General features: G+C 36.6%; 63 protein-coding genes and 2 tRNA genes (1 of these 65 running past the window's edge). 36 read left to right on the forward strand and 29 right to left on the reverse strand.

The window, feature by feature from the left end:
• Nucleotides 1–68 precede the first annotated feature (68 nt).
• Both PLI06_02905 and PLI06_02910 read left to right on the forward strand, forming a co-directional pair.
• On the forward strand, nt 69–1,247 hold the full coding sequence (locus tag PLI06_02905; protein HOI76546.1) for a ferrochelatase: 1,179 nt from the start codon (nt 69–71) through the stop codon (nt 1,245–1,247).
• A 136-nt stretch (nt 1,248–1,383) separates the two neighbouring features.
• A complete protein-coding gene (locus PLI06_02910; protein ID HOI76547.1) occupies nt 1,384–1,806 on the forward strand; it encodes an OsmC family protein in 423 nt (140 codons plus the stop codon).
• Between the two features lie 90 nt (nt 1,807–1,896).
• On the opposite strand, the gene PLI06_02915 is transcribed toward PLI06_02910, so the two are convergent.
• Nucleotides 1,897–2,763 carry a UbiA family prenyltransferase gene (locus PLI06_02915; GenBank protein ID HOI76548.1) on the reverse strand — a complete coding sequence of 289 codons (867 nt, stop codon included), beginning with the start codon at nt 2,761–2,763 and terminating at the stop codon, nt 1,897–1,899.
• A 93-nt stretch (nt 2,764–2,856) separates the two neighbouring features.
• On the opposite strand from PLI06_02915, the gene PLI06_02920 reads away from it, so the two are divergent.
• The 6 genes from PLI06_02920 (at nt 2,857) to PLI06_02945 (ending at nt 7,244) form a co-directional block, all read left to right on the forward strand.
• Nucleotides 2,857–3,267 carry a methanogenesis marker 6 protein gene (locus PLI06_02920; GenBank protein ID HOI76549.1) on the forward strand — a complete coding sequence of 137 codons (411 nt, stop codon included), beginning with the start codon at nt 2,857–2,859 and terminating at the stop codon, nt 3,265–3,267.
• 2 nt (nt 3,268–3,269) lie between these two features.
• Entirely contained in the window at nt 3,270–3,704 is a 435-nt protein-coding gene (locus PLI06_02925; protein HOI76550.1) for a methanogenesis marker 5 protein, read from the forward strand.
• A complete protein-coding gene (locus PLI06_02930) occupies nt 3,701–4,918 on the forward strand; it encodes a methanogenesis marker 15 protein (GenBank protein ID HOI76551.1) in 1,218 nt (405 codons plus the stop codon). The genes PLI06_02925 and PLI06_02930 overlap by 4 nt, the downstream gene beginning before the upstream one ends.
• A gap of 13 nt (nt 4,919–4,931) precedes the next feature.
• A complete protein-coding gene (locus PLI06_02935; protein HOI76552.1) occupies nt 4,932–5,474 on the forward strand; it encodes a methanogenesis marker 17 protein in 543 nt (180 codons plus the stop codon).
• Nucleotides 5,475–5,484: 10 nt separating this feature from the next.
• On the forward strand, nt 5,485–6,402 hold the full coding sequence (locus PLI06_02940; protein HOI76553.1) for a methanogenesis marker 7 protein: 918 nt from the start codon (nt 5,485–5,487) through the stop codon (nt 6,400–6,402).
• Nucleotides 6,403–6,587: 185 nt separating this feature from the next.
• Nucleotides 6,588–7,244, forward strand: coding sequence for a hypothetical protein (locus PLI06_02945; GenBank protein HOI76554.1), 657 nt, complete (start codon nt 6,588–6,590; stop codon nt 7,242–7,244).
• 79 nt (nt 7,245–7,323) lie between these two features.
• On the opposite strand, the gene PLI06_02950 is transcribed toward PLI06_02945, so the two are convergent.
• Both PLI06_02950 and PLI06_02955 read right to left on the reverse strand, forming a co-directional pair.
• Nucleotides 7,324–8,712, reverse strand: coding sequence for a flippase (locus PLI06_02950; protein HOI76555.1), 1,389 nt, complete (start codon nt 8,710–8,712; stop codon nt 7,324–7,326).
• Nucleotides 8,713–8,752: 40 nt separating this feature from the next.
• A complete protein-coding gene (locus PLI06_02955) occupies nt 8,753–9,718 on the reverse strand; it encodes a hypothetical protein (protein HOI76556.1) in 966 nt (321 codons plus the stop codon).
• A 113-nt stretch (nt 9,719–9,831) separates the two neighbouring features.
• On the opposite strand from PLI06_02955, the gene PLI06_02960 reads away from it, so the two are divergent.
• The gene (locus PLI06_02960; protein HOI76557.1) at nt 9,832–10,116 is read left to right on the forward strand and encodes a hypothetical protein; all 285 of its coding nucleotides are present in this window, start codon (nt 9,832–9,834) and stop codon (nt 10,114–10,116) included.
• On the opposite strand, the gene PLI06_02965 is transcribed toward PLI06_02960, so the two are convergent.
• Complete coding sequence (locus tag PLI06_02965; protein HOI76558.1) at nt 10,109–10,948, reverse strand: TatD family hydrolase; 840 nt, start codon at nt 10,946–10,948, stop codon at nt 10,109–10,111. The genes PLI06_02960 and PLI06_02965 overlap by 8 nt on opposite strands.
• 47 nt (nt 10,949–10,995) lie before the next feature.
• On the reverse strand, nt 10,996–11,349 hold the full coding sequence (locus tag PLI06_02970) for a DUF192 domain-containing protein (GenBank protein HOI76559.1): 354 nt from the start codon (nt 11,347–11,349) through the stop codon (nt 10,996–10,998).
• Between the two features lie 201 nt (nt 11,350–11,550).
• Here PLI06_02970 and PLI06_02975 point away from each other — a divergent pair, with 201 nt between their 5' ends.
• Nucleotides 11,551–12,078 (forward strand): THUMP domain-containing protein, encoded by a 528-nt coding sequence (locus tag PLI06_02975; GenBank protein ID HOI76560.1) that lies wholly within the window; start codon nt 11,551–11,553, stop codon nt 12,076–12,078.
• On the opposite strand, the gene PLI06_02980 is transcribed toward PLI06_02975, so the two are convergent.
• From PLI06_02980 to PLI06_03010, 7 genes are all read right to left on the reverse strand, one after another.
• Nucleotides 12,075–12,347 carry a DNA-directed RNA polymerase subunit L gene (locus PLI06_02980; GenBank protein HOI76561.1) on the reverse strand — a complete coding sequence of 91 codons (273 nt, stop codon included), beginning with the start codon at nt 12,345–12,347 and terminating at the stop codon, nt 12,075–12,077. The two genes, PLI06_02975 and PLI06_02980, sit on opposite strands and share 4 nt — an antisense overlap.
• A gap of 1 nt (nt 12,348) precedes the next feature.
• Nucleotides 12,349–12,939 (reverse strand): DUF2067 family protein, encoded by a 591-nt coding sequence (locus PLI06_02985; GenBank protein ID HOI76562.1) that lies wholly within the window; start codon nt 12,937–12,939, stop codon nt 12,349–12,351.
• Between the two features lie 4 nt (nt 12,940–12,943).
• The gene (locus PLI06_02990; protein ID HOI76563.1) at nt 12,944–13,540 is read right to left on the reverse strand and encodes an exosome complex RNA-binding protein Csl4; all 597 of its coding nucleotides are present in this window, start codon (nt 13,538–13,540) and stop codon (nt 12,944–12,946) included.
• Nucleotides 13,518–14,162, reverse strand: coding sequence for an METTL5 family protein (locus PLI06_02995; protein ID HOI76564.1), 645 nt, complete (start codon nt 14,160–14,162; stop codon nt 13,518–13,520). The genes PLI06_02990 and PLI06_02995 overlap by 23 nt, the downstream gene beginning before the upstream one ends.
• A gap of 14 nt (nt 14,163–14,176) precedes the next feature.
• Nucleotides 14,177–14,662, reverse strand: coding sequence for a hypothetical protein (locus PLI06_03000; GenBank protein ID HOI76565.1), 486 nt, complete (start codon nt 14,660–14,662; stop codon nt 14,177–14,179).
• A gap of 90 nt (nt 14,663–14,752) precedes the next feature.
• The gene (argS, locus tag PLI06_03005; GenBank protein ID HOI76566.1) at nt 14,753–16,432 is read right to left on the reverse strand and encodes an arginine--tRNA ligase; all 1,680 of its coding nucleotides are present in this window, start codon (nt 16,430–16,432) and stop codon (nt 14,753–14,755) included.
• Between the two features lie 54 nt (nt 16,433–16,486).
• The gene (locus PLI06_03010) at nt 16,487–17,068 is read right to left on the reverse strand and encodes a PHD finger domain-containing protein (protein HOI76567.1); all 582 of its coding nucleotides are present in this window, start codon (nt 17,066–17,068) and stop codon (nt 16,487–16,489) included.
• A gap of 112 nt (nt 17,069–17,180) precedes the next feature.
• On the opposite strand from PLI06_03010, the gene PLI06_03015 reads away from it, so the two are divergent.
• From PLI06_03015 to rpe, 4 genes are read left to right on the forward strand one after another with little or no spacing between them, the layout of a single operon-like run.
• Nucleotides 17,181–18,023, forward strand: coding sequence for a transketolase (locus PLI06_03015; protein HOI76568.1), 843 nt, complete (start codon nt 17,181–17,183; stop codon nt 18,021–18,023).
• Nucleotides 18,020–18,961 carry a transketolase family protein gene (locus PLI06_03020; GenBank protein ID HOI76569.1) on the forward strand — a complete coding sequence of 314 codons (942 nt, stop codon included), beginning with the start codon at nt 18,020–18,022 and terminating at the stop codon, nt 18,959–18,961. The genes PLI06_03015 and PLI06_03020 overlap by 4 nt, the downstream gene beginning before the upstream one ends.
• A 25-nt stretch (nt 18,962–18,986) precedes the next feature.
• A complete protein-coding gene (gene fsa, locus PLI06_03025; protein ID HOI76570.1) occupies nt 18,987–19,640 on the forward strand; it encodes a fructose-6-phosphate aldolase in 654 nt (217 codons plus the stop codon).
• 4 nt (nt 19,641–19,644) lie between these two features.
• The gene (gene rpe / locus PLI06_03030) at nt 19,645–20,316 is read left to right on the forward strand and encodes a ribulose-phosphate 3-epimerase (protein HOI76571.1); all 672 of its coding nucleotides are present in this window, start codon (nt 19,645–19,647) and stop codon (nt 20,314–20,316) included.
• Here rpe and PLI06_03035 read toward each other — a convergent pair.
• Nucleotides 20,291–20,749, reverse strand: a complete 459-nt coding sequence (locus tag PLI06_03035; GenBank protein HOI76572.1) for a methanogenesis marker 9 domain-containing protein — start codon at nt 20,747–20,749, stop codon at nt 20,291–20,293. The genes rpe and PLI06_03035 overlap by 26 nt on opposite strands.
• Before the next feature lie 61 nt (nt 20,750–20,810).
• Entirely contained in the window at nt 20,811–21,860 is a 1,050-nt protein-coding gene (locus PLI06_03040) for a hypothetical protein (protein ID HOI76573.1), read from the reverse strand.
• A gap of 231 nt (nt 21,861–22,091) precedes the next feature.
• On the opposite strand from PLI06_03040, the gene PLI06_03045 reads away from it, so the two are divergent.
• The 4 genes from PLI06_03045 (at nt 22,092) to PLI06_03060 (ending at nt 25,785) form a co-directional block, all read left to right on the forward strand.
• On the forward strand, nt 22,092–23,000 hold the full coding sequence (locus PLI06_03045) for a metal ABC transporter substrate-binding protein (GenBank protein ID HOI76574.1): 909 nt from the start codon (nt 22,092–22,094) through the stop codon (nt 22,998–23,000).
• 71 nt (nt 23,001–23,071) lie between these two features.
• Nucleotides 23,072–23,425: a hypothetical protein gene (locus PLI06_03050; GenBank protein HOI76575.1), complete on the forward strand. Its 354-nt coding sequence runs from the start codon at nt 23,072–23,074 to the stop codon at nt 23,423–23,425.
• A gap of 65 nt (nt 23,426–23,490) precedes the next feature.
• The gene (locus PLI06_03055; GenBank protein HOI76576.1) at nt 23,491–24,573 is read left to right on the forward strand and encodes an NAD(P)/FAD-dependent oxidoreductase; all 1,083 of its coding nucleotides are present in this window, start codon (nt 23,491–23,493) and stop codon (nt 24,571–24,573) included.
• A 33-nt stretch (nt 24,574–24,606) separates the two neighbouring features.
• Entirely contained in the window at nt 24,607–25,785 is a 1,179-nt protein-coding gene (locus PLI06_03060; protein HOI76577.1) for a cofactor-independent phosphoglycerate mutase, read from the forward strand.
• Nucleotide 25,786: 1 nt separating this feature from the next.
• On the opposite strand, the gene PLI06_03065 is transcribed toward PLI06_03060, so the two are convergent.
• Nucleotides 25,787–27,115 (reverse strand): ATPase, encoded by a 1,329-nt coding sequence (locus PLI06_03065; GenBank protein HOI76578.1) that lies wholly within the window; start codon nt 27,113–27,115, stop codon nt 25,787–25,789.
• Between the two features lie 184 nt (nt 27,116–27,299).
• On the opposite strand from PLI06_03065, the gene PLI06_03070 reads away from it, so the two are divergent.
• Both PLI06_03070 and PLI06_03075 read left to right on the forward strand, forming a co-directional pair.
• A complete protein-coding gene (locus PLI06_03070) occupies nt 27,300–27,821 on the forward strand; it encodes a hypothetical protein (GenBank protein HOI76579.1) in 522 nt (173 codons plus the stop codon).
• 8 nt (nt 27,822–27,829) lie between these two features.
• Entirely contained in the window at nt 27,830–29,692 is a 1,863-nt protein-coding gene (locus tag PLI06_03075; protein HOI76580.1) for a hypothetical protein, read from the forward strand.
• An 11-nt stretch (nt 29,693–29,703) separates the two neighbouring features.
• Here PLI06_03075 and PLI06_03080 read toward each other — a convergent pair whose 3' ends face one another.
• The 4 genes from PLI06_03080 to PLI06_03095 all read right to left on the reverse strand — a co-directional run bounded on the left by PLI06_03080 (nt 29,704) and on the right by PLI06_03095 (nt 32,655).
• Nucleotides 29,704–30,816, reverse strand: coding sequence for a hypothetical protein (locus tag PLI06_03080; protein HOI76581.1), 1,113 nt, complete (start codon nt 30,814–30,816; stop codon nt 29,704–29,706).
• A gap of 63 nt (nt 30,817–30,879) precedes the next feature.
• Nucleotides 30,880–31,278, reverse strand: a complete 399-nt coding sequence (mce, locus tag PLI06_03085) for a methylmalonyl-CoA epimerase (GenBank protein ID HOI76582.1) — start codon at nt 31,276–31,278, stop codon at nt 30,880–30,882.
• Between the two features lie 9 nt (nt 31,279–31,287).
• Nucleotides 31,288–32,241: a methylmalonyl Co-A mutase-associated GTPase MeaB gene (gene meaB / locus PLI06_03090; GenBank protein ID HOI76583.1), complete on the reverse strand. Its 954-nt coding sequence runs from the start codon at nt 32,239–32,241 to the stop codon at nt 31,288–31,290.
• Between the two features lie 15 nt (nt 32,242–32,256).
• Nucleotides 32,257–32,655, reverse strand: a complete 399-nt coding sequence (locus PLI06_03095; GenBank protein HOI76584.1) for a cobalamin B12-binding domain-containing protein — start codon at nt 32,653–32,655, stop codon at nt 32,257–32,259.
• Between the two features lie 413 nt (nt 32,656–33,068).
• Here PLI06_03095 and PLI06_03100 point away from each other — a divergent pair, with 413 nt between their 5' ends.
• Entirely contained in the window at nt 33,069–33,533 is a 465-nt protein-coding gene (locus PLI06_03100; protein ID HOI76585.1) for a flavodoxin, read from the forward strand.
• 4 nt (nt 33,534–33,537) lie between these two features.
• Here the strand turns inward: PLI06_03100 and PLI06_03105 are convergent, their stop codons facing one another.
• Nucleotides 33,538–34,536, reverse strand: a complete 999-nt coding sequence (locus PLI06_03105; protein HOI76586.1) for a phosphate uptake regulator PhoU — start codon at nt 34,534–34,536, stop codon at nt 33,538–33,540.
• 160 nt (nt 34,537–34,696) lie between these two features.
• Here PLI06_03105 and PLI06_03110 point away from each other — a divergent pair, with 160 nt between their 5' ends.
• From PLI06_03110 to PLI06_03135, 6 genes are all read left to right on the forward strand, one after another.
• The gene (locus tag PLI06_03110) at nt 34,697–35,719 is read left to right on the forward strand and encodes a PstS family phosphate ABC transporter substrate-binding protein (GenBank protein ID HOI76587.1); all 1,023 of its coding nucleotides are present in this window, start codon (nt 34,697–34,699) and stop codon (nt 35,717–35,719) included.
• Between the two features lie 11 nt (nt 35,720–35,730).
• The gene (pstA, locus tag PLI06_03115; protein HOI76588.1) at nt 35,731–37,632 is read left to right on the forward strand and encodes a phosphate ABC transporter permease PstA; all 1,902 of its coding nucleotides are present in this window, start codon (nt 35,731–35,733) and stop codon (nt 37,630–37,632) included.
• A gap of 30 nt (nt 37,633–37,662) precedes the next feature.
• Nucleotides 37,663–38,439 (forward strand): phosphate ABC transporter ATP-binding protein PstB, encoded by a 777-nt coding sequence (pstB, locus tag PLI06_03120; GenBank protein ID HOI76589.1) that lies wholly within the window; start codon nt 37,663–37,665, stop codon nt 38,437–38,439.
• 9 nt (nt 38,440–38,448) lie between these two features.
• Nucleotides 38,449–39,099, forward strand: a complete 651-nt coding sequence (gene phoU, locus PLI06_03125) for a phosphate signaling complex protein PhoU (GenBank protein ID HOI76590.1) — start codon at nt 38,449–38,451, stop codon at nt 39,097–39,099.
• Nucleotides 39,100–39,147: 48 nt separating this feature from the next.
• Nucleotides 39,148–39,225 (forward strand) — tRNA-Pro (locus PLI06_03130).
• Nucleotides 39,226–39,378: 153 nt separating this feature from the next.
• On the forward strand, nt 39,379–40,713 hold the full coding sequence (locus PLI06_03135; protein HOI76591.1) for a citrate/2-methylcitrate synthase: 1,335 nt from the start codon (nt 39,379–39,381) through the stop codon (nt 40,711–40,713).
• Between the two features lie 32 nt (nt 40,714–40,745).
• Here the strand turns inward: PLI06_03135 and PLI06_03140 are convergent, their stop codons facing one another.
• Together PLI06_03140 and PLI06_03145 are read right to left on the reverse strand one after the other, a co-directional pair.
• Entirely contained in the window at nt 40,746–42,161 is a 1,416-nt protein-coding gene (locus tag PLI06_03140) for an aldehyde dehydrogenase family protein (protein ID HOI76592.1), read from the reverse strand.
• A gap of 301 nt (nt 42,162–42,462) precedes the next feature.
• Nucleotides 42,463–43,506: a DUF362 domain-containing protein gene (locus tag PLI06_03145; GenBank protein ID HOI76593.1), complete on the reverse strand. Its 1,044-nt coding sequence runs from the start codon at nt 43,504–43,506 to the stop codon at nt 42,463–42,465.
• 84 nt (nt 43,507–43,590) lie between these two features.
• On the opposite strand from PLI06_03145, the gene PLI06_03150 reads away from it, so the two are divergent.
• Complete coding sequence (locus PLI06_03150; GenBank protein HOI76594.1) at nt 43,591–44,298, forward strand: helix-turn-helix domain-containing protein; 708 nt, start codon at nt 43,591–43,593, stop codon at nt 44,296–44,298.
• Nucleotide 44,299: 1 nt separating this feature from the next.
• Here PLI06_03150 and prf1 read toward each other — a convergent pair whose 3' ends face one another.
• A complete protein-coding gene (prf1, locus tag PLI06_03155; protein ID HOI76595.1) occupies nt 44,300–45,538 on the reverse strand; it encodes a peptide chain release factor aRF-1 in 1,239 nt (412 codons plus the stop codon).
• A 60-nt stretch (nt 45,539–45,598) separates the two neighbouring features.
• Here prf1 and PLI06_03160 point away from each other — a divergent pair, with 60 nt between their 5' ends.
• On the forward strand, nt 45,599–46,369 hold the full coding sequence (locus PLI06_03160) for a C15orf41 family protein (GenBank protein HOI76596.1): 771 nt from the start codon (nt 45,599–45,601) through the stop codon (nt 46,367–46,369).
• On the opposite strand, the gene sppA is transcribed toward PLI06_03160, so the two are convergent.
• Together sppA and PLI06_03170 are read right to left on the reverse strand one after the other, a co-directional pair.
• A complete protein-coding gene (gene sppA, locus PLI06_03165) occupies nt 46,347–47,345 on the reverse strand; it encodes a signal peptide peptidase SppA (GenBank protein HOI76597.1) in 999 nt (332 codons plus the stop codon). The two genes, PLI06_03160 and sppA, sit on opposite strands and share 23 nt — an antisense overlap.
• Nucleotides 47,346–47,369: 24 nt before the next feature.
• Complete coding sequence (locus PLI06_03170) at nt 47,370–48,617, reverse strand: FKBP-type peptidyl-prolyl cis-trans isomerase (GenBank protein ID HOI76598.1); 1,248 nt, start codon at nt 48,615–48,617, stop codon at nt 47,370–47,372.
• A 70-nt stretch (nt 48,618–48,687) separates the two neighbouring features.
• On the opposite strand from PLI06_03170, the gene ahcY reads away from it, so the two are divergent.
• Complete coding sequence (gene ahcY, locus PLI06_03175) at nt 48,688–49,944, forward strand: adenosylhomocysteinase (GenBank protein ID HOI76599.1); 1,257 nt, start codon at nt 48,688–48,690, stop codon at nt 49,942–49,944.
• Between the two features lie 72 nt (nt 49,945–50,016).
• Nucleotides 50,017–51,537 (forward strand): AMP phosphorylase, encoded by a 1,521-nt coding sequence (locus PLI06_03180; protein HOI76600.1) that lies wholly within the window; start codon nt 50,017–50,019, stop codon nt 51,535–51,537.
• A 34-nt stretch (nt 51,538–51,571) separates the two neighbouring features.
• On the opposite strand, the gene PLI06_03185 is transcribed toward PLI06_03180, so the two are convergent.
• Nucleotides 51,572–51,907 carry an RNAase P gene (locus tag PLI06_03185; protein ID HOI76601.1) on the reverse strand — a complete coding sequence of 112 codons (336 nt, stop codon included), beginning with the start codon at nt 51,905–51,907 and terminating at the stop codon, nt 51,572–51,574.
• A 63-nt stretch (nt 51,908–51,970) separates the two neighbouring features.
• The gene (locus PLI06_03190) at nt 51,971–52,159 is read right to left on the reverse strand and encodes a DUF3795 domain-containing protein (protein ID HOI76602.1); all 189 of its coding nucleotides are present in this window, start codon (nt 52,157–52,159) and stop codon (nt 51,971–51,973) included.
• 230 nt (nt 52,160–52,389) lie between these two features.
• Here PLI06_03190 and PLI06_03195 point away from each other — a divergent pair, with 230 nt between their 5' ends.
• The 5 genes from PLI06_03195 to PLI06_03215 all read left to right on the forward strand — a co-directional run bounded on the left by PLI06_03195 (nt 52,390) and on the right by PLI06_03215 (nt 55,189).
• Nucleotides 52,390–53,223, forward strand: coding sequence for a CBS domain-containing protein (locus tag PLI06_03195; GenBank protein ID HOI76603.1), 834 nt, complete (start codon nt 52,390–52,392; stop codon nt 53,221–53,223).
• A gap of 10 nt (nt 53,224–53,233) precedes the next feature.
• Complete coding sequence (ftsY, locus tag PLI06_03200) at nt 53,234–54,133, forward strand: signal recognition particle-docking protein FtsY (GenBank protein HOI76604.1); 900 nt, start codon at nt 53,234–53,236, stop codon at nt 54,131–54,133.
• A gap of 35 nt (nt 54,134–54,168) precedes the next feature.
• Nucleotides 54,169–54,242 (forward strand) — tRNA-His (locus PLI06_03205).
• 82 nt (nt 54,243–54,324) lie between these two features.
• Entirely contained in the window at nt 54,325–54,561 is a 237-nt protein-coding gene (locus PLI06_03210) for a hypothetical protein (GenBank protein ID HOI76605.1), read from the forward strand.
• A gap of 118 nt (nt 54,562–54,679) precedes the next feature.
• Complete coding sequence (locus PLI06_03215; GenBank protein HOI76606.1) at nt 54,680–55,189, forward strand: Lrp/AsnC family transcriptional regulator; 510 nt, start codon at nt 54,680–54,682, stop codon at nt 55,187–55,189.
• A 32-nt stretch (nt 55,190–55,221) separates the two neighbouring features.
• On the opposite strand, the gene PLI06_03220 is transcribed toward PLI06_03215, so the two are convergent.
• Nucleotides 55,222–55,719, reverse strand: a complete 498-nt coding sequence (locus PLI06_03220) for a rubrerythrin family protein (protein HOI76607.1) — start codon at nt 55,717–55,719, stop codon at nt 55,222–55,224.
• A 30-nt stretch (nt 55,720–55,749) separates the two neighbouring features.
• A protein-coding gene (locus tag PLI06_03225) for an FprA family A-type flavoprotein (protein HOI76608.1) crosses the window boundary here: on the reverse strand, nt 55,750–56,825 show its 3' portion. It continues 106 nt past the right edge of the window; only the last 1,076 of its 1,182 coding nucleotides appear in the window; its start codon lies off the right edge, out of view; the stop codon is at nt 55,750–55,752.

Consider the following 56,825-nt stretch of genomic DNA (forward strand, 5'->3'; position numbering starts at 1 on the left):
AAAATAATGATTCAAGAGGGGATTAGATTAATACTGTTTTATCTCTATTAACGCTCATCGTTGGCTTTTTGATTGGGGTTACTATAGTCAAATTCTTGACAGTCCATCAGAGTAAGATTAGGGCATATGCTATATTGTTATTTTCTGAATTTATTATTTTCATCTTTCTTATTTATTTAAATCTAAGTGGATTAGAGCTTGTTTTTCTAGGGATACCTCTCCTATCTATTCTAGCTGGGTATTATGTAATGACTGTTAAAATACTTTCAACGAAGGATCATAGACATGTTCCTGATCTTACTAGAAAAAAAGGGGATAAAGGCAAAGGGCATACCGCCATAATTTATTTTACACATGGGGAGCCTGAAGATTATAATCCAATAGGATGGATAAATCAATTTAGAGAATTTGATGAGCAGAAGATTAAGTTTATCCCATTTTTGATTAGGCCAATTTTTCTTTATATGTTAAGGAAAAAGTATATCCACGTTGGTTTTAGCCAGCATAAGAAAATGCACACAAAGATGATGAAATCTCTTGAAGAGAGATTTAGAAAAGAAGGGGATAATAAGACTAGATTTTACCTATCATTTTTAGAGGATGAGCCAAGGCCAGACGCTGCAATTATCACTGCATTAAATGAAGGGGCAAGCAGAATAATAGTGAGTGAGGTATTCTTGACCATTTCAAATCATACAGCTGAAGGTGAAGAGTTAGTTAGAAAAATTAATTTTGATGATTACGGAGTTTCAATTGCATTTACCGGCCCACTTTGGGATTCAAGGATATTGCAGAGCATGTTTGTTGAAAGAGTAAACAAACACATAGAGGGAACTGATAAGAAAAAAGTTGGAGTCTTACTTGTGGGGCATGGACAGCCGAAGGAGTGGGACATGGAATGGCCGACTGAAACAGAACAAGAGATAAAATTTAGAAAAGATGTTTTAGAATTATTTGTTAAAGATGGATACGATCGAAATAACCTTGATCTTGCTTGGATGGAGTTTAGAGAGCCTTGCACATCAGAGGCAGTTCAAAAATTAGTACAAAATGGAGTAGAGAAGATATTTTACTTCTCAGCTGCAATTAGTGCCGACAGCATTCACAGCATGTGTGATATGCCTGAACTTATTTCTAAGTGTGGTATACCCAATAACATTGAAGTTATTAATCTTGGAGCTTGGAATGATGACCCGATTGTGATTAGGGCGATTAAGGAGAAGATTGATAGGATTAGGTTTGATTAATAATTTTACTAAGTTTATATTGTAAGATACACTCGATTGATTCTTTTATCAGAGATTTTACTCCGGATAACACTTTCTCATTATTCCCCATATCTTTTTATAGATTGAAATGTATCTATTATCTTGAGTGAATAATATGCCTAAAGATATACTAAAAGCTTCAGTGAGTTGGCAAAAGGATATGGAATATTTGGGTAAGGATAGTGTTGGTCATGAAATTCTTTTCGGGGCTTCAAAAGCGTTTGGTGGCACTGGGAATTATCCTATCCCTTTAGAAGGATTACTCGCTACATTAGGGGCTTGTATAGCCGTTAATACCCAAATTTTATTGAGGCAACAGGGAAAGGATTACACATATTTTGATGTACAGGTTGAAGGTACTAGAAAAGATGAGTACCCTAGAATTTTTGAAAAGATCTATGCAAAAATAAAAATAAAAGGGGATCTTGAAAGGGGCATGATCGAAGACTTGATAAGGGAAGTCATGACAAAATTCTGTCCGATAACTGTTATTCTAGGTTTAACTGCAGAATTAGCATGGGATATCACGATGGAGTGAAGATTTAATATTTCTCTTTTTGTTAGTATTTGTTAGCGTTAAGATAAACATAGAAAATTAAAAATGTATCACGGTCGATAAAAAAGAATTTCAAACAATTCCTAAAATGATAAGTCCTAAAACTAAGATAATAATCCCAATCATTATACCGCGATATATTCCTATGATATATTTCCTACCTTCACTTTCTGTCCTACTTTTCAAAAGTTTCGAAACAAAATAAATAATGTTGGCATCTATAATGATCATAGTCAGTAAATATATCCTCCCTAGATTTCCAAAAAGCAAAGGAAAAAAACTGACCAATATTACTAGGCCAAATAATATGCTGGATACTTTAAGTGCAGTTTTTCTACCCCAAACTATTGCAATCGATTTTGAGTTCTGAAGTTTATCGCCTTCTAAATCCATTGCATCGGCAGATATTTCTTCGCCCAAGTCAACTAAGAAAGCCATCAGGCCAAATGACCATACTGTAACATTCCATGGATTTCCAACTGCTATACCCCCAATGATAAATGTAATTGCAACTGAAGATGCAACCATTATGTTGCCCAACAGCCCCGTTCTCTTTAGTTTCCAGTTATATAGAACTCCGATAAACCAGAATAATATACCAATAATCAAAACATATACTCCAAGCAATAGGGCAGAATATAGTCCTATGATTGTAGTGAATACTGTCAAATAGATTATCTCAGGCTTTGAAACGATTCCTGAGGGGAGTGGCCTATTTGGAGCATTTATTCTGTCACTTTCAAGGTCAAAATAATCGTTTAATATTAATGCAGATGCAGAGATAAAAAAACCACAACTAAAGCCTGCTACAGCCTCTCTTAAGGTAGGGATACCTGAAAGGGCCAGTATCTCTCCTGCAACTACGCATATAGCCGCTGCAAAGGAAAGGTCGAGTCTAACTAACTGGGCAATTCCATTAAGTTTTTTTCTAATCTGCATTAAAGTAATTGATAAAATTTTATTTTATATTTCTATCTAATATTCTAGATAATAGTCGAAACTCTTTTATTGTTAATAAATATTAATTCAGATATGAAAACAAGAATGTTTGTTATCGCTGATACCTCATCATTAACTCCTCAAACAGTAATCAACTATATTGTAAGTCTTGGAAAGACTTTGAATATCAAAGATACCTGTTATGGCATCATGGTAGAGGGGGATGACGATGTTGTTGAGAATATCACACTAAAGGTAAGGGAAAAATTTAATGCAGATATATTCTCAAAGCACAGAGCTTACCCAATAGGGGATGAAAGAAGATGTAGGGCCACAAGGGGCGGCGGAGCAAGGCCTGGATACTATTTTCTTCAAGAAGAGTACAAGTTATTGCCTCTTATCTCTAATGTATTAAAAAAAGGAAGATTTAAAACCATAGATAAAAAGAAGAAAAAACCTGTTGATGTAGATATACTAAAAAAAGCCATTAAAGAGAAGGTGTAGATATGAAAGTTTTTATTTATCCCCCAAACAGCATGATATTGCAGGACTTAGTCGAGAGATTTGGGCACACCCCACTTGCTCTTGCAAAAGAGATAGAAAGGAGAGTAAATGATCCAGAACTCGACTCCCCACCAATGAATATAACAGACATAGATGTAAAAATAGGATTAAAGTATGCAGCAATTGAAGTTCCATCAGGTGTCAGGGGCAGGCTTGCGATGTTTGGGCCTTTAATTGACGAGGCAGAGGCTGCTATTATTGTCAATAACTTTCCGTCTACCTTTGGGTGCATGGCATGCGCCAGAACAAACGAGCTTACTATTTATTTGATCAAACAGAGGAGAGTTCCAACACTGGAGCTTGATTATCCAACAAATGAGGAAGAAGTGGAAGACTTTATTGCAAGAATTAAGAACTTCCTGGAGGGCTTAAAATGATTAAGATAGCACAGCTTTCATGCGGTAATGATTACAGCGGCATCCAAAAAGAAATTGAAAAGGCCGCAGAAACAGTCGGCGCCAAGATAGTATTTCCCGACGTTGATATTGATTTTGATGAGGCAATAGAAGATTTTGGATTCAATCCAGTAAGCCCTGGATTAAAACTAATGGTTGCAAGGGCAAAAGCATTGGCGGATAAAACATTTGAGGCGGACGCTGTATTAATAGCTACATGCTTTAGATGTGCGGAAGGTGCATTAATTAGAAATGAACTAAGGAGATACCTCCAGAAGCACACAAAGCTTCCAGTCGTCATGTATTCATTCACTGAAAATACAAAGGCAAGCGTTCTTCTAATAAGAATGGAAGCATTAGTTACAATAGTAAAAAGAAAGGATCTATTGGCCAGAGAAAGGCAAGTTGGAATCACAATGGGTCTTGACTCTGGATCAGCCACAACTAAGGCAGTCATAATGCAGGATAATCAAATTGTATCTAAGTACTGGCATCCAACTTTGGGGGTTCTCGAGTCAGCTGAGAAGGCAGTAGCTGAAGCGCTCAAGATAGCCAAGATGGAGTTTAAGGATATAGAATCAATAGGAACAACAGGATACGGCAGATATATTCTTGGAGAGCACTACAAAGCCAAACTTGTCCAGGAAGAAGTAACTGTAAACTCCAAAGGTGCAGTTTTTCTTGCCAACAAGCAGAAAGGGGAAGCTACAATCCTTGATATAGGTGGAATGGACAACAAAGCAGTAACAGTTATGGACGGCATACCGGATAGCTTTACAATGGGTGGGATATGTGCCGGTGCATCAGGTAGATTTTTAGAAACTGCAGCAAAGAGGCTTGGTCTTGAAATAGCTGATTTTGGAGACCTTGCGGCGAAAGGGGAACTTCACAAGGTGCCAATGAACAGTTATTGTACAGTCTTTGGTATCCAGGGATTAGTCTCTGCACTAGCTGAAGGTTATACTAAAGAAGATGTGGCAGCCGCAGCATGCAGGAGTGTTGCCGAGCAGATTTATCAGCAGCAGCTTCAGGAAATTGATGTAAGGTTTCCGGTGATTCAAGTCGGCGGTACCTCGCTTCTAAAAGGACTTGTAAGGGCGGTAGGAGATATTCTAAAGACAGAACCTTTAGTTCCAGAAAGTTCCCAATACATCGGCGCAGTTGGCGGAGCCTTACTCTGTTCAGGATTTATCTAAAGGGGATTAGATAATGGAAATAATAGTCGAAGGTCTGCCAGAAAAAGAATCCCAAGGCTATGTCGCTTTGATAAATGACATAATGAGGGAATTTGAGATAAGGCGGAGTATAGAAAAGGTTTACTTCTACGGCGACACTGAAAATTTTGTTTTTATAACATCAATTAGGATAAAAAAAGTTCTTGAACCTTTGAGGATAGAAGACGTTGCCGTCTACAGCACAGAAAAAGAGATCCTGTCTGTTGAGGATGAGTTTTACGTTCCAAAGATATTATCACTATTATGGGCCATTTCAAAGGAAGGGATAGAGCAGGCCGATAGAACTGAGATTAAGATCCCGGCTAGTATCTTCAATAAGATAAAATCTGAAGTCGTCTACTACCCTACAGAGGATTTGAAGAAAAACGTCCAGGAAGCAATCAATAGGGTTTTGCCTGAGGCTGCTAGGATCAAATACATCCTCTCGGCAGAAAAGACTATCACAGTCGCATCAAGCGAAAATGCACTTTCAGAAGAAAGCAAAAAGCTTGCTCAAAAGTTTCACGAGAGGGATTAGGTGAAAATCAATGTTTAAGATGGCATTATTTGAGGGTGGGCTTCACAGGGCAGACGAGTTAGAAGATCTTGTAGATGACCTTGGGGGATTTTTAATCCAGAAGAATGTTACTCAAATTGATATTACTCTAATCATTTCTGTGCCTGCCGAGGATTATGAGCTTGTCGTGAAAAAAGCAAAGGATCTAAGGGGAAAAATTGTAGAAGTCCCGCTTGCTGGCTCAGAGATCACAATTGTGGCACCTTCACTTGGAAAGCACCATCTGCCCCATCCAGTGTGTGATATATCAGAATACATCAGAAGGAACGGCGCTGTGACAAATGTCATGGGGCTTGCAAGGGGTGTAGGGCAACGAATCAATCAGATAACTGCCACAGAGAAAGGGATGATTGAAGAGGCCGATGTTGCGGTCTACTCACTTGGAAACTTCAGCAGGTGCCTTATGAAAAAGACCCATCTTTTCATGGATATTGATATACCTGTAGTTGTACTAGGGGGGCCAGAGCAGTTCAATATTGAAGGCCTTGATTATTATGTGGGTGGTATTGGAAGAAGGAGCCAGAGATTGAGACAGAAGTTTGACCTTGATATATTTGATGTCATGGTTGGTGAAATCTCAAAGGCAGTAGAAAAAAGAAGAAGGGAGATAGATGAAGACCCTCTTATACTAGAGCCAATATATCTTAAGAAGATTTTAGAAGAAAATGTCGAAGGCATAGATAAGATTATTTCCCCAATCCCCATAGTGCTTAATGTAGATGGTGTCAAGGTAAAGATGCCTTTGAATCAGTTTAAGGAAAAGATAAAGAATGTTGAATTTGACGGCAGGAAGATAGAAGAGTATGCCAACATCTATCAGTCGCCATACACCGGATTCACAATTCTAAAGATATATACAAAATCCTATTTCGACTCCATAAAAAAATAATCTAATTATTTCAATCAAACAATTAATCTTAAATGGTTAAAGACGCCTTTTATTGAATAATTTTTTTTGATTGTAGTTTAAAATGTAAAGTATTTCTCCTTTAATAGAAATAAGATACGGCAGAATGCAAAACTTTAAAAGGTATTAATGTTTTTTTTTTAAAATAACTATTGAGGATTGGTACTATGAAAAAAATTAAAATATTATTCGTGATAGTTGTTTTAGCATTTTCCACGTTTTCTGCTGTTTTAGGAACAAGAGTTCTTTCTGAAGAAAGGATAACGACAGACGAAGGGGGCCAAGATGATCCAGCCATATACGGCGACATAGTCGTCTGGAGTGACTATAGAAACGACAATGGCGACATCTGGGGTTACAATCTAAAGACAAAGGAAGAGTTCAGAATAACAACAGACACAAAACAACAGATTATGCCAGCCATATACGGCGACATAGTCGTCTGGAGTGACTATAGAAACGACGACACAGACATCTGGGGTTACAATCTAAAGACAAAGGAAGAGTTCAGAATAACAACAGACACAAAACAACAGATTATGCCAGCCATATACGGTGACATAGTCGTCTGGCAAGACGAGAGAAACGACTTTGGTGACATCTGGGGTTACAATCTAAAGACAAAGGAAGAGTTCAGAATAACAACAGACTCAAATTCCCAATATGATCCGGCCATATATTGCGATCGTGTAGTTTGGGAAGACGATAGAAACGACTACCAATACGACATCTATCTTGCATATCTTGACGTTATTTGCGAAACAGCAAAGAAGTCCTTACCAATCGAGCAGATAATGAAGATACTTGGTCTATTACCAAAATAATATATTTTATTTATTTTTTATTATCCTTTAATTATTTTCTTTGAATACTAGACAATCAAACTATTATTTTTTAGTAGTACTATTTCCATTTTTTCTTAAGATAGTAAAAATAGCCTATAATTAGAGGAGTTCCAAACCCGCCGTATGCCAGAAGATTCATAGTTCTTGAAGGCAATAATCCAACTACGCCCTCAAAGATCATCATCAATAGAAAGATGGCTATTGACAATAAGACAAATCTTTTGTCTGGGATAAACTTAACCTTTAAGCTTTTGACTATCAAGGCCATACCAATTATGCAGGATACCATGGTGGCAAAGGCTGCGCCGTTTATATCATACCTTGGTATGAGCAGATAGTTTAAGATTACATTTATTATAGCTATGAGCACCGTTATCTTCATAGGGGTCCACTGTTTGCCCATCGCCTGGAGCGAAGTTGAGGCTATATAGAATATGGAGTAGAATAACATGGCAATTGACAGAAGTTTTAGTACCCATCCACCTTCCTCAACACCAAAGAGGAAATATATTATTGGATTTGAAAATGCAAAAAGAGAAAGCGCAACTGGGAGTGTAACATTAAAGGATGCTTTAAGTGAAACAAGTATGTTATTGATCCCTTCCTTTTCTATTGATTTTAATTTTGATAGCTCAGGCAGCAATACTGCAGAAAGGGCAATTGCAAACGAGGGAACAATCCCCGCCGTTGGCGAAGCCATACCATAAATCCCAACAGTCTTTGGTCCAAAGAAGTGGGCCAGAATGTAAATATCTGCATTGAAGAGGAGGACAAGGCTCAAAGAGAATATTGAGACTGGAATTGCAAATACTAAGATTTTCTTAAACTCCTTGAAATTTTCACTCTTTAAAGTTAGTTTGACGCCGCTCTTTAGAACTAGCAAAAATGATACTATTATCCCGATTAGATATCCGCCCACAAGTGCCGCAGAAGCGCCAGAAACTCTGAAGATGAAAGAAAGCGGCACTGAAAGCAGAAAGTAAGAGAATGAAAGCGCAAATATTGAAGCTGCCATGTAATTTACTTTTTTGACTCCAAGCAAGATCCCTGTAAACACAGAAAATAAAACACCAAGCGGTATCACGAGAAGGATTATCTTAAGGGGTGTATCTATCCCATCTCTTATGTCGGAAGAATAAAAACTCATTATAACTGGGGATAGTACAAAGAGCAAGATAAATAGGGCAATTCCGATAGGCACGAAAAACAGAGAAGATGAGATTTTCTCATTCTTATTTTCCGCATCATAGATTGATGTGAATCTTGATACAGAAGGTGCAATCCCAAATGATGAAAGAACAAGTATCAGCGACTGGAAAGGCATAATTGCAGACAACAGGCCATACTCTGTCAGGAGGAGTATATTCGCTGTGAAAAGGGTGAAGAGGTAATTTGCAACACGTGAAAATGTATTTGCAATAAGAAGCATCAGGGATTTCTTAATCATATAACTTTATGACTAAAGCTCTATCTTTTATCTCTTTTGTTTAGTCTTTCAACCTTTCCCCAAGCTTTATGATGTTTGTCCTTCCCTTCTCTTCCTTTTCTATTAATCGCCTCTTAAGGAGCTTATCCAGGACCCTTGAAAGAGTTGGCTTTGAAAAGAAGGTGGTCTGCTCAAATAGTTTGGCCTGGGTCATTGAACCGCCGTTGTCTGATATTATCTTTAAGATTCTTGATTCCCTCGGGTCTAGCACATTTAGTGCTACATCTATCTTGCTGTGGCCTCTCTTTCTTGTAATTAAGAGTATAGCGATTAACCCAAAGAAGATAATGGCAGTTGACATCAAGATATACATTGCGGGGTTACTCTGAGGCTTTTCTATTGGAGTTGTTTGATCTTTAATCTGTCTTAGGACTGCGTGTTTTTCATCATAATTGGCGTTAAAAGTAAATTTTTCCCCTTCCTTTACCTCTTCCTTGTACCAGACAACAGAAACCTTATTGTCTACTGATTCAAATCTTGAAGGCGATGGGAGAAATTCAGACAGTACAGGGATCCCTTTTTCAAAGTTAAATGCCATCTTTAGATATCTGATATCGCAAGGAGACTCAAAAGGAAAACTCAAAGCATATGAATCATTTTTTGTAATAAGATCATTTGCATCATACTCGATTATAACAAGAATCTTCTCACCCAGCTTTACGCTGCTGTTGAAATAGAACTTGACAAATGATTCTTTGCCTATTGGTGAAGAAGAAGACTCAAGAACATTTCCAGCTTCATCAGTTATTTTTAAATTGTTCACCCTTCCTGGAACATAAAGAGAAAATCCGTTGAAATCTGGCAATCCTAAATTCAGGAATACCATTCTAATAGTGACATGTTCAGATTTTTCATATATATCAACGTCTATTGTGCATCCCATGCAGGCAAAATCCTCCTGAGCTTGTATGGGAATTTGGCACGATATTCCTATAATAATTAACAAAATTATTATTAGTTTTTTCATAAGGCCACCATTTATCCATGCCGGATGTATATATTACAATTAATTGGCTATTATTTAAGATTTTTCCCAACAAAAAGAAAAGCCTTTTAAATTTTTGGGTATTTTTTTTAACAATGGTGCTTTATATACTTAAATGGGTCGTGGGAATGATTGTTCTGGCCGTGGGCTTATTATTTGGGTTATCGATAGCCCTCAATGCGAAATCTTCAGATGTATACATGATTTCAGGTGCTACAATGATTGCCATCTCATTCATGATTGTGGGGGGCAATATATTTGTAATGGGAACATCGGATATGAAAAAGAAGAAAGAAATAAAGAAGAATAAAGAGCTTTTGTCGAAGGCTGAAGTTCTTTCTTCAAAAAAGAGAATAGATTCATATAGGAATATCAGATGAGTTCAATCCCATATATCTCTTCAATTAAGTATCTGTGTATATAATCAATATCTTCCTTTGATAAAACTCCTTTCTCAAAAAGTTTCTTAGTAGTTTTAGGGACAGTTTTAGGGCCAACAACAGCACCCGGCCTCTCATTGTCATCAATATAGTCAGTTTCCATCAAAAATCGCCGCCCTTCCTCGCAAGCTTTCATGATATTCTTCTCTCTTGCAATAATTGATGGATAAATCCCGATCTTCTCACAGACAGAAACCATTGGCGGTGAAAAATGCTTAATTGTTTTTCCTGGTTCTCCGTGTTTTTTTACTAGCTCCCCCAACTCTATAAACTTATTCTCATCAAATGTTTCAGTGTGAAGCTGCACCGGGCATTTTAATCTCTTTGAAACCTTTAACACTTCTATTAGGAATTGATTTGACATATCTGTAATCTCTTTGTCCACCTCATAATGTGGCCTTCCTACTTCCCCTATGCCAAATGCCAAGCCATCAGAAATTCTTTTTTCAATTTCATTTAGGGCTTCCAAAGCGATTTCAAATGCTTTCTCTTTCCCAAAGTCCATTATAAGATGATGAAATTCTGCAGGGTGCAGCCCTATTATGGGATAAGACTTTGCATCAGTTTCCTTGTTTATCTTATTAGAAAGATCAATTACGTAATCATAGGCCTTTCCAAAGTCTTTGCCAGTTCTTACTTCAGTTCCGGAGTCATAAGCAGTTTTGTAGACAAACATGAAATGCGTGCCGCCTGCTGAAGAAAACTCCCTAACGGCATCAAGCCCCATGCCCCTCAAAGGGTCTATATGCATGTGGTTATCAGTTATGATCATTATAATGATTTGGGCTGGACTATTATTAATAGTTTTGCAATTCCGCTTTAGACAGGAAATAATACTTTATCCCCGGTCTTGATATTATGTTTCTTTATAGAGCCTTGCGGCATCTCAATAAAGTATTTTGCTTTACCTTTGTGCCCCGTGTGGAATGAGAAAGATTTTACATTTTCCTTTATATCTACTACTTCAAATTTAGAGTTAAGCCATGCGACATCAATTGAGAAAAAAACAAACATCATTGTTATTGCAGCTTTCCTTTCCTTATCCAGAACAAAGATATATGCTTCTTTTGACTCCGATATATCTCTTCTAAACATCAATCCTCTTGATAGCTCAAAAAAATTTCTTTGATAAGTCAGCTTATCAAAAATTCTCGATAATTCATGGGAAGGCATTATACCGACTATGGAAGCCAAATTAAAAAAGTATCTTAAGCAATACAAAGCTTTATAAATAGTAACACGTTTATATTTATTAGTGTTACTGGCATATAGTATTCCGCCATATAGAGCTTAATAGATCTATATGGCCTATTTCTCCAAAATTTTTTTAGGCTACATATAAAACTTTTTAAATCAATACTAACTCCTTTCTGTATGGAACAAATGAAAGAATTCCTTCTCGTGACTACTCCCACAGCTAGGCAGTTTGATGGGATTTGGGAAGTAGAATGGGCGCTGGAAGGAGAGATCTTTGAAATTAAAAAAACGAAGTTCAAGGGAGTCCTCCTAGTAAAGTGCAAGAATGCTAGAAAAGCCGCTGAGATGCTAAGGGATTATGAGACAAGCGCCATCCATAGAGTGTTGCCATTTGATAGGTATATCAATACAGACATGAATCTGATAGCAGTTGAAGCAACAGATGTTGCACTGCCTAAGATTTTCAAAAGTGACACGTTTGCCGTAAGATGCAAGAAAAGGGGCAAGGCAAACTTCAAGTCCCAGGACCTTGAAAGAGAAATCGGTGCAAAAATAGTTGAAGCAACAGGTGCAAAGGTAAATCTTGAAGACCCCGATATAAAGGTCATAATACAGGTTATTGATAAAAAAACAGGTATCTCAGTTTTAAAAAGAGAAGAGATTATTAGAAAAGATGTTCTTGAAGAAGATTCAGATTCGTTCTAAAGCAATTTTTTCTTTAATCCTTTAACATCTTTGTTTATACTGCCTATTGCTTCAAGAAGTACATCTTTTGGCGATACTGTGCCGTCTGTATTAATTATGAACATTGGTCTTTTTCTATCAAGAAGAGGATGGTCAATTCTGTAAGCAGCCACCTTTACTTTTTCATTTCTCAATAAAACTTCTCTTAATATATTACAAAGTGTATGGTCTTCACCAATAATCCTAAACTCCAAGTAACTTCCTTCATTTTTAATTACTTCTATATCCAAATTAACCACCTGCATACTCTCTTAGATATGAAAGAGCATCATCATAGCTTATATTTAAAGATACCGTTTCTGTATCGTTAAAAATCTTTTCCTCTATTCCTACGCTTAAAAGCTCCGAAGACAACATCTCATATTCAATTGCAACTCTTACAATGATTTCTGTCACCGGCTTTGATACCCCCTCTAGATCCTCTAATAGGTAGGATATCTCTCCTGCAATATTGGCAGCAACTGAGGCATGCGCCGTAGAAACTACATTTTCCTTTTCTACTTCAAACGAGTACCCTTTGTCGTTTAGGACCACTTTAAGAAGTTTTACAGGAACAGTTGTGCCTGCTATTTTAGAGATGCTGTCGAGATTATAGGTAAAAATCCCTTTTTCTTCCTTGATTTCCTTTTCCTTTATCTCTTCTAAGAAACTCTTAATTGAATAGACTAAATCTCCCATGCTACCGGGATTAAAAACTTTGACCTTTAACGTATCATCAGATACATTAAAAGATATATCCTCAAATTTAGAAAGAAAACGGGCAATTTCAACTTTCTGATTGCCCTTAATTTTAAAACTTAAAACTCTTGTTTTTCTTTTCATCTTATCATAATTTTGCTTTCAAATAATCGTTTGCTGTCTTTCTTGTTTCCTTTGAACCGCAGTATTTGCACTCAAGATTTCCGTCAAGATTTCCATCCTTGTTCTCAAGAGTTTTCTTGCAAACGCCGCAAACAGCTCTGATTACGCCAAGTGAATCTTCCGCAGTTGAAAGTCTTATTGAATCTCCCTGTGTGTCCACAACTCTGGCCCTAACGATATCTCCATTTCTAAACTCTGTGGAGATAGTTTTTACATACTTTTTGTCGGTCTGCGAAACATATATCCTGGCTTTTGTATTGGCTGAAAGCTTTTTGTCTGCATACCCCTCTAATGCAAGAAGGTCCACATAAACCATTTGTGGTTTAACTGATACTATCTCTCCATAGACAATATCCCCTTCTTTTAGCTGAGGCAAAACATTTGTTCTTGAAATAACACTTGCACTTCTTCTTGACATGTCAAGTTCCAAGTTTCCTACCATGGTGGCATATATCTTTCCATTCTCTTCATATGCCCCTTCTCCTGGTAAAAATTCTTCGGCAACACCTATGTAGTCACCTGGTATAACAAATTCTCTTTTAGTCTCTCCGTTCGCTTCCATCATAACACCTCATAAATCTATAAAGTTCAACCTCAATCAGTACTTTCCTTTTCTTATGTACCTGAAACATCGCTTTTATTGGAAAATTGAAACTCTCCTTCTCAACTAGTTCAAAACTGTTTTCCAATGCAACATTTCTTATGAAATCATAGTTCCCTTTCTTGTGCAAGGAATACACAACATCCCCTATTTCAAAAGCCTTTTTCAAAAATTTGGTATCCATGTTCCTCTTTTTTGTACCAAAAGGCGGATTTTGAATAATAGTGTCCCCTCGCAGGAGGACGTTTAAAACGTCACCATCCTTTATCTCGTAATCTCCTAAGACTTGATTACTTTTTAAAGTTAATGTTTCTAAATTATCATTCAAAATCTCTATTGCCCTTTTATCTTTCTCTACAAAATATACTTTTTTAGCCCCTAGTATGAGAGAAGCTATCCCAAGTCTGCCTGTCCCGGCGCCAAGGTCAATTATTGTCTTTCCTTCTATATCTCCCCTATGGTAGGCAAATAAGAGGATTTCAGCAGCAATGTCGCCTGGTGTGGTATACTGCTCCTCAAACATATTGGGGTCTTCCATCTCCTTTAGATTTGAAAGAAAGATTTCAAGCTGTTTTTTTCTCACAAAAATTAAAAATATCAAAGGTATAAAAATCCTACCTTTGATTGAAGAAACTGTTTTAATCCTTTATTCCTCATTAGTATTTCCATCAATACAGCCAAGATGATAATTTCAGCAAAAGCCTTCACCAATATAGTATATACAACAGGTAATGGAAGGCCATATGGAACTTTTAATACTGCAAGCGTCAGATAAGTTAAGAACGCTTCGGGGAGGTATCCACCAAGGACTGCTATACCAGGTCTTGTCTTTTTGGACAGGATAGCAATAAAAATACCAGTTAGCGCCTTAAAAGGTGGTACAAAAAAATTCCCAAAAGTTACTCCCGGCCATATTCCAACTATAAATCCAGTTATGCCCCCAAATATAGGGCCTAACAATATGCCAGCAAGAACTGTACCAATGTGGGACAGATCAAGATAAACATTTGGCACTGGTGTTGGAATAAGCAGTATTGTTCCAAATAGAATTCCTAAAGCTGCAAAAATTGCTGTGAAGGCGATATTCTTTGAACTTTTAGCTTTCAGGGAATCACCAAAAGTAGTAAATTAAGACGATATATAAATATTTGGGTAGATACTCAAAAATGAGTATTACATCTCTTCTGGAGCTTTTATACCAAGAAGCCCTAGAGCATTGTTTAGAACAATCTTTGTCGCTCTAACAAGTGATGCTCTGAACTCTTTGTTTGTTTCGGCGTTTAAAACATGGCATTCATGATAAAACTCGTTGAAGCATTTGGCAACGTCATAGACATAATTAGAAACAAAGTCTGGCCTGTAATCGATTGATGCCCTCTCGACTACCTCAGGAAATTCTGATAATAACGAAACTAGCTTATACTCCTTTTCATTAAGATCATCTATTCCAAGTCCAGAGTTAAGCTCTCCTATTTTCTTTAGGATGCTTGATGCCCTTGCATGGGCGTATTGTATGTATGGTGCGGTGTCCCCTTCGAAGTCCAAAGCCTTTTTCCAGTTAAAGACGATCCTCTTGTTATTATCCTTCATCATGCTGTACTTCAAAGCGCCTATTGTAACAATTTCAGATATAGTGTCAGCGTTTGAAATATTTCTTTCCCTCACTTGGTTCAAAGCCTCTTTTTTTACAACATCCTTTAGTTCAGAATAAAGCACGACATTTCCTTCCCTTGAAGACATCTTACCCTCTTCAAGCATAACAAGCTCATAAGACAAATGAAAGCATTTTTTTGCCTGACTGAATCCCATAAGCTCCAATGTTTTGAAAAGTTGTTTGAAGTAGAATTTTTGTTCACTCCCAACAACATATAATGACCTATCAATTTTAAAATCCTGAAATTTTCTCTCTGCAAGAGCAAGGTCTTTTGTCGAGTAAAGAGCTGTACCATCGCTTCTTAAGATCACAAACTCATCAAGACCAAACTCTTTTAGATCAACTATGACGGCCCCTTCCTTATTTTTTGCAACACCTTTGTCCAAAAGTTCATGTGCTATTTTGGTACCTTCATCCTTGACTTCACTTTCATATAGGAAGATATCAAAGTTAACCCCAAGCTCTTGATAAATTCTATTAAACTCTTCAAGGCTCCAGTCTCTTGTCATTTTCCAGACATCCAGAGTTTTTTTGTCCCCTTCGTATAGATTTTTCAACACGATTTTGTATTCTTCTTGGTATTCTTCGGATTCTTTTAGTTTATTATCCGATTCAGAATAAACTTTTCCCAGAAAATCTCCTTTATTGTGATCTGGTATGACTCCATCATAGAACTTCATATATCCCCATAAGCACTTAGCAACATGGGCCCCGACATCACCTATGTAGTTGGCCCTTACTGTTTCATACCCTGAGAACCCCATTATATTTGCCAGAGCATCTCCAAGGCAGACATTTCGCAAGTGCCCGATGTGAAATGATTTATGTGTGTTTGGTTGTGAATACTCAACCATTACCTTCTCTTTCTTTTTTTCTCCTTTTCCGTAAAGGTCTGCTTCACCTATTATTCTCTCAACCGTTTTTTTTGAAAAATAATTTCTATCAAAAAAGAAGTTTATATATCCACCGGAGGTCTCAGCTCTTGCTACACCTTCTGGAAGGATAATATTTTCTGCAATTTCCTTTGCAATCAGGATGGGATTTTTCTTTAATTTTTTAGCAAGCTCAAAAGAGAGCGGAGTTGCAATATCGCCCAGTTTAAAATCAGGCGGTCTTGAAAAAACTATCTCATAAGAATGTTCTGAATCAACAGCTTTTCTTATTGAGTTTTCCAACTCTTTCTTTAAATTTTTGAGCAATATCGTCCCCACAGCAAAACTAAGTATAATCCTTTTATCGTTTTTGGTTAAAAATTAAAAGTTTAAGAAGATATTTGAAGTAGCTTCTCCCCCTCCAATTTTTATATTTAGGAATGGGATATTTCCGTCGTTTAGAACATAAAAGATTACAACTGCGTTTATTATCAAAAGAACGATAACTAAGACAATGAAAAATAGTTTTTTCTTAGGTATACTCATTCTTTTTTTCGGCATTTCCCTTCTTCGAAGAGTCCTACCTCTTTCGACCATTGGGCTCATAGGTGGCACATCTCTAGGTTGAGAGGAATCTTCTGGGTAGAAATCACCTTTCATCCTTTCCGGGATATCCTCTTCAGTTATGCCCTGTTTTTCAAAACTCTCCTCCACAGGAGACATCGGTTCATCACTTTTCTGCTCAATATCTACCTCTTCAATATAGACATCCTTGTTTTCATCTTTTCTAAATATCTCGGCCGGCTTTCCCAGTCTAACATGCGCAATATTTAGAACTCTGTCGCAATTTGGACAGGGCTGCTCATCAATGCAAGTGAAATGAAAGGTCATGTTACAGTAACTGCAGTAACACATCTCGAGATTGTCCTTTATTCTTTTGCTGCAAATGCCACAAGTTTCCATGATTATTATTTATTTTTTAAATATAAAAAGTTTAGGGTGTGCATTTAATTTCCTCCTTAAGAATTAACCATAAATCATTTATATTGAGAAAAATTAAATCATATCAGATAAGATGAAAACAAAAGAATCTTTGGATGAATCGACGATTAATGATTTGAAAAAAAAATCGAACAAAATTAGAAAACATATAATTGAAATGATTTATTCTGCCAAGTCCGGCCACCCGGGCGGATCTCTCTCCTCTGCGGATATTGTAACATCTCTATATTTCCACATAATGAGTCATGACCCTAAAAATCCTTCATGGCCTGGAAGAGATAGATTCATTTTGAGCAAAGGTCATGCTTGTCCTTCTTTATATTCTGCTCTTGCTGAGTTAGGATATTTTGATGTGAGCGAATTAAAGAATTTAAGAAAGCCTGAGTGCCTTCTCCAAGGACACCCCTGCACAAAGATCCCGGGGATTGAAATTTCAACTGGCTCTTTGGGCCAGGGGCTATCAATTGCCACAGGGATTGCTTTAGGACTTAGACTTGATGGTAGTAGTTCTAGGGTGTTTGCATTGCTTGGTGATGGGGAGCTTCAGTCAGGGCAGATATGGGAAGCCATGATGGCAGCCCCTAAATTTAAACTTGGAAATCTCACTGCAATAATTGATAGAAATATGCTGCAGATAGATGGGCCTACAGAAAAGATCATGGCGCTTGAGCCATTAAAGGACAAGCTCAAAGCATTCAACTGGCAAGTTTATGAGATTGATGGGCATAACATCCGAGAAATTATCGAAACTATTAATGAAGGACTAAAGGTTAAAGATAAACCGAAAGTCATAATTGCGCATACTGTCAAAGGAAAGGGTGTGTCATTTATGGAGAACAATGTATCGTTCCACGGTAAATCACCAACTGACGAAGAGTTTAAGATTGCTATGAGAGACCTGGAGGCTATTTCATGACGGGCTTTGGAGTACCAAGGGATGCTTACGGAGAAGTACTCTCCGAGCTTGGAGAGACAAGAAAGGATTTAGTAGTGCTTGATGCTGACCTGTCATCATCTACAAAAACATCTTCATTTGGAAAGAAATTCCCTGACAGATTTTTTAACATTGGGATAGCTGAACAGAACATGATAGGAATTGCTGCAGGTCTTGCCACCACTGGAAAAACTGTTTTTGCTTCATCATTTGCAATGTTTGCAGTTGGTAGGGTATACGATCAGATAAGGCAATCTGTTGCATATCCTAAGACGAACGTGAAGATAGTTGCAACACATGCTGGTATTACAGTTGGTGAAGATGGCGTATCCCACCAGATGATTGAAGATATTTCACTTATGTGTGCGCTTCCAAATATGAAGGTCATTGTGCCTGCCGATACATTTGAGACTAGGAAAACAATAAGGGAAATTTCTTTAGAAAAAGGTCCAACATATGTAAGGCTTGGGAGGAGCAAAGTTCCTAATGTATTTGAAACTGAAGATGAGATCAAGCTAGGAAAGGCTGCGACATTATTGGACGGGGATGATGTCACAATCATAGCATCTGGTGTAATGGTATCAAAATCACTTGAGGCAGCAGAGAAACTTCAGAAGGAAGGTATTTCTGCTGGTGTATTAAATCTAAGCACTTTGAAGCCAATTGACAGGCAAAGCATCATTAAAGCCGCAAAAAAAACAGGATGCGTTGTTACAGCTGAAGAGCATAATATCTATATCGGCATGGGTGCACTTGTTTCATCAATACTTTCTGAGGAATATCCAGTTCCAGTCTTACGATGCGGGATAAAAGATACATTTGCTCAGAGTGGGGATTATGAACTTTTGATGCAGATATATAATCTTACATCAGATGAAATATACAAACTGTCAAAAAACGTTATAACAATGAAAAGATAATTATAATTATTATAGAGGAGATAAAATGAAGTTTTTTTTGGATACTGCAAATATTGAACAGATAAGGGAAGCTGCGAGTCTGGGTTTAATTGAAGGGGTAACAACCAATCCCTCGCTAATTTCTAAGGAAAAGAAACCTTTCAAGGATATAATCCTAGAGATATGTAAAATCGTCGATGGACCAATATCAGCTGAAGTCACATGTTCTGACTGTAAAGGAATGGTCGAAGAAGCGCTGAAATTATCGGACATCCACAAGAATATTGTAATAAAAGTTCCAATTACAAAGGAAGGATTAAAGGCAGTAAAGGAGTTGTCAGGGCAAGGTGTAAGGACTAATGTCACGCTTATCTTTTCTGCAACTCAGGCACTTTTAGCTGCAAAAGCAGGCGCATCTTACGTATCTCCATTTGTGGGAAGGCTGGATGATATTTCTACTGATGGCATGAATCTTATCGCAGATATCCAGCAGATATACAGGAATTATTCTTTTGAAACTGAAGTCATAATTGCAAGCATCAGACACCCAATTCATGTTTTGCAGGCAGCTCTAATGGGCGCAGATATTGCAACTGTACCGTATGATGTTTTAATGAAACTTATCAAGCATCCTCTTACAGATATAGGCATTGAAAAGTTCATGTGTGACTGGAAAAAGGTAGAGCACAAGGAGATTTAATCTCATGGCAAAACTTGCACCATCTATCCTTTCTGCTGATTTCTCTAGGTTAGGAGACGACATAATGGAAGCAGAAAATTCTGGTGCAGATTTAATCCATGTTGACGTGATGGATGGTCATTTTGTTCCAAATATTACTATAGGACCACTAGTAGTTGATGCAGTTTCGAAAATTACTACTCTTCCGATAGACGTCCATCTAATGATTGAAAATCCTTCTGATTATGTTGATCAGTTTTTTAGTTCTCTTAACAAAGACAGTAGAGATATTTCTCTTGACTACATCTCTTTTCACATTGAAGCATCCTATCACCCGCACAGACTTTTGAACAAAATCAGAGAGTTGAAGGTAAAATCAGGAATAGCTTTGAACCCTTCCACTCCTGTAAACTCTATAACCCATCTTTTGGACTCAATGGATCTACTTATTTTAATGACAGTAAATCCAGGGTTTGGCGGACAAAGTTTCATTGAAACAATGCTGCCAAAAATCAAAGAGGCAAAGAAATTAGTGAAAGGAAATGATATAGAGATTCTAGTAGATGGTGGCGTCACTGAAAAAAACATTAAGAAGATCAGAGATGCTGGCGCAGATATACTTGTAGCAGGCTCAGCAGTCTTCAATAAAAAAGACAGTATAAAAAATAATATTATTCGATTAAAGGCTCTGGTCTAGAATGCTCATACTCTAGAAGTTCCTTCACCTTTTCTTTATTTCTGGCCTTTTTTAATATTTCAACACAGAGCTTTCTTTTTAGGGCAAAATATTTCTCATAAGCCTCTTCATCTTTGTATTTATCTGATAGGGCTATATCTCTCCCGCCCATGCATCCGCTTCTCCTCATGCAGCAGTAAGAAAGTGATTTGAAGCAGACAAGCTCACTATCCCAATCATGCTCTTTTGAGAACTTATCTTTTATCTCAATATATTCTTCCTTTGTAATTCCAAGCTCTTCCAAAGCTTTAGGAAGGCCGCATTTGAATGAAAATGTCAATGGGTATCCAGGGTGACAGCAGAATGCAATTGCTCTTAGATCCCCACCATAGCATATAGGCACGGGTGCAAACTTCCATCCAGGGACCATTCTAGTGTTGTTTGGATTAATCATTGAAAGAACGGTTGATAAGAAGTTTATAAGTGTTTTTCTTAAAATAAAAAAGAAAAATAAATTAATTTTTAGCTGTTATTGCACTCCAGTTGTTTTTAACTGCGTAATAGATTGCCCCGAATCCAAGACTTCCTACTACTAGGCCAACAAAGAATCCAAGGACAGGTATCAGTTTTAGAACTGCCAGTATTACGAAACCGATTACGAATATTCCCATCTCGCTGGTATTAATGTTTAGCTTCTTGGTAATAAAGTTCCCTGCGTAGTAAGAAACGAACAATCCTGAAGTCATAAGGGCCATTATGAAGAACATTCCAAGTATGGCTGCAATAGGCAGACCAATTATTGTAACTGCGAGTATTATTCCGACAATTACTGTAGCAATAATTAATAGGAATCCAATTATAGTTCTTACTATGGAGTCCTTTTCCACTTCTTTTTCTATTGTGAAGAATAGTTTTGGGAAGAGGTGTATTAACAATATTCCAAGGATTAACATTCCGATGGCGGAGAGTATTGAAAGTATAGCACCCAAAGATCTCATGCCTTTAGAAAAATCTTCTCCGACAGAGTTCTTCTGGTAGTTAAATGTGCCCACATTTCCCTTTTCAATTAATTGCTCTGCCGATAGATTAAGTTCCCCATTGATTGTACCTTGATTTTCAAATCCGCCTGTGTTAATGTATGCATATCTCTCGACAACTGATGTTGGGTATATCTTAACGTTCCCGGCAACAGCTATTATTTTGTCAGTGTTTCCCTTGATTGCTAAATCTCCGCAACCTGCCAATATCTTTCCGGTCTTCCCGGAAACATTTGCTTGACCTGCAACAAGAACAAGTCCGCCAGTGATTTGGCCATTTATAGTAGCGTTTCCTCCAGCAACGTAAGCATCGCCAGTTACATTACCGTTTACTACAACTTCTCCTCCTGCAGCGAATAGATCTCCATTTATATTACCGTTTATTGTCACTTGGTCTCCTGAAATAAAAAAGTCATCATTGACATCATTATTAATAGTAATGATCTTTTGATCCCCTACTTTTTGTGCTGCATTGACACTTGGAACTAATAAAGCAAGCAATAATAGAACTATGATTACCTTTTTCATGTTTATCACCGCTTCAAATTATTATAAATAGCTTATATATTTTACTTAAATATTTTATATAGTAATATATTCATGCAAATAGAAGCTAGAATAAATAAAACAATCAAAACCTTTATATATTCATGATAGAGTTCAATAGTAGCACGAATATTATATTCGTATTACTAGGAGGCGATTATCATAAAAAAAATAATAGTATCTATTTTTATTTTAGCATTGATTTTATCCTCAATGCCTACCTTCTCTTCTGCAGAAAAAATTAAGGTAATCTGCACGACAACTACAATGAAATACTTTGTACAAGAGGTTGGCGGGGATAGAGTAGATGTTATAGCTTTAGTGCAGCCTGGAATATGCCCAGATCATTTTGACGTAAGGCCAAGTACTGTATCTGAGATAAATACAGCATCACTTGTAGTTTATCATGGCATCGAGCCTTGGCTTGATAGCATGATAAATGCATCGGAAAATACAAATATCAAAAAACTTATGCTTCAGGGTGCCTGGGGAACACCACCTCTCGCCAAAGCAAAAATTAATTCAATTAAGGATGCACTGATAGATATAGATCCAAAGAACAAATCGTATTATGAGAAAAATACCGCAGAAGTTTCTCAAGAATTAGATGCACTTAATGAAAAAATAATGACAGAAGCAAAAGAACTTGGGACTTCAGATTACAAGGCAATAGTAATGGCATGGCAAAAACCTTTCTCAGAATGGATTGGTCTAGAAGTTGTTGAAATATACCAGCCACCTGAAACATTATCTGTCCAGACTGTTCAAAATCTTGTTGTCAAAGGAAAGGGCGAGAAGGTTGCATTTGTCATTGATAATCTTCAAAGCGGAACAACATTAGGTGCACAAATGGCAGATGAGATTGGTGGAAGGCACTTAGTTTTCTCTAATTATCCTGAAGCAATTCCCGGTACAGATACAATAGCGGAAATGATTCAGTACAATGCAGACCAGCTGTTTAGTTTAATAAAACAAGTTCAAAATGAATCAAAAGAAATAACTCAGCTCAAATCAGACATTTCTTCAATTTCAAATCAATTAGTCATATTCCAGGGACTCTCTGTTATCTTGCTAATTATAGCAATAGCTCTAGGTGCAATGCTTTACAAGAGAAAAAATTAATTTTCTTATTTTTTTTCTAAAATCCGAATAATTTAAATATTTAATTAGAGCTAATTATTCTGGTGATAAATATGAAGAAGATTTTGATTGGTATACCGATACTATTGCTAATATTCTCTCTAGGATGTACAAGCAATGCGCCAATAACAATGAAATTCCAGCCAATGCAGTGTGAGGAAACACCATGGGAAAAATGGTATGCTGAAGGTGGCATACAATTTATCAAAGCTCCAACAGACAGTGAGCTTATAATTGCATACTACAGCAATGTTCACAAGATAGAACTTACTGAAGTAAAGAAGGTAGAATCTGGTAATGCTGTATGCGAAGCATGCAATGTTTGCCCAACAAGTTACTATTTCTCTGCAAAAGTCAAAAATTCTGATTCAGCTAAGATGGCAGAATCAAAATGGATAAAAATTTAATTAATCTTTTCTTTTTTATACAAACATTAGTTACTATTTATAAGGCAATTAATCTATATGATTTTGTGAAAATCACAGTTATCGGGGCCGGCCCGGCTGGGCTATTAGCTTCTCATTTACTTAAAAAAGCAGGGCATGAACTTAGTATAATTGAAGAGCACAAATTTATCGGTAAACCTATTTCCTGTTCTGGACTCATTGGTAGAGATTATTTTGATCACTTTGACAATTTCAATTTCAAAGCATCAATACTAAACAGAATTGATGGCGCTATAGTCAATTTTGGGAATGATTCATTTGAACTTAAAAGAAAAGGGGTATCCTATGTAGTTGATAGGTCGGCGTTTGACCAAACACTTTCAAAAGGTCTTGAAGTTTCTTTAGATGAAAGATTTCAATCATTTGATAGGAACAAAGAAAAGATTTCCATAAAGACAAACAAGAGGAAATTTAACACCGATTTGCTTATCGGCTCAGATGGACCATCATCTAGAGTTAGGGCTCAAGAATTTGATTACAAGCTAAGATACTACAAAGGGTATCAGGTAAGGATTAAAGCTGATTTGGATCTAAATAATTTTGTTCAAGTTTATTTAGAAAAACCTTTTTTCACTTGGATAATCCCGGAAGGTGATGGGATATACAGGATGGGCACTGTTTCAGACAATCCTAAAGAAACCCTTAGGAAGTTTATCTTTAAGAAAAGCATCAAAGGAAAGATAATTGAAGTTCAGGCGGGAGTGATACCAGTGGGCAGGGGGGATGTCTACAAAGATAGAGTATTCTTATTAGGTGATGCAGCGTGTCAGGTGAAACCTTTGTCAGGTGGTGGGGTGTACTATGGCTCTCTAGCTTCTGAGGCCCTAGCTAAATCAATAATCTCTGGTGAATGCAACGATTATTCAAAAGAGTGTTATAGATTAATAGGAAAGGAAATATCTAAGGGTTTATTCATGAGAAAGATCTATGAGAATCTAAGTGAAAAGGAACTCAGCAAAATATTTGAGTTTGTTAAATCAAAAAAACAAATCCTTGATGAACATGGAAGTTTTGATGAACATTACAAAACTATTTTTTCCTTGATAAAAGACCCCAAAGCATTATCTTTTCTGCCTCTTTTTATCAAAACATATCTTAGAACTTTCTAAAACCTTTTAAAGACGCTATAAGCATTTTGTGACATGAAATACATAGTGGTATGCGGAGACGGAATGGCCGATTATCCTCTCGAGGATAGAGGGAACAAAACAGTTCTTGAGCTTTCTGATATCCCAAACATAAACATGATTGCAAAGGAAGGTGCCATGGGGGAACTAAAAACAGTGCCCAATGGATTTGAAGCGGGATCTGATGTTGCAAACCTTTCAATTTTAGGCTACGACCCTAAACAGTACTATACTGGAAGAGGGCCTCTTGAGGCATATAGCATTGGTGTTGAACTTGAAGAAGGCGATATAGCATTTAGGTGTAACATTATTACAGAAGAAAACGGCATTATCAAAGATTATTCTTCAGGCCACATCACAACACCCGAATCAACAGAGCTCATAAAAAAAGTATCTAAATCATTTGACATTGGAAAGTTTTATCCTGGAGTAAGTTATAGGCATTTATTTGTCTACAAAGGAGAAAACAGTTTCACCTGCACTCCACCGCATGATGTAGTCGGTCAAAAGGTATCTGATAATTTAATCAAAGGTAAAAATGCCGATATATTGAACAAAATGATGCTTGACTCAAAAAAGATATTAATGGAACACCCTGTCAACAAAAAAAGAATATCTCAGGGCAAAAATCCAGGCAATATGCTATGGCTTTGGGGCCAGGGAAAGAAAGTACCGATGGAGCCATTTTTCCAAAAATTTGGGATGAAGGGCGGCGTAATCTCCGCGGTAGATCTGATAAAAGGAATTGGATATGGCGCAAAAATGAAAGTTATTGATGTCCCTGGTGTAACAGGTTTCATTGATACAAACTATGAAGGAAAAGCAGACTATGCCGTTAAAGCACTTGAAGATATTGATTTCATATACATACATGTCGAAGCCCCAGACGAAGCTGGGCACTCCGGAAGTCTTGAGATGAAGATTAAAGCAATTGAGGATCTAGACAAAAGAGTCGTTGGCAGACTTTTAGACAAACTTGAAGGTAAAGGATTTGACTACAACATAAGTATAGTAGCTGACCACCCGACACCTATTAAGCTAAAGACACACGTCTCAGACCCAGTACCGTTTGCAGTTTACTCAGAAAAAATCAAAAAAGACAGCACATCTTGCTACACCGAAAAAGAAGGAAAGAAAGGCAGATTCGGCTTAATCAACGGAAGTGAATTCATAGGACTTTTAAAGAAGCAATAATTTACTTTTTTGTTTCCTTTTTGCTTTCTTTAGATTTGTCGCTTTCTTTTCTAATAGATGCCCTAACCATCTGGATAACGGAGCTATTTATCTGGTATTTCCCCTTTTCGCTTGTCAAAATACCCATTGCAACTAGCTCTTCCAGTTTGGTATACTGCTTTGTCACCGACTCTTGGGTGTCCTTTGCGAGCTGGATGTATGTCACTGGGCCTCCGCCATACTTCTCAATGATTATCCTGACATCTTCCCTCAAATCTGAAGGAACTCTTCTAATGTATTCTTCAACTGACGATGGTCCTGTTAAAACCTTTGCGAGGTATCTGTCATCTATAAATTCCACAAAGTTATCTCTTGTGGCTGTAAACAATGTGGTATGTAGGAGCTTTAGTAACTCCCTTGGATTTCCCTTTGACATGCTGTTTGCAAGAACTATGGCACTTTCCTCAAACGGGTAAAGTGGATTAATTATTGATTTTCTCCTGTTGTATTCAAGCCTCTTTTGGACAAGTTTTACTGCCCTCTCGTCTGTGAGGGGTTCTGAGAACAATTCATTATGGAGCCTTGCTACAAAGGCGGGGTTAATTTCCCTAATCCTCTCATACGCATTATTGGTGCAGGCCATGATAAAGACGCTTGATTCAGGCATGTTGCTGATAAATTCCCTCAAGAATTCAAAGAAAAGAATAAGATCCGTATTTGAGGCCGTCAGGATGTTTTCCATTTCATCAACTATGAGTGCAGACCTCTTGTATTCTCCTAAATAATCTATTAGCTGATTTCCAATGTCTTGGGAATTATAATTTGCTCTTGTAAGCTCAGAATCTTCATATTCCTCTACAACAGGAGCAATTTTCTCTTTCCCTGAAAAGAATCTCTTTATTTTCTGGAAAAATGAAAGATTTTCTTCTTGGTATGGCTCCGCATAAGCCTCTCCCCCAAGCTCAGACTCTCCAGCAACTTCTTCAAGAGTTTGTTGGGCTTCCTCTTCATCTTCATATTCAGAAAAATATGAGAAAATATCAAGAGTTGTTTTAATAATATCATTTGAGTCAATCTTTTGATAGATTGACATTCCTCCAGACTCCTGTATGAGTTTATGGACACCTTTTAATCTCTGAGTTTTTCCTGATCCCAAAGGACCAACAAGTGAAAGTGCTATTCCCGAGTTTTCCCCAATAACATCAGAAAGAATATCTGCGATACGGGAATCTATCTCTTGAGAAACATGAATCTTTTCGATATCCCTTATGGCCTCAGACGATAGATCTGTAAAGGGGTTTTTTTCTAGTCCAAATCTCTCATATGAGGAAGAAACATCTATCTTAAACATAAGTATCCCATTATTACAGTTATTTATTAAAGATTACCATCTTTATACATTAGTTTGATTTATATTAAAAAATAATAATGTAAAAAACTATTTAAAGATTTCGGTAATCGTCTTTTTCTCCTTTATCCAATAAATATTTTACTTTATGGAAAAAGTTATAAGTAATTTTAAATAAATTTTAGTAATGGCTTCTATAGAAACCCTCCTATCTCAGTATTGGATGATAATATTCTCAGCATTAATTGTATTATTTGTATTACTAATTTTCCTTGTTAGATTTATTTCCAATAAGAAAAAGGGTCAATCGGGAATCCCTGAGCATAAAGCAAAAGAAAAAACATCTATCTTTAGCGTTGGCAAAGAAAAGGCAACTGAACCAGAGGTTAAAAAAGAAGAACCAATAACACAAAAATATGACACATCTCCAATAACTATCCCAGAAGTTGTTGAAACACCAAAAGTTCAAGAGCGAAAAAAGATTAACACTTGGGCAGACTTTGTTATTGAAATCGATAATTTGACAAATAGCCTCGTAGACGCTAAAGCTCATGAATACTTCAAGTTGAGCCAGATGTATCGAGAGTTAACAAGATTCTATTTTGATAATATACAAAACCCCAACATTGGAAAAGCTGACATGGACAACGCTTGGAAAAAACTTGAGGCGTGTTACAGCAGAATCCAAAAACTTTTAGAAAATATTTAGGTGTTTTAATGAATAAAAAAATATTGGCAATTTTTTTGCTTAGCATACTATTCACTGGTTTGTTGCCAGTTTTATTATCACAAGAAGATGGAAAATCTATTACAATTAAGGTACCGGCAGTTAAAAGGACAGATGCTGGGCTAGAAGGCGCAGTTTTTGATGCCACAGTTCTAGTTAAACCTGGTACTGGAAGGGTCTTTGTTGATACCTGGCCACTCTCTGAACTTGATACTCAGGCTTCTTGCAGATTTGCTTCTGTAGTCGCTTCAGACATACTAAAGGTGCCTCATTCCAAATACGATTATTTCTATACAATTAGAGCAGATTCGCCCATAATTGGTGGCCCTTCAGCCGGAGCGGCACTCACCATAGCCACTATAGCCTCAATTAAAGGACTCGATATAGATCCAGAGGTCATGATGACCGGTATGATTAATCCTGACGGCACCGTAGGCCCCGTTGGGGGAATATTGGAGAAGGTAATGGGTGCAAATGCAAAAGGGATAAAGGTATTTCTTATACCAAGCGGGCAGTCTGTCATCCAAATAATTGAAGAGAATAATATTGATACTGTTAACGTAATTGAGCATGCAAAGAGTCGTTGGGGGATAACTGTCATTGAAGTTGATGATGCGGTAGATGCACTATGGTATTTTACAGGGTATAGGATAAAAGAGGATAAGCCTCCTGCCAACGTTGTTGTTAATACTGATTTTGTCAAATCAAGAGCACTTTCTGAATTTGTTGCGGTAGAGAAACTTTCTATCACTACGAGCCATAAACTAAATTCTGAGACTATAGGCTATAGGGAATATCAAACGCTAAATGATTTCTTAACCCGGGCAAATTCAAATATTGAAAAGGCTAAAGAAAATCTTTCCGAAAAGAGGTATTACAGTGCTATGAGCAATATCTTTAATGCTAAAATACAGTTGAACTATATTAGCGACTCAATTGACGTTATGATAAATAAGAATTCAACTATCGTCAAAAATAAGATTGAAGTAGCCCAAAAAGAATTAGATGAAGCAAACCAACTAATAACAAATGAATCGGCAAATATCCGAGGTATTACTTCATTTGAATGCCTCGCAGCATCTGAAAAAAGGGCCATCGAAGCTGAGAATTTAATAGCCGATGCTTGGAAAAATTTCTACAATCAAAAATATTATGATGCTATTTATTACGCAAACTTTGCTCAAGAAAGAGCAAAAACTGCAAAATTGTGGATGGATGTAAGCAAGAAAAATTCCAAGGGGGAAAACATAATTGATGAATCGCAAATTAAGTACAATGCAAGCCAGAGAATTGAGGATGCAAGACTAAGCCTTGTTTACGCACAAACTTTAATTGGTCAGAATACATTGCTTACCCAAAGTGCCGAGTTACTCACAGCAGCTGAAAATGAATATGAAAAAGGAAAATATGCGGCCGCCATTTTTGATGCTATTGACAGCAAGGTGAGATCCAGTGTTTCAATTGAGCTATGGTCTTCAGGAGAAGAAGTGATAAAACAAAGACTTGAAAGGGCAAAAGAGCAAGCAGGGGGAGCAATCTATCTTGCAAGAAAAGACGGCGGAGAGCCTTTAATGGCTGAAAGTTACTTTGAGTATGCCTCTACATTTGAAGAATCTGATAAGATAGGTTCAATAATTCTTTATAAATACTCTAAAGGCGTGGCATTTGCACTTAGATTCTTAGAGCCTCTAGAAGAAGCGTCTCCTCAACAAGAGGTACAAATTGAAAAATCTTCAACTTTGACAACAACTAAATCCTACGCTTATGTTGGATACTTTATTGCAGGATTGCTTATGGGATTAATAATTGGCGGGATAGCCATATTTTATTCAAAAAGAGAAATTTATAGATAAAAAAAATATTTTTAAATTTCTCCTCTATCTTTTGTTCGTATAGTTCCTTCTAGAGTTACGCCGCCACCTATCTTTATGGATCCTCTGTACTCTATTCCCTCACTGATATGGGTTCCATCCATTAAATTAACTGAACCATCTGAAAGAACCTTGCTAACATTACAATTGTGACCTATTGTAACATTTCCTTTTGCTTTGATTGTTTTTGCGTCACTGTTGGCACCTAATATGACTTCTCCATCTGAGATTATGTCTTTCATTACTTTGCTGTTCTCGCCTATTGTAACATTTCCATTTGCTTCAAGTTTTGTTTTTATTACTGCTTCACTACCTAAGAACACGTCGCCGCCAGCAATAAATTCGCCGCCTATCTTTATCCTTTCCCCACCTTTAACGTCTCCAGTAGTTTTGATTGATACAGGTATAACACTGCCATTTGAAATAAAAGCATTGCCTGCAAAAATCTCTTCTCTAATTTCGGCTTCTTCACCCATAACTAGGGATCCGTCACATTTTACAGCTCCTTGAACTGTAGTTCTGTCCCCTAGGGTAACATTCTTTCCGGCTATTATATCTCCTTTAATAAGGGCATCGTTCTCAATTTTTACGTTCTCTTTAGTTTTAAGTCCACCCTTTACTATTACGCCTTCGCTTATTTCAATGTCCTTCTCAAAGGCATCCAAAACTATTACTTTGCCTCTTTCTGTTTCTTCCATCTGCCTGTTGAGTTCTTCGTTTATTGATTTTACCCTTTCAAGTTCTCTCTGAACATCTTCTATTAATTCTTCTTTCTGTCTTATCTCGATTATTTCCTTTGATCTCTCATTGTTTAATTCTGATTTATACTTGTCTCTTTCTTCACTTATTTCTTTTATGACATCGTGAGTTCTCTCTTCAACTTCCTTGTATTTATCTTCAGCTTCTTTTAGTTTGCCCATGAAATCTTGATTTTCTCTGGTAATCTTTTCAAATTTTTCTTTGATGATCTCTATGTTTTCGTATTCTTCTTCATAAACCTTAAGTTGCATCTTGAGAGCCCTGTTTTCCTTTTCAATTTCTTCTATATTCTGCGTGAGTATACTCAATTTTTCATCTTTTTCACTACTACCACCAAAAAGGCCCATTTAAACTCCTCCTAATATATAATAAAATGCCGATATGCAGTATATATCTCTTCTTATTTAAATCTATTTCTCATATAATTCTAATAGTATGCCATGAGTGCTTTTAGGGTGTACAAATGCCATCTTAGACCCGCCAGCACCTTTTCTTGGGGTTTCGTCAATAAGTTTTACTCCCTTATCTTTCATAAATCCTATGCTTTTTTCTATATTATCTACTAAAATTGCAATGTGGTGTATCCCTTCCCCTCTTTTTTCTATAAATTTTGCAACTGGTCCATCTGGTGAAGTTGGTTCCAAAAGTTCAAAATGAACCCCCCCTATATCAAGAAATCCAACCTTGACTTTCTGCTCAGGGACTTCTTCTATATTCTCCACTTTTAATCCAAGAGCATCTTCATAAAAATTCAATGACTCTTCTAAATTATTCACAGCTATCCCGATATGGTCTATTTTTTTTATCATTAAATCACCTCAAATAAACTTTTTTAATCGTGGAATTAATTCTTCAATAATCATGTAAGGATCTTTTTCTCTATTTGCTATTTTTTTAGCAAGTTCTTCCATCTCTTTTTCGCTTATAGTATCGTATAGATTTTTAATAAATAGATTCTGGAGTATATTTATTAATTCAGTTTTACCTCTAATAATCCTTTTTTGCTCATGGTGTCCGGATTCAATCAGATACTTGTGATGATTTTTTATTGATTCATAAAGATCATCTGTGCCATCATCTTTGTTCCCGTATGTTTTTATTATGGGTGGGGTCCATCCCCCTTTTTTCTCTGAAAGTTCAAGCATCATCCTGATTTCAATTATACATTTCTCAACACCCTCGATGTCTGCCTTATTGACGGCAAATATGTCGCCTATTTCCATGATTCCTGCTTTTAGTGTTTGGACACTATCCCCCATACTCGGGACTGAAACAACAACAACGGTATCTGCTACCTTAACAATATCAACTTCCACCTGACCTGCACCGACTGTTTCAATTATAATCACATCTTTTCCGAAGGCATCAAGAGCTTTTATAGTATTTCCAGTCGCTTCAGAAAGCCCTCCAAGATTCCCTCTAGTTGCCATACTTCTAATAAAAACATCTTTGTCGGTATAGTGTCTCTTCATTCTTATTCTGTCTCCAAGAATCGCCCCTCCTGTGAAAGGGCTCGTAGGATCAATAGCGATAACTCCTATTTTAAGGCCATCATTTCTGTAGCAGGATATCAACTTATCAACAAGGCTACTCTTACCTGAACCGGGAGGCCCGGTTATACCTACAATATGGGCATTGCCGGTCAAATTATGTATTTGAGGAATGATATAAGCAGAAGAAGAGGAATCATTTTCCATTAAAGTAATAATCTTCCCAAGTGCCCGTCTTTCTCCTGAGCTCATGCGTTTTATTAGTTCATCAAATGAGTTCATTTTAGGCACTCTTTATTATTTATTAGTCATTTCTTTTATATATGTGACAATTTTCTCAGTACTCGTTCCAGGCCCAAATATTTTCTTAACTCCAATGTCAGTGAGGTAGGGCATGTCATCCTCAGGGATAATGCCTCCGCCAAAAATAGGAATATCCTCTGCACCTTCTTTCTTTAGAAGTTCTATTACCTTTTTAAACAGATGATTATGGGCCCCAGATAAAATACTGAGCCCTATGGCATCTACGTCCTCTTGCAAAGCTGTTTCCACAATGCTTTCAGGAGTTTGTCTGAGTCCAGTATAGATTACTTCCATTCCTGCATCTCTCAAAGCTCTAGCAACTACCTTCGCCCCTCTATCATGGCCGTCAAGCCCTGGCTTTGCTATCAATATCCTTAACTTTTTTTCTGGCAATAAAAGCCCCCCATTTTCATATAAATATATTCTTAAAATAGTTTTCGGTTAGTATCTCTCTATTATAAGAATCATTATATTATATGGGTCTAAATTTAATTATATCAAAAAAGATTAATTAGTATATTTAATCTTCATCGTAGTCTTCTTCAGGAATGAAGAGAGGCTGCTCATCGTCTCTGTCCTCAACGGGAAAGTTAATCTGCGGTTCAATTATAGGTATCTCCTCCATTTCTTTTAAAACAACTGGCCGTATTTTTTACTCGTCCAGAAAAATAGTATTATCAGGGATATATAAGACTTATCTATAATATTTCAATAGTATTTGCTGTTCTAATTTCTACTTTAAAGGTATCATTGGCCAATATTTGATTCTCATAAGACTTATAAGTGCTAAAAAAAAATTCGCTATTATGAAGACACTTGTTGTTTATTATTCTAGGTCTGGAAATACTAAGAAAATAGCAGAAGAGATTTCTAGTAAGATGAAGTGCGACATCGAGGAAATAATAGATAATAAAAACAGGAAAGGAATAATAGGGTGGCTAAAGTCTGGGAGAGATGCACGTTCTAAAAACCTAACTAGTATAAAAGAAATGCGAAAAACCCCAGAAAGATATGATCTTCTTGCTATTGGAACTCCTATATGGGCTGCACTCATGGCGCCTGCAGTTAGAACCTATATTAACGAAAACAAAGGTAAGTTCAAGAATGTGGCATTCTTTTGCACTTGTGGTAGTTCTGGCGATTCCACGGCATTCGGTGACATGGAGGATTTTATAGGAATTACTCCATTGGCAAAATTAACTCTTACAAGGAAAGATCTTAAAGGAGATCATGAAGACAAATTAAAAATGTTTATTAAAGGGATAAAATAAATATTTAATTTTTTAATATCAAATAATTGATGGTAAGCTCTGAAATGTCCCCAGAGTATTCGCCTGTTCTCCTGATGCTTTCAACTATATATACTACAGGAATAGCTTCAATTCCCAGATTTAAAACCTTGTTATTTATTTCTTCACATTTTCCCAATAATTTATCTACAGCATCAATATTTTCATTAGCTTTTTTGATATTCTTTTTGAAATGTGATTCAAAACTCTTTGAAAGAATATCCAGGGCTAGAGTACTTGCTGATTCTATATCTTGAATTATGTCTGGATTGAGTTTGCCTATTACTTTTAGAACATTCTCACCAAGAATAGATGCGTGGTCTCCAATTCTTTCCAAAATTCTGCTTATTAAAAAGAAATAACTTGCTTCTTCCTGACTCAAGCCCATTTTCTTTGAAAGCAATATATCAGTAAGAATGACATTATATTGGTGTGTAGCGAGCCAGTAGAGTCTATCTACCTCAAAATCCCTTGAAACAACATTTTGGGCCAATTCTTTATTATTAGCTTTTAGAGATTTAATTGCATCCTTGTGCATGCTTTCAACAAGGGAATACATCCTTTTAACCGTCTTTTCAAAAGGCATCTCCATTGGGCTTAATAGATCTTTCACAACAAAAAGATTTGGCTCCTCATCAACAATCTCTGGACCTATTGCAATTTGTGTAAACATTCGAATTGCTTCTCTGATCTGGGGGGGCATTGTTTCATTGGATCTTATTGCAATATCGGAGTACCCCATAACATAAGCGCCTACAAGTAGCCTAAATAGATAGGTTTTATCGGTATCCGCATCAACAATATATTCCTTTTGTTTTCTTTTTTTCTCAATTACTTTGTCTGGGGTTACAAGTAGAGTTCCATCCTTCTGAACTATGAGGCCGAGTGAATCATTCTTCTTTATGTTTAAAGATTTAATCCACTCTTTAGGCAATGTAATGACATAAGAAGAACCGCCGGTGATTTGAACTTTTCTTATTTCCATTTTATCGATTTATTGATTTCTATTGATTATATAAATATTTCTGTATTAATACTATAGAATATATATAGGTATTGAGAAAATAATTTGATATGTATATTTATATACTATAAGTCGACAAGTATTATAAGAGATCTAAAGTTAATTAATTCGGTGATTAGCTATGGATAGAAGAAGAATAGGAGTGTTTGGATTATTGACGGGGATTATTGTTTTTGGTATGGTCTTTTCCGGTTGTACCCAAAACACATCGCAATCAAATATAAAACTCAGCCAGACAGGCTCAAGCACAGTTTTGCCATTAGCAATATACTGGGCAGAACAATTCGAAGGTGCACAGATATCTGTTTCTGGCGGTGGATCAAGCCACGGATTGAACTCCTTACTCAAAGGAGAGACTGACCTAGGAGATGCAAGCAGGTTACTGAAAAGTTCAGACTATAAGAGCATAGGCTGTGACGAAACATTGGTCAATTCAGATGGCACTGCAACAGCGGCTTGCAATGGTGTTCTTCCAACAAAATGGGTTGTAGCTTATGATGTATTGGCCGTAGTTGTGAGCAATGAAAATACTTGGGCAAATGAACTTACATTTGACCAACTATACAAGATTTTCACAAACGACAATCCTGCAGTTTACTGGGATGAAGTGCCTGGATTAAAGGAGAAAGGCGCACCTCATGCAAAGATAACTATCTACGCACCAGACGAAGCAAGCGGAACATACGATTATTTCTTCGAAAGCACCATAAAAGACTGGGGAAAAGTAACTCAGGTAGCAAAGACAAGGCTGGAATCTGGCGATGGGGTATACAACCCAAGTGCAGACGATAACGTTATCCTTGATGCAATAAAATCAAACAAATACGCAATAGGTTACTTTGGATTTGCATACATAATTGAAAATCCAGGTCAATTAAAAGTAGTCAAGATTGCCAAGAAATCAGGAGATACATTTGTTGAAGCATCAATTGAAAACGTAGAAAAATACCCAATGGCAAGGCCCTTACACATATACACAAACGGCGTACCAACTAATTCAACAGACAAGGGAAAAGCTATAAATGCATACCTAAAATACATTTTAAGTGAACAGGGACAAAATATCGTGCCACAAGTTGGATATGTTAAGGTATCATTAGTCGACCCAACAATAATACCCGCACAACTTTCAAAATTAAACTAAGAGTGACCCTAATGTTAGGTAAAACCAATAGAGCATACTTCAATGGGAATAATCCCTTTCATAAAAAAGTGGATTTAAAAGAAGCAGTGATAGTTAAGTTGATATTCATTGCAGCAAGTCTTGCAATACTAGTCAGCCTAGCTATCTTGTATACATTGGTGAATGGCTCTATTGAATTTTTTTTAAGTCCAAAAGTAAGTATTCTACAGTTTTTTACGGGTACACAATGGACGCCCAACGGAACAGATCCAAGTTTTGGTATCCTTCCTTTACTCTCAGGTACAGTTCTAATTGCCGGGGGGTCCATTCTGATTGCAACACCTCTTGGAGTAGGGGCTGCAGTTTACCTCACTCAATTTGCGAATAAAAAAATTAGTTCTATAGCTAAACCTATTATTGAACTATTGGCTGGTATACCCTCAATAGTATACGGATTCTTTGCCCTTATAGTAATTAGTCCAATCTTAAGAGAATATTTCGGGGCCAGTTATTTTAACGCTGCTAGTGCAATCATAGTGATGTCGATTATGATTCTCCCAATAATTGTTAGTGTTTCAGATGACTCTATGAGGGCCGTTCCTAGGGAATTGAAAGAAGGAAGTCTTGCAGTAGGGGCAACAAAATGGGAAACTGCAATTAAAGTTGTAATGCCAGCTGCTTCAAGTGGGATAATTGCTTCAATTCTGCTTGGTTTAGCAAGGGCTTTGGGCGAAACAATGGTGGTGGCATTGGCTGCTGGAAATGTAGCAAAACTTACTCTAAATCCCTTAAATCAAGTTCAAACTATGACTGCTTATATAGCGCAAGTAGCAACTGGAGATATCCCTCCTGGATTGGCCGTTAGCGCAGCATTTGCAATCGGTCTTGTATTATTTGCAATTACATATGTGATTAATTATATTGCGGGACTTGTCGTTTTAAGAATTCAAAACGCCGGTGGAACAGCTTCAAACAAAAAGAAAAAAATAAATTTAGTAAATCCTCTTGGTAATAAATCAAATACAAAACTAACTTCTTCTCAAATTAATAATAATCTGGAAATCAAAAAAATTGAATCAGAAAATACCTTGGGATTTAGGCATAAAATCGGTAAAATAGGTATAGTTTCAGTTGGGTCTTGTCTAGCATTTGCAATAGTTTTCTTAGGTTTTTTGATGTTTTCTATTCTGGAGCAAGGATTATCTGGAATTAATATTAATTTCTTAACATCATATCCAAGTTCTAATCCTGCAATAGCAGGAATATATCCAGTTATTCTTGGATCAATCTATCTTGTTGGGCTGGCCATGATTTTCTCTTTGCCCGTAAGTGTTGGGGCAGCTGTTTACCTCACTGAATTTGCAAAAGACAACGCCTACACAAGAATTTTAAGAAGATTAATACAAAACTTGGCAGGAGTCCCGTCAATTGTATTTGGATTAGTTGGATTAACTGTATTCGTTCGTATCTTTGGATTTGGGACTAGTGTGCTATCGGGCAGTTTGACTTTATCATTGATGATTATGCCAATTATAATAGTCACTACCGAAGAAGCTCTAAAGGGAATTCCAAAATCATTTAGGGATGCGGCTAGAGGGCTTGGCGCTACGAAGTGGCAGACAGTAAGACATCATGTCATACCATATGCATTACCCGGAACTCTAACAGGTTCAATATTAGCGCTCTCTAGAGCTATAGGTGAAACAGCACCTATTTTGTTCATAGCATCGGTGTTTGCTAAAACTGCTCCAGGTAGCATCTTTGATGGATTCTTGGCATTGCCAGTCACAATTTTTTTCTGGACAAGACACCCTAAATTACAGTTTCAAAATCTTGCTGCTAGTACGATAATAATATTATTGATAATTTTATTCGCAATGAATCTCTTGGCTATGATTATTCGTCAGCGTTCACAAGCCAATAGGGATTGGTAGATATGATATTAAATTGTTTGGTGATAATGGATGGAATCTAAAGAAAAAAAGGACAATGGAGCCTTGGTAATATCAAATTTGAATGTTTATTATTCCGATATGCTTGCAGTTAATAAAGTTTCATTGAGTATACCAAAAAACAAGGTGACAGCTTTCATTGGGCCAAGCGGCTGTGGGAAAAGCACGTTGCTTAGAGCACTTAATCGTATGAACGAGGAAATCGATGGCTGCAGAATGGAAGGTAAAGTAATTTGGAAAGGATTGAATATACTTGATCCAAAAGTGGACCCTGTGGCCTTGAGAAGTAAAATTGGCATGGTCTTCCAGAAACCAAATCCTTTTCCCCGATCTATATATGATAATATTGCATACGGCCCAAGAATTCATGGTATTAAAAATAAAAAAGATCTTGACACAATTGTTGAAAAAAGTTTAAAAGATGCAGCTCTTTGGGACGAAGTTTGTGAAAGATTAACGGAATCGGCAATGGGATTATCCGGGGGGCAACAACAGAGACTCTGTATTGCAAGAGCTTTGGCTATCCAGCCAGATATTATATTAATGGATGAGCCGTGTTCAGCACTAGATCCAATTGCAACAACAAAAATAGAGGATTTAATTGATGAACTAAAGAAAGAATATACTGTCGTGATTGTTACACACAACATGCAACAGGCGGCTAGAATAAGTGATTATACAGTTTTAATGTATTTAGGGAAGCTCATAGAATTTGGAGAAACTCAACAGATATTTGAAAATCCTAAAGAGGAATTAACTGAAAAGTATATAATGGGAAGATTTGGGTAGGTTGAAAACATGAGAGAGAAATTTGTTGAAGAACTGGAACAGCTTAAAGCTGATGTAGTCGAGATGTCTAATCTCTCCAAAGAAATGTTAAAAGAGTCAATTGACGCTGTTAAAACTTCAGATATCACAATTGCAGAAAAGGTAATCAGTCAGAGGAAAGATATAAGGGAATTTGATTATAAAATTGAAGACGACGCACAAAGATTAATTGTATTGTATCAACCAGTAGCGAGGGATCTAAGGGCTATAATATCTACCTTGAAAATGAACACATATCTAACGAGGATTGGCATATACTCTAAAGATATATCGCGTGACATAAAAGAGATATCCTTGAATAAAGAATTCCCAAGATTAAAAAGTGTATGTGTCATGGGGGATATTGTTTTAGGAATGTTAGATGATGTAATCAAAGCTTATGAAACTGAGGATCTAACACTCATTGATACTATGTGGAAAAGAGATGATGAAGTTGACTGTCTTTTCCATACGATACTACGTGAATGCATATCTTACATGGTTGAAAATCCTAAAAGCATAAGTTACTATACACATTACATGCTGATAGGAAGATACCTTGAAAGATGCGGAGATCATGTTTGCAAGATTTCAGAAAAAATTCACTATATGGTTACTGGGGAAAGAATCACAATCAAATAATTGTAAAACGAAAATCTTATAAGCGATGTATTTTAAGATGGACTTATTGGGGTCGTGGGGTAGCTTGGCCTATCCTTCGAGCTTTGGGAGCTTGGGACCTGAGTTCAAATCTCAGCGACCCCACCATTTACTTTCTTTTATTCTATTTTGAGATGATTAATACTTTAACTTATTATTTTTAATTATTGCTCCACCGAAAATCTTAAATATCAAACATTAGAAGAAAAAAATAAATTATTATAAGACATATGTCAAGATTTTTATTAAAAAGGTGTTTAAATGTTTGAAAAACTGGTGGACTATGCCAAGGTAAATAACCAAATCACTCCTGAACTTTATCCTAAATTTGATGTCAAAAGAGGATTGAGGAATGAAGATGGGAGCGGTGTATTAGTCGGATTGACTAAAATATCTGATGTAACAGGTTATGAAAAAAAAGATGGAGTTTTTACCCCACTAGAAGGTAGACTTGCATACAGGGGCATAAAAATTGAGGACATAGTAGATGCTATATCCAAAGAGAATAGACACGGATTTGAAGAAATTATCTTCCTTCTTCTCTTTGGAAAATTGCCTACTTGGGAAGAGCTAGAGTATTTCAATGAATTAATGGTTAGTAACAGAGATCTAGCTGTCAATTTCACTAACGATGTAATACTTCACTTTCCAAGTAATGATATAATGAACAAACTCGCAAGGAGCGTTTTAGTTCTTTACGCTCTGGATAAGAAAGCGGATGATATAAGCATAGAAAATGTTTTGCGGCAAAGTGTTGGATTAATAGCTAAATTCCCATCAATTGTTGCCTACGCATATCATGCCAGAAGACATTATTTCAAAGGTAAAGACCTAATACTCAGAAATCATAATCCAGATTACTCCACAGCAGAAAATTTTCTCTACATGCTGAGAGAAGATGGGAATTTTACTAAGCTTGAAGCGGATACACTTGATATTCTTCTAATTCTTCATGCTGAGCACGGAGGAGGTAATAACTCTTCATTTACAGTTCATGTAGTTACTTCATCAGGAACCGATACATATTCTGCCATATCTGCTGGGATTGGATCTCTGAAAGGTCCACTGCACGGCGGTGCAAATAAAAGCGTAATGGCAATGATGAAGGACATTAAAGATAACGTTCGAGAGTGGGAAGATGAAGAGGAGGTAAAAAATTACCTAAAAAAAATCCTTGAAAGAAAAGCTTTTGATGGAATGGGCGTAATTTATGGGCTCGGGCATGCAATTTACACTAAGTCAGACCCAAGAACAGTTATTTTAAAGACAAAAGCAAGGGAGCTTGCAAAGGATAAGAAGAGAATGGACGAATTTAAGTTGTACGAGCTTATAGAGCAGGTTGGGCCTGAAGTATTTTACGAAGTAAAGAAATCTAACAAAGTAATAACTGCAAATGTTGATTTCTATTCAGGGTTTGTATACCACTGCCTTGACATACCCAAAGAGATGTATACGCCTCTATTTGCCATGGGCAGAATACCTGGTTGGTGTGCCCACAGAATTGAAGAACTTATATCAGGCAAGAAGATAATTAGGCCAGCATATGCACATGTTGGTGAATTTATTCCATATACTGAAATAGACAAGAGGATTTAAAATCCTCATAATTCTATTTTTTACTAAATCTTCTAAAGGTGGAATCTTACACACTTTATTTCTGTCATCTCTTCAATAGCATATTTTGGCCCTTCTCTGCCATAGCCGGAGCCCTTCAATCCACCATAAGGCATTAAATCAATCCTGAAGGTTGGGATATCATTTATCATAACTCCTCCTACATCTAGAGTGTCAATTGCATAGTAAGAATTCCTAAGATTTTCTGTAAAAACCCCTGCCTGTAATCCGTATATCGAATTATTTAATTTACTTACTGCTTCTTTAAAATCACTAAATGGTATCAGTGCCAGAGTGGGGCCGAATGTTTCATCTTTTACAATCTTCATTTCTTCAGTTACTTTTTCTATTACCGTTGGCTTAAACGCAAAGCCTTCTCTTTCATTGCCACAGAGAATCTTTGCACCTTGTGATTTTGCTTCATCTAACCATGATTTGATTCTGATTATCTCTTTCTCATCAATCATAGGCCCAATATCTGTACCAATTTCTAGCGGATCTCCTATAACAAGATTATTTGCAGCATCCACAATCTTTTTCTTAAATTCTTCATAGACACTATCATGAACGTAAGCCCTTTGGCAATGAATACAAACTTGCCCAGAATATCCAAAAGCCCCAACTTTAACAGCAGATACGGCTTTATCAATATCTGAATTTTCATCAATGATTACTCCAGAGTTTGAACCCAGCTCCATTGAGAGTTTCTTTAAACCTGCGTTAGATGCAATTCTTTCCCCTATTAATTTACTTCCTGTGAATGATATTTTTCTAATTAATGGATTCTTAACAAGATAGTTTTCAGCATCTTCAGCTGAGCAAATAACAATATTTAGCGCCTCTTTTGGTAGTCCTGCTTCTAGAAGGATTTCCCCAAGAATAAGAGAGGTCAAAGGAGTTTTCGACGCAGGTTTATGTATTACGCTATTTCCTCCCGCTATGGCAGGTCCAATCTTGTGGCAGACAAGATTTAAGGGAAAGTTAAACGGGGTAATAGACAATACAATACCCACAGGAACTCTTATGTAAAAACAATACTTGTCAGAGCTCGTAGGTGCAGCATCAAAAGGTATTACCTCGCCCCCGAGTCTTTTTGCTTCTTCTGCAGACAATACAATAGTTTCATAAGCCCTTGACACCTCACCCCTTGAGTAAGCAAGAGGCTTGCCACTTTCTAAAGCCATTGTCTTAGCAATCTCGTCTTTTCTTTCTAACATCAACTCTGCAGTTTTTGACAGTATTTCATATTTCCTGTGGCGGCTAACGCCCTTCATAATCTTACTTCCTCGCACTGCCGAGTCAACAGCTTCTTTTAGATGATTAGAAGAGGCTTTTGATACGCTATCAACACATTTTCCGTTATAGGGATTTATTATTTCCAAGTAATTGTTTGTGTCAATCCATTTCCCACTAATCAGAATCTTTTTCATAGGAATCAATTTTTATATATTTTTTTATTTTAAAAGTTTATGTAGTTTTAATGATAATCATTACCAATTTTCACTATTTGTAACCATTGTTAACCGATAACTTTATATATAAGTTAGTATTACTAATCATTAGTGATGGTTGTTGCAGCAACTGTCACGTATCATCAATGCATAAATCTGTCTCTTGTCATGGAAATTCGCGATTTCTCTGGCAAAGACAACGGAGCTCCTAAAGAACCCCCTCCATACTCCTGAAAATGGGCCAAAAGGAGGGGGTTCCCAACACTTCTGGCCATAAATTTTATAGCAATACTCTTTCATATTCCATTTTGCCTATGCCAATTTTTTCTCCTTCTATAGCCTGTATTTCTGGGTCTGGCCTTCCATCTATCATAAAAGTCTCCTTTTTAGCATCATCCAGAAATGCTTTATCAATTGCGACTATGTCCTTTGACAGGTATATCCCGGTATTTTCCCTGATGGTCTTTCCTGGAAAAGGCATACAGTCACAATACTCCACAATATTTGCGCCCCAGTTAATCGACGTGACATTCTCCTTACCTATAACTTTGAGAATCCCTTCAACTGCAATTGGGAGAACCTGTCCTAGTTTCTCAAGTTCTTTTAATTTTATTGCCCCTCTTGTACATGCTTCCATACATCCAGGGCAGTGCATGCAATCCCCTCTTTTTTCAAGAGAAAGGACTCTTTTTCCGTTTTTTATTGTAGGTATGGCCCTGTCACAAATATCTCTACAGGCATCGCATCCGTCACAAAGCGAATCATCATAGCAAAAATTAACAAATTTATGCATTGCCAGTTTTGATTTTTTTGTAACGCATCCCATTCCAACATTTTTTATTGATCCCCCAAATCCAGTCAATGCATGGCCTTTGCAATGGCTGAATACAATCATCTTGTCAATCTCTTTGAATAGGGTGGGTAGGAATATTTCATTCAGAGGGCTTCTGACCTTAACAGAAAACCCTTCATCATTACCTAATCCATCTACAACAATGAAAGGGGCTCCAATATTTGCAAGAGAAAACCCATGATAAAAGGCATTTTTTATCATACCGGCAGCAGTGAATCTATGTCCACAATAGTATGTGGTGGAGTCTGTAAGAAAAGGTTCACACCCTTTTTCTAAAAGTGCAGATACCAACTCTTTAAGATAAAGAGGATGTACATGAGCAGGATTTTTATATTCGCCAACATGAAGTTTAATTGCAACCCTGTCTTCTTTGTTGATATCATCAAGAATATTGCTCTTTCTTATGATTTTCTTGAATTTACCAACCATGTCAGAGTCTTGCCTCCAAGGGATAAAATATACATTTGACATGTATATCGATATTGGCATGTATTTTTATTACTTTCTCCGCTTTTCAACGAAAATTTTATATATTTATGTTCGTTATTTAACTATATGTTTGAAGATGCTAAAGAACAACTTGCTAAGATGATAGCGGGAGAAGTTGTATTATCTGACGATCCGGGTCAAACATTGAGGAAGTGGCGCGAGATTTTTGGCATATCCCAAACCGATTTGGCTCATCATTTATCTATATCTCCTTCTGTTGTAAGCGACTATGAGGGTGGTAGGAGAAAATCTCCTGGGTCTTCAACGATCAGAAAAGTTGTTGAAAATCTAATAGAGATTGATATAAGCAGAGGTGGAAAGATAATCCATTCGTTTAGCCACAGATTTGCTAAGGAGGTAATAAGCGATGTTGTACTTGACCTTAAAGAATTTCCTGTTCCCATTCCACCAAAAAGGCTTATTGATGCAGTTCAAGGAGATATTTTAGTAAATGAAGAGTACTTGAGCAAGGAGATCCATGGATATACAGTTATTGATAGTATTAAGGCCATTCTTAATCTGAATTCTGAAGAATTTCTTAAACTTTACGGACTGTCTTCAGAAAGGGCTTTGATATTTACAAAAGTTTCAACTGGAAGATCTCCGATGATCGCGATTAAAGTTCAGGGAATAATTCCATCAATGGTTGTTTTACATGGGGCAAAGAAAGTAGATGAAATTGCTGTCCAATTAGCCGAATTGCAGAAAATACCTTTGATTCTATCGCCCATAGAAACACTTGAGGATCTGTTAAATGGACTAAGGTCTATTTAATCTACAATCTGTATCTGATAATTGCAGCAATGCCACCGAATGCCTTTAATAATTGGCTACCCTCTTCTGTTTCTGTAGAGATAACTTCTACCTTGCTACTGCCTTCTTGAGCAAAATCTGCCAGCTCTTCTAGTAGGTCTACTTTTTCTTCTATATTCAAACTCAAATTCCCACATTTTTCGCACTGAATACTAGAGATTTGTTGTTCTAACTTGAATAGTTCTTCGTCAGTTCCTGTCTTTTCAGTTAGATTATCGCATGATCCGCATTTTATCTTAATCCTGTTTTTGTTTAACCCTTCTGAGAGAAGCAATAGATCTACAGCACCGGCTTCTAAGTATTTTCTGACTTCTTTTTCTCCATAAGCTGCAAGACTGTCATCCTTTATTAATTCCTTAAGAAATCTTGTCACGATATCCTTTTCTTTTGTTATGTCTAGATTCTCTAAGATTTTTGAGCTCTTATCTACAAGTTCGTTTAGCCCAAAAAGTTCGGTATATGCTGTATCTGCAGTCCCCAATATTTTTTTCCTAAGTTCGTGATGTAAATATTCCCCTTCTTCGAACTCAAATTTGGTATACCCGCCGCCACCAATAAGAATTCCCTCTAGATTCGGCTGAGCAAGGAAAATTTCATTTGAGATCTTACCAACGGTATCTTTGAAATCATCCGCTGCAATTTCTCTTAATCTTGCAAATCTAACTGAAGACTGCCCGCCCGCCCTGAACTTTCCAGGAACTCTTGATGTCAAATGTTTGAGTAATTCTACCTTTTTACCTCTTAGAAGACCTATACTTGCTTCTCCTCTTTCTACAATGACTAAACCAAAGACTCTTTTATCTTCAATCATTTCAAGCAGCGGATCAAGAACAAACTGCTGATCACATCTGTAAATTCTTACAGATATCGGATCTGGAGGATTAAGTGTAAAGAGTTCTATCCTTGGGCTGCCTTCGTCCTCTGAGATATTACCAGAAAAGATAACAAGTCCGTTAGGAGGGGTCATTTTATATAATCTTAAATGTTGCATTACTCTCTCTAGAGCAGAAAGAACATTTTTCCTAGTTCCTTTAGATTTGATATTTGTAGCAGTACCTTGTTCGTCTTTAATCTGTGCAGCTACCTTTGAAATTTCATATCCTGCAGGTATATAGACCGAAACAAGTTCTGTATGTCTGCCCCTAATCTTTGAAAGGAACTTAAGCTGCTTCTTAAGCTCATAGAGATCTTTGTTATCCATAATCAAGAAATGATAGAAAATATTTAAAAGTGTTCCTACATCTTACAATAAAGTGGTCTAATGAGAAAACAAGTCTTCATGGAAATCTACAAATCTATTAACACAAGGGATGATGTACCTGAATTATCTAGTAAATACGAGATCGAAGAAGACATCCTACTTTCAATATTGTCTCAAAAAACTGTGAGAAATGTCAAAAAGGATTATTACCCAGTAATGAACAGAATTCGCGAGCTGACAAAGTTATGGGATCGAGGCCTCTCATTTTTTGATATAGCTTCTAAACTATCATTTTCACCAATATTAATTGCAACGATGATACTCAAAGAAAAGGGTTTCAATAAAAAAGATATAAAGGAGATTATGCATAATCCCGATTCTATCGAGGATCAAAGAATTAAAAATGAGATCCTAAAAGCAATCGAAGTAGATATAGCATATTCACCAGCATCCTCAAAAATTCAAAGGGAGAACGGCAAAAACGGGGAAGAGATGTTAAAAGTATACCTTGATAAAAAAGAGATTCAATTCTTAAGGGAGGATGATCTGCGAAAACTGGGGTCAGGTAAAACTCCTGACTTTCTTTTAAAAAAACCGATTAAGATTAGGGGTAGGAAAGTATTTTGGTTTGAGAGCAAGGCTAGTTTTTGCGACTACATAGAGTTTAAACAGGATTATAACAAACAATTAAAGCATTATATTTCACTTTTTGGTCCGGGCATAGTGGTGTACTGGAAAGGGTATATCGACGACATTGTCACCGATAAAAGAGTTTTAGTTGTAGATACGGACTTCTTTGAAAATATTTTTACTTCTTTTGAATACTTATAGAAGGCTCGTATTGGTATCTCATAAACTCATAGCTCATATTTGAGATGCTACCATCATCTGCAATCTGAAAAAATGATACTTTTGGATTCTTAAGTCCGGCAGTTACTTTTAATTCCTCTATGGCTGTATCAAGAGTGCCTACTCTATCGGCAAGTTTGTAAGAAACAGCTTGTGTGCCGCTCCATACATTTCCGTCTGAATATTTTAGGACTTCTTCAGTTGAGAGATTTCTTCCCTTCGAAACAACATAAATGAATCTATCAAAATCTTCATTAATCATCTGTTTGATATTTTCTCGGTCATCGTTAGATAATGGCCTCCAAGAAGCTCCAAGGTCTTTATCTTCACCAGTTTTTATTACTTCTATCTTTATACCAAACATTTTGAAGTATTCTGTTAAATCTTCATGAACATATATTACGCCAATGCTCCCCAAAGTAGCATCAGGTTTTACTATTATTTTGTCACTTGCAACTGCTAAGTAATAGCCGCCAGAAGCTGCAACGCCGCCTACATAAGCAACAACAGGTTTTCTCATATTTAGTCTCTGAATCTCATCGTAAATTTCTGTGACTGCGGAAACTCCACCTCCTGGGCTGTCAATCCATAAAACGACGCCACCAACTTCTTTGTCTTCTGCAAGTTTTCGAAGCTGTGCTGTAATGGGCAGTACATCTTCTTGATCCAATATGCCAAATATTCTAACCACTGCTACATCCCCATTAAGGGGGATGTTCTGATTCTTTATTCTATCAATTTCTTCCCTTAGTTTTTGTATTTCCTTATTCTCCATCGACTCTTGCGACTCATATGCAGAAAGTTTGGCTTTTAGAATATCTATTTCTCCGCTACTAGTTACCCCTCCCTTTTCAGAGGGTATTCCAATATCGCTTAAATCTACATTACAACCGATTGTTGTAGTTATAAGGACAAAAATAGCAAATATTAAAAATAAAAATTTTTTATTATATTTCATCTTAGATCTTCACCTTAAAAAGCATCACTCTTTTTTCTTCTTTGAAGTCTTTTTCTTGGCTTTAGGTTTCTTTGGTTTGGCTTTCGCCTCTTTCTTAGTATCAAGTCCTTTTTGCACTTCTTCAACAGTTGATGCAAGTTCTTTTAGCTCGCCATTCATTTCTTCTTTGGCTGCCTTTGTTTTCTTTGTTTTTGGTTTCTCTTTCTTCTTCTCTTTGTCTTCTTTGGAATAGAACTTTGTCATGAAGACATATGCAGCTGCAAATACGACTATCAAAAGGCTACCAAATATGAAAAGTCTGTATTTTTCAAAGAAGCCTGTTTCTTTGCCTTTTTCGATGATTACAGTTGTTACTGTGAAGAATAGAGTTTCGCCTGCAAGCGGGTGATTGAAATCGACAACGAAATCATCTGCTGTTACCTCAACTACTTCGCCGACTTGATTTTGATATATTATACTATCTCCAACTTTTGGATTTACTCTAATTAAATATTTATCCCCGGATTCAACAACATTTGCGATTCCAAATACTGTTTCGATTTGTTTCTGTGGCATTGCCTCTACTTTCATTATTGTGTCAGTTACTTCAAGTACCATCAAATTCCCAATTTCAGTTGGTAAAAGATCTCCAACTTTGGGGTCATATCTTAATACTATACTTGATGCTTTAATCTCTGTTATTGTAAGGGTAGTAACTTCGTTAGTGATAGATTTTCCAACTTCTGGCTTGTGTTCTATAACAACATCTGTTCCAGTTACTTGAACCACTTGACCTGGCCAATCGGCTAGATCAACTACCATGCCTACAATGGGTTGCTGTCCGTATCTAGTAACAAATGAGCTTACAGTTGCTTGGAAAGTTTTTGGAATTTCTTCAAATCTTGTTATCTCTTGAGTTTTTGGAATTTCTTCTAAGATTTTAGTCTGTGTAAATCTTAAGTTTGGGTCTTTAGGGCCATAAGCCTGTTCTGGGGGTATAGAAATAGTCTTTGTTTGGCCTTCCTTCATTCCCAATAATCCATTTTCAAATCCAGGAATAGTCGACCCGTCTCCTACTTTTAATGTCAGAGGCTCATAGATCCTACTCTCATCGTAGATTCCCGCATTTTTTGCTTCATCTAAGATGGATGTATCAAAAACTGTTCCATCTTGAAGTTTTCCAACATAGTCAACTTTTATCGTATCTCCTTTCTCCACTTTCTTCTCTATAGCGCACCCTGCTGAAAGGAGTAACAATCCTATTAAAATAAGTCCAAAAATGTACTTTCTCATTAACTCACGTATACAAATCCGAATACAATCATTTATAAATCTTTCTTTGATAGGTTTTCTAGGTGGATAGATGCTATACGATGTGAAAGACCTCTCACTTTCCGAGAAAGGAAGGATGAGAATTGAATGGGCAGAGAGAGAAATGCCCGTATTAGCACTGATTAAAGACGAATTTAAAAGAAAAAATACTCTAAAAGGTTACAAAATTGGATGCTGTCTTCATGTTACAACTGAAACTGCAAATCTCATGATCACTTTAAAAGAAGGTGGCGCTGAAGTTTTTTTATGTGCTTCAAATCCTTTGAGCACTCAAGACGATGTTGCCGCATCACTTGTTAAGGATTACGGGATTCCTGTTTTTGCTATTAGGGGCGAAGATAGGGATACATACTATGATCATCTAAATAAGGTATTGGATGCCAAACCAAACATTACAATGGATGACGGAGGAGACCTAGTCTCTACAATCATGAAGGAAAGAAGCGATGTTCTTCCAGGAATAATTGGCGGTACAGAAGAGACTACGACGGGGGTAATCCGATTCAAAAGCATGGAAAAAGAAGGGGTATTAAAATATCCTATTATTGCTGTAAACGATGCTATGACAAAACATTTCTTTGATAACAGATATGGAACAGGGCAGAGCACTCTTGATGGAATTATTCGGGCTACAAATGTCTTGCTATCTGGGAAAAACTTTGTAATTTGTGGGTATGGCTGGTGTGGCAAAGGAGTTTCTATGAGGGCAAGAGGAATGGGCGCAAAAGTCATTATCACCGAAATTGACCCTATAAAAGCAATTGAAGCGACTATGGACGGATTCCAGGTAATGAAAATGGAAGAAGCTTCAAAAATTGGAGATATCTTTGTCACAGTAACGGGCAATAAGCATGTGATTAGAGAAGAACATTTTAAAAACATGAAAAATGGCGCCATAGTTGCAAACTCGGGCCACTTCAATGTCGAAATTGACATAAACTCATTAGAAAAATTATCAACTTCTAAAAGGACAGTTAGGGATTCTGTCGAAGAATATATATTAAAAGAAGGTAAGAAAATATACCTCCTCGGAGAAGGCAGACTGATTAATCTTGCCGCTGCCGAGGGTCATCCAGCATCAGTTATGGATATGAGTTTTGCAAATCAAGCTTTGTCCGCAGAGTATCTTTCTAAAGAGGGGAAAAAGCTTGAGAATAAAGTATATTCTGTACCTTTAGATATTGATAGAAGAATAGCCACTTTGAAGCTAAAATCAATGGGCATTACAATTGACACCTTGACAAAGGAACAGGAAGAATACCTTTCATCATGGGAGTCAGGAACTTAGATTTTTACTTTTTATTCTTTTTCAGGGTTAATTATAAATACCCTTAATTAATCTTCTTTTAAGGAGATTCTCGTGTTATTAAAGATTAAAATTCTTGATATTGAAGCGACAGATTATCCACTTGTTCTAATGCATAAAGACGATGCTAAGTTTCTTGGAGTCAGAAGACTCGGCAGAGTCAATGTAAAGCTGGGAAAAGAGGAGTTTGTCGCTGTTGTAGATCTGACAGAAAAAGTAGTTGCAAAAGGCGAAGTTGGGCTCTATGAATATCTGTGTAGAAAGTTAGATTTATCATGCAGTATTAACGCTGAGGTAACACTAGCCCCTCCTCCAGATTCCGTTCATTTCATAAAGAAGAAATTAGATGGTCTTTCTTTAGCTAAAGAAGAAATATTAGATATTATAGAAGACACAGTTGAAAACAGATTAAGTGATGTCGAACTCTCCGCTTTTGTGTCTGCAATTTATACAAGAGGACTTTCTAATGAAGAAGTAATTAATCTAATTACAAGTATGGTAAACACTGGCCAGACTCTGGATATTAAAAGAAAACCTGTTTTTGATAAACACTGCATAGGTGGGGTGCCAGGCAATAGGACGACTATGGTTATGGTTCCTATTTTAGGTGCCGCAGGTTTAACAATCCCTAAAACATCCTCAAGAGCAATTTCAAGCGCAGCTGGAACAACTGACACAATGGAAATACTTTGTGACGTCAGTTTCCACAAAGATGAAATCGAAAGGATTGTCGAAAAAATAGGGTGTTGCATAGTATGGGGTGGCGGTGTTGATTTAGCAATAGCCGATGATAAGTTAATAAAAATACGAAATCCTCTGGGATTAGATCCTCAATCTTTACTTCTTGCCAGTATCCTTGCAAAGAAAAAAGCATCAGGTTCTGAAAAAGTAGTTATAGATATACCTGTAAGTAAAAATGCTAAGATTAAAGATATGGAAGTGGCAAGGAAACTTGCAAGAGACTTTATTAGCCTTGGTGAGACGCTCGAGATGGAAATAAAATGCATGATCACCTATGGGGGAAAACCTGTAGGGCGTGGAATCGGGCCTGCGCTTGAAGCAATTGATGTTTTAAATGTACTAGGTGGCAAGGGGCCGCAAGATTTGAGAGAAAAGTCATGTGAAATAGCCGGACTACTATTTGAAATGGGTGGCAAGGCGCAGAGAGGAAGAGGAAAAGAGATTGCAGAAAAAATGATTGACAGCGGAAAAGCATTATCTAAGTTTAGGGAGATTATAGCTGAGCAGGGAGGAAATCCCAAAATTAAACCAGAAGATATCCCTGTAGGCACCTATAAACATACAGTGAAATCAGAAATTGAGGGAAGAATAGACTTTATGGATACACGAATGATAAATATGATTGCAAGGGCATGCGGGGCTCCAGATGACAAGGGAGCGGGGATTTATTTCCATGTTGAAAAGGGTGAAAAAGTAACAAAGGGTCAAGATCTTTACACTCTTTATTCTGATAAGGAAAAGAAGATAGACAATGCACTTGAAGTACTAGACGGAAGCCCAATAGGTGTTGAGAAAGTAATATTTGATATAGTTGAGGGTGAGTTATCGCTCTGATTTCAGAAAAATTATTAATTCAAAGTATCTAGCTCTATTTTTTTAAATTACTTTGAATTTTCTTTTCTTTAGAATAAGGTATTCTTTTTATATTGCCACAATTTAAACAGGTAAATGTAACTTTTCCTTTTCCCGTTCTAACCCTCACCGTTTTATTTGGGATTAAAATAGTGAAACATTTTTTACAGAATTTTCTCTTAAATTTGGACGATATTCTTATTTTATGGCGCCTAGAGATTGCCATAGCTGTTCTTATAGAATTTCTTGATAGAACTTCATCATTCTTGTGTAACTCTGAGGACTTTAGAAGTTCTTTTATACGTTCAGAAGCTACTTTTTTTCTAACATTTTTTCTCTCTTTCCATCCCATTAATTTTAATTTTATTATTTAGTTAATAAATACTTAGGTAAAATTAAAAATCTTGGTTATTTATTATTCACTTGCTAGATACTGGCAGTATCTATAACTTATTGGCCCAGACTTTGTTATTTCACAAGGAAAATCCGGGCATTCAAAACAAAGATTTATTTTCATCTCGTAAGCACAAGTTGCTATCTTACAAAACTTGTTCTCTTTTGGTAAACATCCATTATCCCCATTAGGGCATTGTTTTCTAATCATTTTTGGGCATTTTTAACAACTAATCCCACAAACTCCAATCTTCATATATTCATCCCTATATTCTGTCAATACAGCCCAAATTAATAGTATTAGAGTCACAACTGTGACTTATAATGGAAGTGGCTGTTTTAATATTCATGATTATCCCGCCTTAAAACAAATATAAAAAGCTTTATATACCTTACTTTATCTTAAAGCACGTTCTGCCCACTAAATTGTTTCGTGATATTATGATAAAAGTAGAAGAAGTAATGGTTAGAGATGTAATTTCGGTGACCATACCAGCAACAGTAAATGAAGCCCTCGAAAAAATGCAAAAATACAAGAAGCCAGATTTACCAGTCATAAACAAAGAAAAAGAGCTTGTTGGGATCATTTCCTTGGACGATATAATAAAAAACCCCAATGAAGATCAGATAGCTTTAGTAATGAGTAGGAATTTTAAATCAGTCAAAGAAGGAGACGGGATAAAAAAAGTTGCTAAAATTCTTTTAGATAATAATCTATCAAGAGTTCCTGTTATTTCTAATGGGAAGCTTATGGGTGTTGTGGCCGTTAGGGATATTGTAATGAACGGTATTTCAAAACTTGATCTAAATGATACTTGTCAAAAATATATGAAAGAAGAAGTGCCTTGCATTTGGCAGGATACTCCCTTGAGGTCTGCACTTATGATTATGGTTTACAGCAAATCCAATTTTTTCATGGTCTTGGGAAATGATGGCGGAATAGTGGGAATTGTAGATACCCAGGATATAATGTCTTCTGGGGAATTCCTAGACGAACTTAAGACCACTGAGCTTAATATTTCAGGTGAAGGTGATGATTGGGCGTGGGAGCCTAAAAATGCCTTGCATATAGTTTCAAAGAAGCTCACACTCCCTTTAAAACCAATAAAGGATGTAATGTCAACTGAACTTGTAACAGTTTCAAGAAAAACAACCGTCAGTAAATGTGCAAAAGAGATGAGAAAAAATAGCATTGAACAAATACCTATCATTAATGCTGAAGGGGCACTAATAGGGATTATTAGGGATGTTGATATAATAAAGTCCCTTTTATGAGCTGATACTGTTGTTCGACTCTTTAAAAAATAAATTTTCAGGTCTTGTAGATGGAGTTAGCTCCAAGAAGATAACTGAAAAAGACCTTAATAAAATTCTAGAAGATTTTGAACTTTCACTTCTTGAAAGTGACGTTTCTATGGCTGTTTCTGAGAAGATTGTCAATGAACTGAAGAAGAAACTTACTGGAGAAAAGATTGGATTAACTTCAAATAAAAAAGATTTTGTAAAAATAGCTGTAGAAGAAACTTTGACTGAGATACTTGAATACAAAAAATATAATATTTTTAAAGAAATTGATAAAAAGAAGAAAGCAGGAGAAATATTCTCAATAGCATTTGTTGGCTTCAATGGAACAGGCAAGACCACAACCATTGCAAAATTTGGTAAATTATTAAATGATAAGGGATACAAAGTTGTGATAGCGGCATCGGATACTTTCAGGGCGGGTTCAATTGAGCAACTTTGCCTGCATGCTGAAAACATCGGGATAAAGGTAATAAAGCATAATTATGGCGCTGACCCAGCAGCCGTTGCATTCGATGCAATAAATCATGCAAAGGCTAGAGGAATAGATGTTGTTCTAATAGATACTGCAGGCCGCTCAGAAATGAATAGAAATTTGATGGATGAAATGAAGAAATTAGTTAGGGTATCAAATCCTGACATGAAAATATTTGTTGGGGATTCTCTTGCAGGTAATGCTGTAGCAGAGCAAGCAACAAAGTTTTCAGAAATTGGCCTTGATGGTTCAATATTAACTAAAGTTGATGCCGATTCTAGAGGCGGTGCTGCTCTTTCAATAAGTTATATTACGGGCAAACCTATTCTTTTTATCGGAACGGGTCAAGGATACGACGACCTAGAGCCTTTTGATCCAAAATGGCTTGTTGAAAGGATACTCCCATAACATTTATAAACATCCTGACTTTAGGTTTTCTGATGGCCGGGGTGGGGTAGCTTGGTTATCCTATGGGACTGTGGATCCCATGACTCGGGTTCAAATCTCGGCCCCGGCCCCTACTTCTTTTCTTTTTGAATAATAAATTTTATATGTTAGTTTTAATTTTTAGATATGTATAAACTCAAAAGCTGAAACTAATGGACGAACCTAGAAAAATTGGCATTGGAACTAGAATCACAATGAAATCGATGCATAATCTCTCTAAATTCTACTCCAAGACTAAATCTAGCAAACTGAGAATTTTAACACATTATGCCATACTCGGGATATTTTTTGTTTCTATCCTTTGGAAGCATAAGCCCACCAGTATTTCGAAAAAATCTTCTGAACTTAAATTCCTGGTATCTGTGGTACTAAGCTGGATTCACAAATAAATCACTTGGCATAAATCAAGTTATTTCTCTTTTAAAGAAAACGAGCTTAAATAATTTTTATCCGAAAAATATTTAAATTTATAATTATTAATTAATACAAAACGGAATTAGTGATAAAATGGCATCAGAACAACCAATTAAATTAGATAATCTGGATAAAGACATCCTGACTGAACTTCAAAAAGATGCAACTATTTCTTATAAAGATCTTTCAAAGAAAATAGGGGCGGCCGAATCTACAGTTTATGATAGAACAAGAAGGCTTAGGCAACTTGGTATAATTAAAGGGATAGTTCCTTTACTAGATGCAAAAAAATGCGGTAAACTTACAACTGCTTGGATAAGAGTCTCAATTGATAGTATTAAGGACATTGGGAGGATCTCGAAAGAGCTTGCAATGATTGATGAATTGCTTGAAGTCCATGAGATTTCGGGTGAATGGGACATCCTTGTTAAAACAAAAGTGACTGACAACGAAGAATTGAGAAATCTTGAGGTAGAAAAAATCGGCCCTATTAAAGGAATAAAAGGCCTCTATTCACTGATTGCAGTAAGGACTGAAAAAGAAGATATAAGGATAAAGCTTGAATCACTTGAAGAGCAAATGGCTTTGAATTCCGTTGATTGATATATTTATTTTTAATAAATAAAAATAATAGATTAATCTACTTTGTTAAATGCTTTTTTCATTGCACCACAAACTGGGCATTTTTCTGGGGCTTCATCTGCAACCGTGTAACCACAGACACTGCAAACATAGTAATCTTTTTCTGGAAAGTTGTCTAGGTTGTCAAGAGCTTTTTTATATAATCCTGCATGGATCTGCTCTACTTCATTAGCAAAAGCAAAAGATTTCTCAGCTATCTTCTCCCCTTCTGCTTTAGCTTCATCTATCATCTTGGGGTACATGCTTACAAATTCATGAGTTTCTCCAGAGATCGCTTCCTTTAGATTATCCTTTGTTGTGTTAATACCGCCTAGCGCCCTAAGATGGCTGTGTGCATGTACAGTTTCTGCAGCAGCCGCAGCCCTAAATAATTTTGCAATACCTGGGTAGCCTTCTTGGGCAGCTTTACTTGCAAAAGCAAGATATTTCCTATTTGCCTGCGATTCTCCGGCAAATGCTTCCATTAAATTTTTCTTAGTTTTTTCTTGCATAAAATCCCTCTAGACATAATTATAATTTCATCATAATCCTATTTCTTTATGTTTTTTATTTATCTCCTCTGCTAGCTTGTCTAGCGATTTGAAGTCATTTTCTTTTGGATAGCCCTTAATATATACCGGCTCAACTAATTCAACCTTAATGTTTGAAATCAATCCTTTTAGGACTTCAACTGTGTTTCCGCCCCAACCATAAGATCCGATTATTGAAACAAACCTTGTTTTAGGTCTGACAGCATTAACAAGATACGTTGCATAATAAGCAAGAGGATGTGGGCCAACTAACATTGTAGAAGCTCCAACTACGATAGTTGCAGCATCAACTAGTGACATTAAAAGCTCACCAGCATCGGCAATTTCAAGATTGAACAGTTTTACTTCTATTCCCTTCTTGGTTAAAGCTTCAGTAAGGCATTCTACCATAACTTTGGTGCTCCCGTGCATCGATACATAGGGTATGATAACTTGATTCTTGACCGAATCGCCGGACCAATCCTTGTAGGCTTCAATAATAAATGAAGGCTTATCATAAAGGGGGCCGTGGCTTGGGGCAATTATATCAATGTCTAATTTATCTATTCTTTCAAGGTGTTTTTTTATCATTGCCCTGAAAGGCATCATTATTTCGGCGTAATATCTTTTTGCCGAAAGATAAACTTCTTTTTCATCTGGAACGAACAGCTCACTTGAGGCATAATGAGATCCTAAGAAATCACAGGAAAAAAGGATTCTATCTTCTTTTAAATAAGAAAACATTGTGTCTGGCCAGTGGACCCAAGGCGCGATCATAAACTGGATAGTTTTATCGCCTAGAGAAATTTCTTCATTATCCTTTACAACTATGAACTTTTCGCTAGGAATCAATAGAAAAGACTCTATCAATTCTTTGCACTTAGCATTTGTAATTATTTTAGCTTCTGGGTACTTCTCTAAAATCTTTGGCAGAGATCCAGAATGGTCCTGCTCGGCATGATTTGATACAATGTAATCTATCTTCTTTGTACCAGTCATCTCGATTGCAGTCAAAAGATTATTCTCTTTACCAAAATCTGATGTATCTATTAGCATCGTCTTTTCACTACCCTTTATCATATAGGAAT

Origin of the sequence: Methanofastidiosum sp., assembly GCA_035362715.1 — an archaeon.
Classification (GTDB): Archaea; Methanobacteriota_B; Thermococci; order Methanofastidiosales; family Methanofastidiosaceae; genus Methanofastidiosum.

What these genes read in the sequence shown, in the direction of transcription:
- PLI06_02910 (HOI76547.1), top strand. Translation starts at nt 1,384, where the DNA reads ATGCCTAAAGATATACTAAAAGCTTCAGTGAGTTGGCAAAAGGATATG.
- PLI06_02915 (HOI76548.1), bottom strand. Translation starts at nt 2,763, where the DNA reads ATGCAGATTAGAAAAAAACTTAATGGAATTGCCCAGTTAGTTAGACTC.
- PLI06_02920 (HOI76549.1), top strand. Translation starts at nt 2,857, where the DNA reads ATGAAAACAAGAATGTTTGTTATCGCTGATACCTCATCATTAACTCCT.
- PLI06_02925 (HOI76550.1), top strand. Translation starts at nt 3,270, where the DNA reads ATGAAAGTTTTTATTTATCCCCCAAACAGCATGATATTGCAGGACTTA.
- PLI06_02930 (HOI76551.1), top strand. Translation starts at nt 3,701, where the DNA reads ATGATTAAGATAGCACAGCTTTCATGCGGTAATGATTACAGCGGCATC.
- PLI06_02935 (HOI76552.1), top strand. Translation starts at nt 4,932, where the DNA reads ATGGAAATAATAGTCGAAGGTCTGCCAGAAAAAGAATCCCAAGGCTAT.
- PLI06_02940 (HOI76553.1), top strand. Translation starts at nt 5,485, where the DNA reads ATGTTTAAGATGGCATTATTTGAGGGTGGGCTTCACAGGGCAGACGAG.
- PLI06_02945 (HOI76554.1), top strand. Translation starts at nt 6,588, where the DNA reads ATGAAAAAAATTAAAATATTATTCGTGATAGTTGTTTTAGCATTTTCC.
- PLI06_02950 (HOI76555.1), bottom strand. Translation starts at nt 8,712, where the DNA reads ATGATTAAGAAATCCCTGATGCTTCTTATTGCAAATACATTTTCACGT.
- PLI06_02955 (HOI76556.1), bottom strand. Translation starts at nt 9,718, where the DNA reads ATGAAAAAACTAATAATAATTTTGTTAATTATTATAGGAATATCGTGC.
- PLI06_02960 (HOI76557.1), top strand. Translation starts at nt 9,832, where the DNA reads ATGGTGCTTTATATACTTAAATGGGTCGTGGGAATGATTGTTCTGGCC.
- PLI06_02965 (HOI76558.1), bottom strand. Translation starts at nt 10,948, where the DNA reads ATGATCATAACTGATAACCACATGCATATAGACCCTTTGAGGGGCATG.
- PLI06_02970 (HOI76559.1), bottom strand. Translation starts at nt 11,349, where the DNA reads ATGCCTTCCCATGAATTATCGAGAATTTTTGATAAGCTGACTTATCAA.
- PLI06_02975 (HOI76560.1), top strand. Translation starts at nt 11,551, where the DNA reads ATGGAACAAATGAAAGAATTCCTTCTCGTGACTACTCCCACAGCTAGG.
- PLI06_02985 (HOI76562.1), bottom strand. Translation starts at nt 12,939, where the DNA reads ATGAAAAGAAAAACAAGAGTTTTAAGTTTTAAAATTAAGGGCAATCAG.
- PLI06_02990 (HOI76563.1), bottom strand. Translation starts at nt 13,540, where the DNA reads ATGGAAGCGAACGGAGAGACTAAAAGAGAATTTGTTATACCAGGTGAC.
- PLI06_03010 (HOI76567.1), bottom strand. Translation starts at nt 17,068, where the DNA reads ATGGAAACTTGTGGCATTTGCAGCAAAAGAATAAAGGACAATCTCGAG.
- PLI06_03015 (HOI76568.1), top strand. Translation starts at nt 17,181, where the DNA reads ATGAAAACAAAAGAATCTTTGGATGAATCGACGATTAATGATTTGAAA.
- PLI06_03020 (HOI76569.1), top strand. Translation starts at nt 18,020, where the DNA reads ATGACGGGCTTTGGAGTACCAAGGGATGCTTACGGAGAAGTACTCTCC.
- fsa (HOI76570.1), top strand. Translation starts at nt 18,987, where the DNA reads ATGAAGTTTTTTTTGGATACTGCAAATATTGAACAGATAAGGGAAGCT.
- rpe (HOI76571.1), top strand. Translation starts at nt 19,645, where the DNA reads ATGGCAAAACTTGCACCATCTATCCTTTCTGCTGATTTCTCTAGGTTA.
- PLI06_03035 (HOI76572.1), bottom strand. Translation starts at nt 20,749, where the DNA reads ATGATTAATCCAAACAACACTAGAATGGTCCCTGGATGGAAGTTTGCA.
- PLI06_03040 (HOI76573.1), bottom strand. Translation starts at nt 21,860, where the DNA reads ATGAAAAAGGTAATCATAGTTCTATTATTGCTTGCTTTATTAGTTCCA.
- PLI06_03045 (HOI76574.1), top strand. Translation starts at nt 22,092, where the DNA reads ATGCCTACCTTCTCTTCTGCAGAAAAAATTAAGGTAATCTGCACGACA.
- PLI06_03050 (HOI76575.1), top strand. Translation starts at nt 23,072, where the DNA reads ATGAAGAAGATTTTGATTGGTATACCGATACTATTGCTAATATTCTCT.
- PLI06_03060 (HOI76577.1), top strand. Translation starts at nt 24,607, where the DNA reads ATGAAATACATAGTGGTATGCGGAGACGGAATGGCCGATTATCCTCTC.
- PLI06_03065 (HOI76578.1), bottom strand. Translation starts at nt 27,115, where the DNA reads ATGTTTAAGATAGATGTTTCTTCCTCATATGAGAGATTTGGACTAGAA.
- PLI06_03070 (HOI76579.1), top strand. Translation starts at nt 27,300, where the DNA reads ATGGCTTCTATAGAAACCCTCCTATCTCAGTATTGGATGATAATATTC.
- PLI06_03075 (HOI76580.1), top strand. Translation starts at nt 27,830, where the DNA reads ATGAATAAAAAAATATTGGCAATTTTTTTGCTTAGCATACTATTCACT.
- PLI06_03080 (HOI76581.1), bottom strand. Translation starts at nt 30,816, where the DNA reads ATGGGCCTTTTTGGTGGTAGTAGTGAAAAAGATGAAAAATTGAGTATA.
- mce (HOI76582.1), bottom strand. Translation starts at nt 31,278, where the DNA reads ATGATAAAAAAAATAGACCATATCGGGATAGCTGTGAATAATTTAGAA.
- meaB (HOI76583.1), bottom strand. Translation starts at nt 32,241, where the DNA reads ATGAACTCATTTGATGAACTAATAAAACGCATGAGCTCAGGAGAAAGA.
- PLI06_03100 (HOI76585.1), top strand. Translation starts at nt 33,069, where the DNA reads ATGAAGACACTTGTTGTTTATTATTCTAGGTCTGGAAATACTAAGAAA.
- PLI06_03105 (HOI76586.1), bottom strand. Translation starts at nt 34,536, where the DNA reads ATGGAAATAAGAAAAGTTCAAATCACCGGCGGTTCTTCTTATGTCATT.
- PLI06_03110 (HOI76587.1), top strand. Translation starts at nt 34,697, where the DNA reads ATGGATAGAAGAAGAATAGGAGTGTTTGGATTATTGACGGGGATTATT.
- pstA (HOI76588.1), top strand. Translation starts at nt 35,731, where the DNA reads ATGTTAGGTAAAACCAATAGAGCATACTTCAATGGGAATAATCCCTTT.
- pstB (HOI76589.1), top strand. Translation starts at nt 37,663, where the DNA reads ATGGAATCTAAAGAAAAAAAGGACAATGGAGCCTTGGTAATATCAAAT.
- phoU (HOI76590.1), top strand. Translation starts at nt 38,449, where the DNA reads ATGAGAGAGAAATTTGTTGAAGAACTGGAACAGCTTAAAGCTGATGTA.
- PLI06_03135 (HOI76591.1), top strand. Translation starts at nt 39,379, where the DNA reads ATGTTTGAAAAACTGGTGGACTATGCCAAGGTAAATAACCAAATCACT.
- PLI06_03140 (HOI76592.1), bottom strand. Translation starts at nt 42,161, where the DNA reads ATGAAAAAGATTCTGATTAGTGGGAAATGGATTGACACAAACAATTAC.
- PLI06_03145 (HOI76593.1), bottom strand. Translation starts at nt 43,506, where the DNA reads ATGTCAAATGTATATTTTATCCCTTGGAGGCAAGACTCTGACATGGTT.
- PLI06_03150 (HOI76594.1), top strand. Translation starts at nt 43,591, where the DNA reads ATGTTTGAAGATGCTAAAGAACAACTTGCTAAGATGATAGCGGGAGAA.
- prf1 (HOI76595.1), bottom strand. Translation starts at nt 45,538, where the DNA reads ATGGATAACAAAGATCTCTATGAGCTTAAGAAGCAGCTTAAGTTCCTT.
- PLI06_03160 (HOI76596.1), top strand. Translation starts at nt 45,599, where the DNA reads ATGAGAAAACAAGTCTTCATGGAAATCTACAAATCTATTAACACAAGG.
- sppA (HOI76597.1), bottom strand. Translation starts at nt 47,345, where the DNA reads ATGAAATATAATAAAAAATTTTTATTTTTAATATTTGCTATTTTTGTC.
- PLI06_03170 (HOI76598.1), bottom strand. Translation starts at nt 48,617, where the DNA reads ATGAGAAAGTACATTTTTGGACTTATTTTAATAGGATTGTTACTCCTT.
- ahcY (HOI76599.1), top strand. Translation starts at nt 48,688, where the DNA reads ATGCTATACGATGTGAAAGACCTCTCACTTTCCGAGAAAGGAAGGATG.
- PLI06_03185 (HOI76601.1), bottom strand. Translation starts at nt 51,907, where the DNA reads ATGGGATGGAAAGAGAGAAAAAATGTTAGAAAAAAAGTAGCTTCTGAA.
- PLI06_03190 (HOI76602.1), bottom strand. Translation starts at nt 52,159, where the DNA reads ATGATTAGAAAACAATGCCCTAATGGGGATAATGGATGTTTACCAAAA.
- PLI06_03195 (HOI76603.1), top strand. Translation starts at nt 52,390, where the DNA reads ATGATAAAAGTAGAAGAAGTAATGGTTAGAGATGTAATTTCGGTGACC.
- PLI06_03210 (HOI76605.1), top strand. Translation starts at nt 54,325, where the DNA reads ATGGACGAACCTAGAAAAATTGGCATTGGAACTAGAATCACAATGAAA.
- PLI06_03215 (HOI76606.1), top strand. Translation starts at nt 54,680, where the DNA reads ATGGCATCAGAACAACCAATTAAATTAGATAATCTGGATAAAGACATC.
- PLI06_03220 (HOI76607.1), bottom strand. Translation starts at nt 55,719, where the DNA reads ATGCAAGAAAAAACTAAGAAAAATTTAATGGAAGCATTTGCCGGAGAA.